Raw genomic sequence first — 47,866 nt, 5'->3', positions numbered from 1 at the left:
GATCGGCGGGTTTTGGAGTCGTCACACACCCAAAACACCGCCGTTTATCCTGCCGATTCGCAACCTGTCACACGTTCAGGGATTTCCCGTCCAGCACAGCCTCAACTCGAAGATGTCCGGTACAGAGGTTGCAACCAAAATTCATCAAGCGGCAGATTTGGCGAGACAGACGCAACTTCAACTCAGTGACGTTTGCCCAGATGGACAGATTGGAAAATATCATGTCACTTGTCAGGCCAGTGGTTACGACACAGATATTCGGGTGACTGCGGACAAGAGAACTTGGAGTAAGAAAGTTGAGATCAGTGGTGCCAACGCGAATGCGCTGAGCGACCAGTATGTCCTCGTAAGTGGCGGCGTGTCTGGCGCGCTTTCGTATATTGAGAGTCAAGTATTCAATTTGAGCAGCGGCCAACTCGTTATGGAGAATGACGGAGGCTTGATTTACAGGGATGAGAATTTCGCTGTCTTCTCAGCCACGGAATCGAAAATTGGCATCTCACAGTACAACCCTATTATCTACATTTTCAACATGAAGACAGGCGTGACCAGAACGGTGGAATACACCATTGATCCACGTCAAGGATGTGGCGAGCAGGAAGACATGACATATCTGCAAAATTCAATTGTTGTCTACGTCCGCGATGAAACACTAATTTTCCCCAGAAGAGATACCTGCGGCATCTTTGAATTTACCGCGCCGCTGGAGTAATACATTACTTCAGCCAAAATACCCCAGCAACTCAATCAGCATCCGCGCGTAATCGTCCACCTTGATCCCCCGTTTCTCCATCTTCACGGAGGGCGGGAAGGTCTGCACCTCGGTCTTGTGAGGAAAGCGCTTGAGGCCGGCGGCGTCGTAATCCAGTGATTTATAAGCGAACGTCACCTGCAATTCGGTCATGGTCTCGCCGATGCTCAATACGCGCTTGGCGGCGGCCGTCAGCCTCAGCTTGGCGAGGTCAATGAAGTTCTGCACGTCCGGGGCGGGAGGGCCGTATTTCTTCCGCAGGTCACGCTCCACCCGGCTGATGGCCTGCAAAGTGCGTGCGTCCGAGAGGCGGCCATAGGTGGCAATGCGCGCCTCATCGTCGCCGCCAAAGTATTCCGGGGTCAGGCGGGCGTTGATGGGCAGGTCAATGGAGATGTTGACGGGCGGCTGAAGCTTCTCGCCCTTCAGGCGGGCGACGGCCTCCGAGAGCATCTCGGTGTACACGTCAATGCTGACGGCCTGCACATGCCCGTGCTGCTCCTCGCCCAGGATGTTGCCCACGCCGCGAATTTCCATGTCCTTCTCGGCCAGCAGGTGCCCGGAACCGAGGTCTTGCAGGTCCGCGATAGCCCACAACCGCCGCTGCGCGTTCTCGGTCATGCGCGGCGGATAGAACAGGTAGGCGTAGGCCGTCTGCGCCCGGCGGCCCACCCGCCCGCGCAACTGGTAGAGCTGCGCGAGGCCCAGCCGATCCGAACGCTCAATCAGGATGGTGTTGGCCTCCGGGATGTCCAGCCCTGTCTCCACGATGGTGGTGGACAGCAGCACGTCAAACGCGCCCTCCTCGAAGCCCAGCATGATCTCCTCCAGCTCCTCCTCGTTCATGCGCCCGTGCGCCACGCCGATGCGCGCTTCCGGCACCAGGTTGCGGAGGTATAGACTGCGGGCGCCGATGCTGGCAATCCGGTCATGGATGTAAAAGACCTTGCCGCCGCGCTCGATCTCGCTGATGATGGCGTCGCGCACGGTGCTGGGGTCAAAGGGGGCCAGCACCGTCTGGATGGGCTTGCGGCCCTTTGGAGGCGTCTGGATGCTGCTCATGTCGCGCAGGCCCACCATGCTCATGTAGAGGGTGCGCGGAATCGGGGTGGCCGAGAGTGCGAGGGTGTCCACCGCCCGCGCCCCCTCTGGGATGTCCAGCTTGCCTGCCGCCACATCCGGCATGCCCCGCAACGCCCGCAATTTTTCCTTCTGCGACACGCCGAAGCGGTGTTCCTCGTCCACGATGATCAGGCCCAGGTTCTTGAACTCAATGTCGCCGCTCAGCAGGCGGTGCGTGCCGATCAGAATGTCCACCTTGCCCGCCGCCAGATCGCGCAGGATGGCCTTGGACGACTGCGGCGAGGTAAAGCGCGATAGCCCCTCCACCCGCACGGGCAGATCCTTGAAGCGTTCCACGAAAGTGGAAGTGTGCTGCTCGGCCAGCAGCGTGGTGGGAACCAGAATCGCCACCTGCATCCCGTGGCCCACGACGCGGTGCGCGGCCCGCAGCGCCACTTCGGTCTTGCCGAAGCCCACGTCGCCGGAGATCAGCCGGTCAGCGGGGTTGGGTTTCTCCAGATCCTTGAGGGTTTCCTTCAGGGCAGTGCGCTGGTCTCCCGTCAACTCGAACTGGAAGTTGTCCTCGATCTGCTTGTCCCACTCGGGAACGGGGGCAAAGGCGTTGCCGGGGGTGACCTGCCGGGCGGCGTACTGCACCAGCAGTTTGCCCGCCACCTCCTCGGCGTTCTTGCGGGCCTTGTCCTTGGCTTTGGCCCAGTCCTTCTTGTCGAAGCTGCTTAGGACGGGCGGATCGTCGGTGGTGCCGGGATGGCGGCGCAGCACAGGCAATTGCTCGATGGGCACGCTCAGGCGGGCGCCTTTGCGGTATTCCAGATTCAGGTAATCACGGGTGACGCCCAGCACCGTGCGTGTCTCCAGGCCCTGAAATTGCCCGATGCCATGTTCGGGGTGAATCAGGTAATCGCCCACATGCAGGCCCAGCGCGTCGGTGACCGGGCGGCCCGACAGCCGCTTGCCGCGCAGCGCGGAGCCGCCCTGGAAGCCGTAGATCAGGTCTTCGGTCAGCACCACCGTGCGGTGTTCGGGAATAACGAAGCCGCCCTCGCCGCCGCCGCGCAGGAAGCCCAGGCCACCCTCCTCCACGCGTGGGAGTTTGAGCCAGGGAATCTCGTGGGTGTTCAGCAGCTTGTCGGCCAGATACGCCGCCGTGCGGTCATGGCGCACCAGAATCAGGACACGGTAATCGGCCCCTCTCCACTCGGCCACATCCTTTTCCAGATCGGCGAGGCGGGCGCGGTAGAAATCCAGCGTCTTCAGGCCGGTGTCCAGATCGGGCAATTCGAGGGGTGAGCGGCCAAACGACGTGACCTCACGTCCGGCCAGCCGCGGCCACAGCGTATCGGTCAGGACGCCCAGGCTGGAGGCGTAGAACTCCGGGGAATCCAGAAACACGCGGCCCGGCAGCAGTTCCAGGCGGGTGGCGTCCCACTTGACTTCGGTCAGGTAGTCGGCGGTGGGTTCCAGAGTGAAGGTGTCGGCCTTCTCACCAGTCATTTCGCCGGGGGCCAGCAGGCGCAGGGTGTCCAGCTCGTCGCCGAAGAACTCGGCCCGCACCCAGATGTCGCCGTCGGCGTCGGTGGGACGGCCCGCGCCGGGCGAGAGGCGCAGTTCCAGGGTGTCCCCGCGCAACTCGTAGCCGGGTTCCTCTCCCCGTTCGTAGCCTAGGCGTTCCAGGCGGGTCAGCAGCGCCTCGCGCGGGTAGTTGCGGCCCACGCGTAAGCTCAGGGCGTGATCTTCGGGGTGGGCGGGGAACAGGTCCAGGGCCGTGTTCACGTCTAGCACCACATGCTCGTGCTTGCCGTCCCAGTCGCGCAAGCCCGGATTGACCGACACCGGCGCGCCCAGCGCCCCCGCCGAGGCGTAGTTGCCGATGCGGTCAGCGGTGGTCAGCAGCACCGCCGGGCCTGGAAAGGCTGCGAACAGCGCCGCCCGCGCCACCTGCGGGAGGAGCAGCAGGTTGCCGGGCGGGGCGGCGGGCAGCAATTTGGACAGGTTGGGCGCGGAGATGGTCACTGGAAGAGTTTACGCGGTTGGGGGAAATGGGACTGTGCGAAGGGTCAAGGGACCTTGGTTGAATCTGGCACAGTCCCTTTAATGGTCAACCTGCCCTTTCGTTATTCAACCCGCAAAACTTTCGTACAATTCCTGCATTTGAAACACAAATCTGGCAGCGACGAACAATCTGCACTGATCAACATGGGCATCCTTTACCGGCAGCTTGGCAACGGGGAAATGTCGCGGGACTACCTGATTCAGGCGCTACAAGGGCTGCTCAAAACCGGGCAGATAGAGGGCGGGCGATTCTCGCTGGCCCCCATCGCACTGGAGGTGCTTGGCCTGCTCGCCGCCGATGGGCAGGAGATGCGTCACGCCGCAGTTCTGCTGGGCGTCGCCGAAGCCCAGCGCGAAGTGTTGAACGCCGGATTGACTGAAGACGAACGCAACACGCTGACGCAGGACATGGCCCCCATTCGCGCGGCTTTGCAGGACAGTGAGTTTGCAACTGCCTGGGCGGAAGGCCGTGCCCTGACCCTTCAGCAGGCGCTGATATACGCGATGGGGTTTCCAACCTGAACGGAATACGGCGGTCACGCAGGCGAGCATTTACGCTGGAGCATGTGCACAAGCTGGCCGGGTAGTTTGGGGTGGGGGCGAGGGAGTTTTAGCCGGATTAACCCGTTGCAGGCTTCCACCACAGCCAAGCGTCGAAGCCGCCGCGCTCCCCGGCCTTCTGTCGCCGCAGGTCTTCCAGTTCCCTCTTCCCCACACCGTCGGTCTTTGCCAGCGCATACACGACTTCCAGAACGTCGACCAGTTCCAGCACTTCGCCCGATTCAAGATATTCGGCCACCTCCTCGCCCAGTTTGGCTCGGAGGGCGGCGCGAAACTCGTCGGCATTCAACACACGGGAAGTTCCGCCGAAAAGTTCCGGAATCCGTTCACGCACCAGTTTGCCCATGTCCGCAGCATAGGGCTTCAGACCTCCGCCTCCGCTAACAGAAAAGCCTGACCCGGCGTGGTAATTTGCCCCCATGTTTGAGTCGCTGGGCAACAAGTTGCAGGACATCCTGGACCGCGTGGGCAAGGAGCGCCAGCTCACCGAGTCGCAGGTCAAGGCCGCCATGCGCGAGATCCGGATGGCGCTGCTGGAAGCCGACGTGAATTTTGGCGTGGCGAAGGAATTCGTGGCGAAGGTCTCCGAGAAGGCCGTGGGGCAGGAGGTTTCGGGCAGCCTCAACTCCGGGCAGACCGTGGTGAAACTGGTCCACGACGAGCTGATCGAGACGCTGGGCGGCAAATCCATCCAGCCGGAACTGAAGACCGAGGGCAACGTGTGGTTCATGGTGGGGCTGCAGGGGGCGGGCAAGACGACCAGCACCGGCAAACTGGCCGCGCATTACAAGAGCAAGGGCCGCCGCGTGCTGCTGGTGGCCGCCGACACCCAGCGCCCGGCGGCGCGGGACCAGCTGGAAGTGCTGGCCAAGCAGGTGGGCGTGCCGGTGCTGAAGGTGGCCGACGGCGAGACCCCCGCCGAAACCCGCCGCCGTGTGGACGAGCACCTGAGGACCGATTTCCGCGATCTGGTCATCGTGGACACGGCGGGCCGCCTCCAGATCGACGAGGCGCTGATGGACCAGCTGGCGGATCTGCAGGCCGCCATGCAGCCCACCGAAACGCTGCTGGTGGTGGACGCCATGACCGGGCAGGAGGCGCTGAACGTGGCCCAGACCTTCGACACGCGCGTGCAGGTTTCGGGATTGATCATCACCAAGATGGACGGCGACGCACGCGGCGGCGCGGCCCTCTCGGCGCGCAGCGTGACGGGCAAGCCGATCTACTTCGCCGGGACCAGCGAGAAGATCAGCGGGCTCGACGCCTTCCACCCAGACCGCGTGGCCGGGCGCATCCTAGGCATGGGCGACGTCCTGGGATTGATCGAACGCGCCGAGATGGCGGACCTCAAGGCGATGGAGGTCAAGAAGCCCGGCGACTTCGATCTGGAAGACCTGCTGACCCAGTTACGCCAGATTCGCAAGATGGGACCACTGGGTGATCTCCTGAAATTGATCCCCGGCATGAGCCGCGCCCTGCCCGAGGGCTTCAACGTGGACGAGAAGCAGATTCAGCGTATCGACGCCATGATTTCCAGCATGACCCTCAAGGAGCGGCGCAACCCCAAGGTGATTGACGGGCGGCGGCGCAAACGAATCGCGGCGGGCAGCGGCCACAGCGTGCAGGACATCAACAAGCTCCTGAAGATGCACGAGCAGATGAAGGACATGATGAAGATGCTGGGGCGCATGGGAGGCAAGGGACCGGGCGGCAAGCCCCCGCGCATGCCCAACTTGCCCCCCAACGTTCGGCGCTAGGACGCAGCCACGATTGACAGGTCAGGCTGCCCTCCGTATACTCACACCCGCTGCAAAAACGCCCCTGGCCGGGTGTGATGGCGCGCGGGTCGTTAGCTCAATCGGTAGAGCAGCTGACTTTTAATCAGCGGGTTCCGGGTTCAAGTCCCGGGCGACCCACCAGACCAACTCCGTCTCTGGCGGAGTTTTCTCGTTGTGGGTTGCCCTGGGCTGCAAACAACAAGGCTGCCCCTTCAGGAATCGTGCCACCAATGCCTGTTCCAGAACTTGTCCTTTGAAATCGCAATTAAAAGCCAAGGCGATTTGCGGGGCTTACACACCAGACAACTCGCTACCCACAGCGCCCGCAGCCGCCAGCACGGGCGTGGCGGGAGCATTCAGCAAGGCGTGCATCTGTGCGGCAAAGGCCGCCGTGTCGTTCACGCAGCCCAGATGGCCCTGCCCAGAGGCGAATTCCAGATGGGTGTGATTCACGCCCGCCGCCGCCGAGGCCTGGGCGAAGCCCCGCATCTCGGCGGCGGGGAAGAACTGGTCCCCGGCGATATTCACGGTCAGCAGCCGCAAGCCTGATGCGGCCCAGTGGGCGAACATTTCGGGGTGCGGGGTCACCCCCGCCAGATCGTGGGTGCCCACCAGCCGCGCGATGTCCAGGATGTGCGGCAGGCTGGCCGTGCCCGAGCGCGCAGCCAGGTAGGCCCCCAGGTCGGCGTTGCGGAACAGGGCTTCCAGCCCGTCTGCCCCCAGCCCGAAAAAGGTGATCACGCGCAGCGCCTCCTCCAGACCGCCCACCTGGGCCACCTGACGCAGCAGGGGCGTGAAGGCGTCGCGCAGGGCCGGGCCGACGTGCGGACTGGCCGCCACCGCCGCCACGCGCGGCGCGAGTTCGGGGGTGCGGGCCGCCCACTGCAGGGCCTGCAGGCCGCCCAGGCTGGGACCGGCCACCGCATGCCAGCGCGCTACTCCCAGCGCCTGCATCAGTCCCAGCTGAATGGCGTGCAGATCGCCAAAATCCCAGTCTGGAAATCGCGGTCCCCAGGTCTCGCCGTCCGGGTGGGGGGTGTCCGGGCCGGTGGTCACGATGCCGGAGTCACGGGCCTGCACGTTGGACGGCGTATTCATGCAGATGACAAAAAAGCGGTCTGTGTCCAGCGGCAGGCCCGGCCCAATGAGAGCAGCCCACCAGCCGGGTGTGCCGTCCGGATTCGTTCCTGCGGCGCGCATGGTACCGGTGTAGTAATGGCAGACCAGCACGGCATTGTCGCGCGCCGCGTTGAGCGTCCCCCACGACTGCGCGCCCAGCCGCAGCGGCACGTCCACACCCGAAAACGTCGCCTGGGCCGAGAAGACCCACTCGCCCGGTCCCGCGCCCGCTTCCAGCCCCGCCCCCCGCAGCGTCTCACTCATCACGGCCCAGGGTAGGTGCGCAGCGTAACGCCACGGTCACAGTGGACGACAAGGCGCGGCGTCATGCACACCCTTGTAACGCCCCCGTGACGCCTCTCCCTTAGACTGCCCGCGTTATGAAAACTCTACTTCTGACGGGCGTCCTGCTCGCGGTTTCCGGCGCGGGCGCGGTAAAAGTGGGCGTACTGATTCCCCTCTCGGGAGCGGGCAGCGTGTCGGGCCAGGCGGCCAAGAACGGCTACGAACTGGCGCTGGCCGAGATCAACAAGGCGGGGGGCGTGCTGGGCAAACCCCTGGAAGTGGTGTACGGCGACGACGCCAGTGCCCCGGCCAAGGCGGTGCCGGAGTTCGTCAAGCTGGTCACGGTGGACAAGGTGGACTTCATGGCCGGCGGCGTGAGCAGCGCGGTCAGCGTGGCGCTGTCCGGCCCGGCCAAGCAGTACAACACCTTCATGGCCTGGATCGGGGCCGCCGCCACGCCCGTCGAGGACGCCTTTGCCGATCACAAGTACTTCTTCCACTACCACCCGTGGTCCTACTACAACTTCGAGGCCATTCTGGATTTCTTCAAGACCCTCAAGGACAAGCAGGGGGCCAAGAACATCGCCATCGCCTACGAGGACGGCCCCTTCGGCAGCGCGGGCATCGACTCCACCGTGGACGCCTTCAAGAAGGCCGGCTTCAACGTCGTCCTGACCGAGAAGTTCAAGACCGGCAGCGGTAACTTCGGCCCGCTGGTCAGCAAGGCCAAGGCCGCCAAGCCCGACATCATGTACTGGGTGGGCTACGACACCGACGCCCTGCCGCTGGCCACCGAGATCAAGCAGCAGAACCTCAAGCTGGGCCTGATCTACGGCACGCCGCCCAGCTGGCCGGTGGGCTTCGAGAAAAACCCTCTGGCCAACGACATCGCGGGCCTGAGCCTGTGGCTGCCCACCAGCCCCAACAAGGAAAGTCGCGCTTTCGTGGACGCCTACAAGAAGAAGTTCAGCAACGTTACCGAGGAATACTTCGCGCCGCTGGCCTACGTGAACCTCAAGTCGCTGGCCGCCGCCATCAACCGGGCGGGCAGCACCGACAAGGACAAGGTGGCCGCCGAACTGGCCAAGACCAACACGCCCACGCCGTTCGGCACGCTGACCTTCAGCAAGAGCCTCAAGACCCAGTATCAGGGTTTCAAGGCCGGCAACTGGCTGCACTTCCAGTTCCTGAACGACACCCGCGCGCCGGTGTACCCGGCCAGCTTCTCCCAGAAGCCTGTGGTCTGGGGCAAGTAGAGGGCTGACAGCACCTGGCACCGGGTCAGATGCGGAGGCCGCCACGGCCTGATCCCTCCCATTCCCCAGGGAAAGGGGCGCAAGGATCAGACCGTGGTTCCATTTCCGGCCATCTCAGAGGGAACCCAATGACACTCACCTCACGAACGATCCAGACTTCCCGCCTTCAAACCGCCGTACTGGAGCGGCCCGCGACAGGTGAGGCGCGGCGCCGACTGCTTCTCGTTCACGGCAATGTGTCGAGTGGCGAGTTCTTCCGTGACCTGATGGACAGCCTGCCTGGCGACATCCACGCCGTCGCCCCCGATCTGCGCGGCTACGGCGACACGGAGGCCAGGCCCATTGACGCCACACGCGGCCTGCGTGACTGGGCCGACGATGTGCTGGCCCTGCTGGACGCGCTGGAGTGGGAGGGCGCGCACCTGCTGGGCTGGAGCATGGGCGGCGGTGTGGTGATGCAAGTCGCACTGAGTGCGCCAGAGCGCGCCAATTCGCTGACGCTGGTGGCCCCGGTCAGTCCCTACGGCTTCGGCGGCACGCACGGAGAAAACGGCACACCCAACGCGCCGGATTTCGCGGGTTCGGGGGGCGGGACGGTCAATGCGGCCTTCGTCCCATTAATCGCCGCCGGAGACCGCTCGGACACGGCGGGCAGCCCGCGCGACGTGATGCGGAAGTTCTACTTCAACGCCGCGCAGTTTCAGCCTGACCCGCAGAAGGAAGAGGCGTGGGTCACGTCCATGCTCAAAACGCGCACCGGGGATGGCTTCTACCCCGGCGACATGACGCCAAGCGACAATTGGCCGAATGTCGCGCCAGGAACGGCTGGGGTGGCCAATGCCTTCAGTCCCAAATACATGAACCTGTCGGCGTTCGCGGAGCTGACCCCGCCGCCACCCGTGCTGTGGGTGCGCGGCGACGCCGACGCCATCGTGGGAGATGCCAGCCTGTTCGATCTGGCGCAGCTTGGGGCGCTGGGCGCGGTGCCCGGCTGGCCCGGCGCAGAGGTCTGTCCGCCTCAGCCGATGCTGCTTCAGACCCGGACAATATTGAAACGCGGCGAGGCCAACGGCGGGCAGTGGCGCGAGCTGGTGCTGCCCGGCGTGGGCCACTCGCCCTTCATTGAGGCGCCGGAGGAATTCAGGGCGGCGCTGCTGGAGCATTTAGACCGGAGCCCGCCTTCCTCTTAAAGAATCGAGTACCCAAACAAAATCGCCACCTTACGGAGCCCTCATGGACCTCTTTTTACAAACCCTTCTCAACGGCCTGCTGCAAAGCGGCATCTACGCACTGGTGGCCTCCGGGCTGGCGCTGGCGGTGGGCGTGGTGGGCATCGTCAACTTCGCGCACGGCGAGTTTCTGATGATCGGGGCCTTCATGGCCTGGGCCGCCAGCGCCTTTTTAGGGGTAGACCCGCTGCTGTCGCTGCCCATCGTGGCGGTGGCGGTGTTCGGCGTGGGCGCGCTGACCTACCGCGTCAGCATCCGGCACGTGCTGCTGGCCCCGGAACTCAACCAGATGCTGCTGACTTTCGGGCTGGGCATCCTGCTGCAAAACCTGGCGCTGATGCTGCTGGGCGGCAACACCCGCACCGTCACCACGCCGTACCAGGCCAGCAGCCTCAACATCGGAGAGCTGAGCATCGGCGGCCCCAAGGCCATCGCTTTCGGGCTGGCGGTGGTGCTGCTGGGCGCGCTGTACTTCACGCTGTACCGCACGGTGCTGGGCCGCCAGATGCGCGCGGTGGCGCAGAACCGCCGGGGCGCGCAACTGATCGGGATTCCCGTGGATCGCGTGTACCTGATCGCCTTCGGCGTGTCGTGCGGGCTGGCGGCGGTGGCCGGGGTGCTGGTCAGCGTGTTGCTGTTCGCCTCGCCCACCGTGGGGCTGGTCTTCGCGCTGAAAGCCTTTGCCATTATCGTGATGGCGGGCCTGGGCAACCTGACCGGCGTGCTGTGGGCCTCGGTGATCCTGGGCCTGTCGGAAGCGCTGGTGCAGACTTACGTGCCAGGGGGCGGCGGCTGGAGCGACGCGGTATTCTTCCTGATGATCTTCGGTACGCTGGTGATCCGCTCGTTCAGGCGGGCCGCATGAGGGCAGACCGCATGGGCACGCCCGCCTCCAAACGGCAGGCGGCGCGCAGGCCGGACATTACCGGCGTGGCGCTGGTGCCGCTGGCGATTTTCTTCGTGCTAGCACTAATTTTCCCCTTTCTGCCGCTGGGAGATCGGGGCGCATTCCTGCTGCAAATCGGCTTTTTCACGCTGGTGGCCGGCATTATGGCGCTGTCGTGGGACATCCTAGCGCGCAGCGGGCAGGTCAGCCTGGCGCACGCGGCGTTTTACGGGCTGGGCGCTTACGGCTACGCGCTGTTGCTGAAGGGGGGGCTGGCCTGGCCGCTGGCGATGCCCCTGGCGGCGCTGGGCGCGGGGGTGGTCAGCCTGGTGCTGGGCGCGGTCACCATGCGCCTGAGCGGCATGTACTTCGCCATCGCCACTCTGGCCTTCACGGAAGTGGTGCGGACGATCATCCAGAACCTGCCGGAAGACGTGGCCGGCGGCGCGAACGGCCTGCTGGTGCCGGCGCTGCTGGGCGGCAACCCGCGCGGGCAGTACCTGCTGGCGCTGGCGCTGCTGGCCCTGACGGCGGCGGTCAGTCTGGCGGTGCGGGTGGGCCGGTTGCACCACGCCTTCGCCGCCATCCGGCAGGGCGAGGAAACCGCGCGGGTGCTGGGCGTGTCCACCGTGCGCTACAAGCTGGCGGCCTTTTTCATCTCCAGCACGCTGGCGGCGCTGGCCGGGGTGCTGTACGCGGGCAAGACCTTTTTCATCAGCCCGCTGGATACCTTCAGCCTCGCCAACTCCATCGCGCCGCTGACCACCAGCATCTTCGGGGGGCTGTACACCACGCTGGGGCCGATCCTGGGCGCCACCGTGCTGCGCGTGGCCGAGGAGGCGCTGCACAACGTCGTCAAGAACGGCTACCTGGTGGTCTACGGGCTGGTGCTGATGCTGAGCATCCTGTGGCTGCCGCGCGGACTGATGGGCCTGTTCCGGCGCGGACGGCACGGGGGCGACGTATGACGGGTCAGGTTGTCCTGCGGGCCGACGGCCTGAGCAAGCGCTTCGGTGGCCTCCAGGCCGTCCAGGGCGTCACCTTTGACCACCACGACGGCGAGATTCTGGCCGTGATCGGGCCGAATGGGGCGGGCAAGACCACCCTCCTCAACCTGCTGTCGGGGGTGTACCGGCCCAGTTCGGGGCGGCTGGAATTGCTGGGCGAGGACGTAACGCATAAGCCGATGGAACACCGCTGCCACGCCGGGCTGGGCCGCGCCTTTCAGGTGGTGCGCCCCTTCCCCGAGATGACCGTTCACGAGAACGTGACGGTGGGCGCGCTGTTCGGGCAGCCCGGCACCACCTTGCCGCAGGCCCGCGAACGCGCCTATGACCTGCTGGAGCGCACCGGCCTGGCCGATCAGGCCGCCCGCGCCGCCCACGAGCTGACCCTGCTGCAAGACAAGCGCATGGAAATCGCCCGCGCCCTGGCGACAAACCCCCGCGTCCTACTGCTCGACGAGGTGATGGCCGGTCTGCGCCCCGGCGAGGCGGCGGAGGCGGTGGAGCTGGTGCGCGGCGTGCGCGCCGATGGCGTCAGCGTGCTGTTCATCGAACACATCATGCCGGTGGTGCGTGATCTGGCCGACCGCGTGGTGGTCATGGATCAGGGGCAGGTGATCGCCCACGGCACCTACCGCGAGGTCACCGCGCACCCGCAGGTGGTGGCGGCATATCTGGGCACGGAAGAGGGGCTGGGAGCGTGATGGGATTGAACGGTCTAAGGGTCAAAGAGTCTGAGGGTCTAAGGGTTCTGACCCCTCTACCCTCGTGGGAGAGGGGCGTTGCGAAGCAACGGGGTGAGGGGGCCACCGGGCAAGCCCCAACCACAATCAAGTCCCTCAATCTCTTCACCGCGTCCCGCGCCCCACGCACCGCGCACCACCCTAAGGTCATCCCATGACTGCCCCCCAGGGTCAGGAACTCCTGATCGAGAATCTCGCCGCCGGTTACGGCAAGATTCAGGTCTTGTGGGACGTCAGCGTGCGCGTCGGGCCGGGGGAGTTCGTCGCCATGATCGGGGCCAACGGGGCGGGCAAGACCACCACGCTGCGGGCGGTCAGCGGCGTGGTGCGGGCAAGCGGCGGCCGCATTCGCCTGGGCGGGCAGGACATCACCCGCGCCACGCCGTCGCAGATCGTGGCGCTGGGGCTGGGCCACGTCCCGGAGGGCCGCGAATTGTTCGGCCTGATGACCGTGCGCGAGAACCTGGAACTGGGCGCGGCCATGCGCCCCGAGGCCCGCGCGAAACAGGCACAGACCCTCGAACACGTCTATTCCCTCTTCCCCCGTCTGGCCGAGCGCGCTGGACAACTGGCCGGAACCCTCTCGGGCGGCGAGCAGCAGATGGTGGCGGTGGGCCGCGCGCTGATGGGCCGTCCCAGCGTGCTGGTGGTGGACGAACCCAGCCTGGGCCTCTCGCCGCTGATGACCCAGACCGTCTTCGGGGCGCTGAAAGCCGTCCATGCCGAGGGCGTCAGCGTGCTGCTGGTGGAGCAGAACGTGGGCCTGAGCCTGAAACTGGCGCAGCGGGCCTACGTGCTGGAAAACGGAGAGGTGGTTAAGGAGGGCACGGGCGAGGCGCTGCTGGCGGATCCGAGCGTGCGGGAAGCGTATCTGGCGCTGTAGCCGGATGGGGTGAGGGCAGGCATTGGATCATCAGGTGGTCAGATCTCAGCGACACGGCCTTGCTAGCATCGGGCATGACCCTCAACTGGCGTGACCTGACCTCGCGGCGGCGGGCGCGGGTGCCGGCGGTGCGCGGCGCCTTGGCGCGGCCCCGGCTTCAGGCGGTGATGGACGCCGCGCGGGTGATGCTGCTGGTGGCCCCGGCAGGCTACGGCAAGACCACCGCGCTGGCCGCGAATCTGGCGGGACCGCACGCGTGGCTGACCCTGGACGCCGACGACGCCGATCCGCAGGTGCTGGCTGCCGGGCTGGCGCTGGCCGCCGAGAGCCTGCCGGGGGGCGCGGCGGTGGCCGATCTGCTGGACGCCGGAGCCGCGCCGCGCCGGGTGGCGGCGCGCGTGGCCGATCTGCTGGACGCCTGCGGGGGCCTGCTGGTGCTGGACGAGGCGCAGCATCTGTGCGGTGAGGGGGGTGGCGGCACGAGTGATGTGCTGCACGAGCTGCTGGGCGGCGGCCTGCCGGGCACCACCGCCGGGCGACTGGCGCTGCTGTCGCGCGTGCCGCTCTCGCTGCCCGAACTGGCCCGGCTGGACGCGGCGGGCGAGGTCACGCGGCTGGGCACCCCGGAGCTGGCCTTTACCCGGCCGGAAGTGGGGGCGTTGCTGCGGGCGGGCGGCCTGCAACCCACCGACGCGGAGGTGCGGCTGGCCCACACCGTCACCGAGGGCTGGCCCATCGCGCTGCGTTTTCTGGCGCAGGCGGCGGCACAGGGCCGCGTGCAACTGGCGGGCCTGGCCGATCTGGACGGCGGGGAGGCGCAACTGGGCACCCTGTTCGCGTACCTGGCCTCCGAGGTGCTGGGGCCGCTGACCCCGCCGCAGCGCGCGGTGCTGGCGCGCGGCAGCCTGTTCGAGGAACTGACCGCCGCGCTGGCCCGCGAGGTGCTGGGCGAGCCGGACGGCGCGGCGCTGCTGGAGGCGCTGGCGCGGGGCGGCACCTTCCTGACCCGTTCGGATCATCCGGCAGGTTCAGAGGAGGCCGTTTACCGCGCCCACCCACTGCTGCGCGCCCACCTGCGCGGCGGGCTGTCTGGGAGCGAGGTGCAGATCCTGGCCGCTCGCGGGGCAGCGTACTTCGAGCGCACCGGGCGGCCCCGGCGGGCGCTGGCAGCACACCTGCTGTCGGGCGACGTGACGCGGGCGGCGGCGCTGCTGTCGGCGCACGGGGCGGGCTGGCTCGCGCAGGGGCGGGCCGGGCTGATCGAGCGCAGCCTGGGCCGCCTGCCCCGCGCGGTCTGGACGCCGGAACTGCATGCCCTGGCCGGGGACGCCCTGCGCCTGTCCTCGCGCTACAGCGAGGCGCTGGCCGAATACGAACGGGCCACGCCCCTCCTGCGGGCGCTGGGGGGGGTGCAGGTGGCGCTGGATACCGTGCAGCCCGACGCGGCGTGGGAGGCGCTGGCGCTGGCGGAAGCGCTGGCGCCCGGCTCGTCCGCCGTACGGCGTTTGCGGGCCGAGAACCTGCTGAATGCCGGGCGGCTGCCCGAGGCGTTGGCGCTGGAACCGGAGTTGCGGGATGGAGCGAGGGCGGCCCTGCGCTCCGGCGATCTGGAGCGGGCGCTGGCGCTGGCCCTGGCGGCGGCACGCGGCGAGGCGGGCGGCGCGCGGGCGGCCCAGAACCACCGCGAGGGGCTGCTGCTGGCCGCGTTCGTGTACGCGCTGCGCGGCGAGTCAGGGCTGGCCGCCGAACACGCCCGCGCCGGGCTGGCCGAGGGCGAGCGGCTGGAAAGCCCCTTCGTGCGTTCACTGGCGCTGGCGCGGCTGGGCCACGCCCGGATGACGGCGGGCGATCTGGACGGGGCGCGGGCCACCTACGAGGAGGCGCTGGCGCTGGCGCAGCCCATCTCAGGCCGGTTGCGCGTCGAGCCGCTGATGGGCCTCGCGGCGCTGGCGGGCCGGGCCGGGGACGCGGCGCGGGCGGCGGCGCTGAAAACCGAGGCGCTGGCCCAGACGGGCGGCGACGGCTACATGGCCGGGCTGCTGCATCTGGCGGCGGCGCTGGGCCTTCAGGAGGCGGGCGACGCGGACGCCCCTGGCCTGGAGGCCGCTTTCCAGAGCTTCCAGACCTGCGGCGACGCCTTCGGGCTGGCCTGCGTGGCGCTGGCCCGTTTCGCGGCGGACGGCCAGGCAGAGGCCGAGGCGGCCGGGGCGGCGGCCCGCTACCCCTTCCTGCTGGCGCGGCGCGGCCTGCTGTCCCCGGCGGCCGATTCACCGCGCAGGGCACAACTGCTGGCGCGGCTGGCCCAGGCCCACCCTGAACTTCACAGCGCCCTGCGGCCCATCGCCCATGAACTGGGCTACCCGGAACTGCCCCGGCCCGATCAGACGCCCGGCTTTTGCGTGCGGGTGGCGGTGCTGGGCCGGGTGTCGGTCACGCGCAGCCATGAGGACAGACCGCGCGAGTGGGGCCGGGCCAGGGCGCGCGATCTGCTGGCGCTGCTGGCGGTGCATGACGGCGGGCTGGCCCGCGAGGCCGCCCAGGAGGCGCTGTTCGCCGGGGCCGATCCCGGCGTGGGCGAGCGCAACTTCCGCGTGACCCTGCACGCGCTGGGGCAGGTGCTGGAGGAAGGGGCGGCCAGCGGCGTGTTCCTGGAACGCGGCGACTGGATTCGCCTGAAAGGCGGCCCCGATCTGCGCGTCGATCTGCACGCCGCCCGCGCGCTGCTGGCCGCCCCCGCTGGCGAGGCCGGACGGCTGGATGGGCTGCTGGCCCTGCCGGGGCGGGTGGCCGACTCTGACCTGGGCGACGTGCAGGATGAGGCCCAGCGTTACGCCACCCGCCTGCCCGACGCCTTGGCCGCCGAGGCGGACTTCGCCCTAGGTGTTGGGGACGCTGAGAACGCCGTCCGCGCCGCCGAACGCGCCCTGGCCCTGGACGCGGCCCACGAGAACGCGGCCCACGCCCTGATGCGCGCCTGGCATGCTCGCGGCAACGCCGCCGCCGCCCGGCGTGTCTACGAGCAGCTGCGCGCCGCCCTGGACGAGCTGGGCCTGCAACCGCTGACGCAGACGAGGGCGCTGGGGGAGCGCGGACGCGAGGGAGCCGTGCACTTCGGCGAGCGCTGAGACGGACGCCAATCGGAAGGTGCCAGAAATCCCGGCAATCGAAACGAGGCGCGCAGAGCTTCGCAGGAGAGACCAGACTTCATCAGGGCAGCTGTCCGCGACGATGGCGAGGAGCCGTACAACATTTCTGCACGGAACGTCATGAGCGCCAGAGCTTCAGCCTGCAAAGGATAAGGAGAAGTCAGCGTCTCCCAGACACAACGTGGAGGCAGGCACGTCGGCCCGTGCAGTCCTGCCCCTGCCCACTGAACGCCCCGGTAACGCCCCTGGCCTACACTCGGGGGCATGACAACACAGCAGCAAAGGGTGGCGCTGGTCACGGGCGGCACCGGCGGCATCGGCATCGCCATCGCGCGCCGCTTCCAGGAGGATGGCCTGCGGGTGGCCGTGCTCGATCTGGATCGGCCCGAGGCACGTGAGATCGGCGCCCAGCACGGCCTGACCTTTATCGGGGCAGACCTGGGGCGGCGTGAGGACTGCCGCCGCGCCGTGGACGAGACGGTGGCCGCGCTGGGCGGGCTGGACGTGCTCGTCAACAACGCGGGCTTCCAGCACATTGCCCCGGTGGCCGACTTCCCCGAGGACACCTGGGACGCCATGCTGCGCGTGATGCTGACCGCGCCCTTTTTGCTGTCCAGGTACGCCTGGCCGCACCTGACGCGCAGTGGTCAGGGCCGCATCATCAACATCTCCAGCATTCACGGCCACGTCGCCAGCCCTTTCAAGAGCGCGTATGTCAGCGCCAAGCACGGCCTGATCGGCCTGACGCGCACGGCGGCGCTGGAGGCGGGCGAGCAGGGCCTGACCGTGAACGCCATCTGCCCCGGCTACGTGCGGACGCCGCTGGTCACCGGCCAGATGGCTGATCAGGCCCGCACGCGCGGCATCAGCCCCGAGGAGGTTGAGCAGAAGGTGATGCTGGAAAGTGCGGCCATCAAGCAACTGCTGAACCCCGAAGACATTGCCGCCCTGGCCAGCTACGTCGCCAGCCCCGCCGCCTGGGGCATGACCGGGGCGGTGCTGGATCTGGATCTGGGGTGGACGGCTCGGTAGAGGGAAAGGTCTGCGCTTACCTCGGTTGGCTGCTCAGCACGATCACGTAGGCGGTGCCGCGTGAGCCGCGCACCACGCTGGCCCCGGCGTGGGTGTATCGGCGCTCGGTCATCCAGTAGCAGTGCACGGGGCTGCTCAGCCACCAGCGCATCGCCGCTTCGGTATTGAGGCCCGTGCCCATGTACACGATCTCGGTGACGCTGGTGGCGCTGACCCCGGTGCTGGCCGCCCGAATGCGCGGCGTGCTGCCGTTCTGCCCGCTGTGGGTGATGCGCCCGGACGAGCCCATATACCCGGCCTGCAGGCGGGCGGCCTGGGCGTGCGGGGCGCTGGCCTGCAAGGCTCCGGCCACGGGGCGCCGCCCGCTGCCCGGACAGCTCACGCCCTGCGCCCGCACCGCGTTCAGCCGCACCAGCAACTGCGCCTCCGGAGTGGCCTGGGCCTGGGTGACCGAGGTGGTCAGCAGGGGTGTCAGGGCGGCGACGAGCAGCAACGCGCGTTTGACCATCCGCGCAGGATAACGCAAAGGCCCTCCAGCCCCTTTTCACGGGGAGCCGGAGGGCCGACACAGAGGTTTACGCGGGCAACAGGCCGCTGCGGCGCAGCAGGGCGTCGGCGTCGGGGTCACGGCCCATGAATTCGCGGTACAGCTGGGCGGGGTCTTCGCTGCCCCCCCGGCTCAGCACGCTGTCCACAAAGGCGCGGCCCGTCTCGCGATTGAAGATGCCCTCGCTGGCGAAGCGCGAGAAGGCGTCGGCGTCCAGCACCTCGGCCCACTTGTAGCTGTAGTACCCGGCCCCGTAGCCCACCGGGCTGGAGAACAGGTGGCTGAAGGCCGCCACCATCGAGTAGTCCCCCGGCAGCGGGTACGGCACGAAACGGGCCATGCTGTCGCGGGCCAGGGCCACCGGATCGGCGTCGCCCGCCGGATCGTACTCGACATGCAGCAGCAGATCGGTTGCGCCAAAGGAGTACTGGCGCATGGCGGTGTTCGCGGCGCGGTAGTTGCGGGCGGCCACCATCTTGTCGAAGAGGTCTTGCGGCAGCGCCTCGCCGGTCTGGTAGTGGCGGGCGAACAGATCCAGGGCGCCCCGCTCCATCACCCAGTTCTCCATGATCTGGCTGGGCAGCTCCACGAAGTCCCACGCGACGCTGGTGCCGCTCAGCGACTTGACCGGCACCCTGGACAGCGCATGGTGCAGCAGGTGGCCGAACTCGTGGAACACGGTTTCCACCTCGCGGATCGACAGCAGCGCGGGCGTGTCCTTGCCGGGAGGGGTCATGTTGCCGCACATCAGGCCCAGGTGGGGATCCACGCCGCCCTCGCGGGGGCCACCGGTGATGAAGCCGTTCATCCACGCCCCGGCCCGCTTGGTGTCGCGCGGGAACCAGTCGGTGTAGAACGAGGCGACGTGCGTGCCGGCCTCGTCGTGGATGTCGTAGTAGCGCACCTCGGGATGCCAGCCGGGGGCCTGCGACTCCTTGACCGACGCGCCGAACACGCGGCGGGTGATCTCGAACAGGCCGGACAGCACACTGTCCATCGGGAAGTAGGGGCGCAGCGCCTCCTCGTCAAAGTCGTACTGCGCCTGACGCTGCTTCTCGGCCCAGTACGCCACGTCCCAGGCTTCCAGGGCGGGGGCGTCCGCACCAGCGTGCTGGCGGTAGAAAGCTTCCAGCTCCTCGTTCTCGCGCTCGTAGGCGGGGCGGGTGCGGGCTTCCAGATCGCGTTCGAAGTTCAGGGCCGTCTCGCCGCCCCCGGCCATGCGGTCTTGCAGCACGTAGTCGGCGAAGTTGGCGAAGCCCAGCAATTCCGCTTTTTCTCGGCGCAGCTTCAGGATTTCCCGGATCAGCGGGCGGTTGTCGCGCCCGTCCTGCTTGCCCACCTGCCCCTGCGCCTCCCAGATCTCGCGGCGCAGCTCGCGGTCGTCGGCGTAGGTCATCAGCGGTGTGGTAATCGGCTGGTGCAGGGTCAGGCGGTGGCCGTCCTTGCCGCGCTCCTGGGCGTCCTCGCGGGTGGCGTCCACCACGCGCTGCGGCACGCCGGCCAGCCTCTCCCCGTCCACGTACAGCTCGTAGGCGGCGGTGGCGTCCAGCACGTTCTTGCCGAAATCGCTGGTCACGCGGGCCAGCCGGGTGTTCAGCTCCAGCAGCCGGGCCTTGTCGGCCCCCTCCAGATCGGCCCCCTCGCGCCGGAAGTCGTCGATGGTCAGCTTGAGGTGCCGGGCGCGCACCGGATCCAGCCCACGCGCGTCGTCGGTGTCGGCAAAGGCCTTGAGGGCCGCCCACAGGCCGGGATGCAGGCTGAGGTTGGTGTAGAACTCGCTGGTCTTGGGCAGGATCGCCAGCTTGGCCGCCGTCCACTCGGGGCTGCTGACCACGCCGTCGAGGTGGTGGACGATGGTGGTCACGGTGCCCAGCTGCTCGGTCAGGGTGTCCAGGTCGGCCATAAAATTTTGAAACTGCCGCTCGCCAGACCGCGCGAGGCGTTCGAGTCTTTCCTGCGCCTCGGCGAGCAGCTGATCCACGGCGCTCTCGGCGTGCTCGGGCTTGATCTGATCGAAGGGCACCCGGAAACCCACGTTCAGCAGCGGGTTCTCCGTCATCACAGTTGAAGGATTCACGCCCCCGAGTATAAACAGCCGTCCTGTCTCGTCTGGAAGGAAAGGCGCAGAGCGTCCACCCATGCCAACCTCATGTGGGGCCGGGCGCCGACACGTTCTTCGGCGGCTTGTTTCGGTCCAGCAGCGGCGCAAGCTGGGCATCGAAGCGTGACAGCACCGGCCCCAGAATGGCGGTCAGCAGCACGTACACGGCGGCCAGCGGCCCCAGGCTGGGCGCCAGCCCCAGGCCCAGGCCGGCGATGAGAATGCTGAACTCGCCGCGCGGAATCAGCGTGGTGCCGGCGCGAAAGCGGCCGCGAATCTGCACGCCCGCGCGGGCCGCGCCGATCCAGCCCACCGCAAATTTGGTGGCCCCGGTCACCACGGTCAGCAGGACGGCGGGCAGCAGCACGGCGGGGACCTGCGCCAGATTCAGCTGCAGGCCGAAGAACACGAAGAAGACGGCGGCGAAAAGGTCCCGCAGCGGCTCCATCTGCCGCCGCGCCCGGTCCGCCACCTCGCCCGACAGCGCGATGCCCACCAGAAACGCGCCGATGGCCGCGCTCACCTTGAGCTGGTCCGCCACGCCCGCCACCACCAGCACCAGCCCCAGCACGCCCAGCAGCAGCGCCTCGTCGCTGGGCACGTTCATCACGCGGCTCAGGACGTGGCCGTATCTGAGGGCCAGAAAGAAGGCCAGCCCGAAGGCGGCCAGCGCCACCAGCAGGTTCATGCCAATGGCCACCAGCGTTCCGCCGATCAGCAGCGCGGCCACCACCGGCAGGTAGGCGGCCATCACCACGTCCTCGATCACGCACACCGCCAGGATCAGGGGCGTCTCGCGGTTGCCCAGGCGCCCGAAGTCGCGCAGGATCTTGCTGGCGATGCCGCTGGAGGTCAGGTACGTCACGCCGCCCAGCAGGACGGCGGCCAGCGGCGTGAAGCCCAGCAGCACGCCCGCGATCAGCCCCGGCGTGAAATTCAGGGCCAGATCCAGCAGGCCGATCTGGCGGTTGGCCTTGAGGTTGCCGCTGAGTTCCTCACTGGTGTATTCCAGCCCCAGCGTGAACAGCAGCAGCACCGCGCCGATCTCCGCGCCGGTGTGGATGAATTCCTCGGGCGCGTTGCCCAGCGACATGAACGCGCCCAGCCCGATGCCCGCCAGCAGGTACAGCGGAATGGGCGTGATGCCCAGCCGCCCGGCGGCGCGGCCCACCAGGGCCAGCAGCATGATCACGCCGCCCAGTTCCAGAAACAGTTGGCCTAGCTCCACGTCTCACCTCCCAGGGTGTTCAGGAGGCTGATCTAGAGGTCCTGACCAGTTCCTTGTCGTCGGCTTCACCGTTGAGCAGCCGCGCCGCGCGCACCACGCCGCCGGCCGTGCCCACCACCACCACCGTGTCTCCGGCCCGCAACAGGAACTCCGGCCCCGGTGCGGGAATGGCCCCGCCGCCCCGGATCACCGCCACGATGCTGGCCCCGGTGCGCGTGCGCAGCATGGTGCTGCCCAGCGGCCTGCCGTTAAACGGCGTCGTGTCGGCCAGCGGCAGCCAGTCCATCGCCAGACCCTCGATGTCCTGCATGCTCTGGGCCATGCGGCGGGTCACGGTGCTGCCGCCCATCAGGTCCGAGACCACCTCCGCCTCGTCCTCGGACAGCACGATGCTCTGGGCACAGGCGTCGGGGTCTGATTTCAACGACACGAACAGCTCACGCCGCCCGTCGCGGTGCGTGATTACGCCCACGCGTTTGCCGAAGCGCCCATCGAAGTCGTAGCGCATGCCCACGCCGGGCAAGGGGGTTTCATCCAGCTTCACCATCCGTTCAGGATACGGTGTTCGGCGCCGCCAGATTGAGGGTCAGACTGGAGAGTGATGGGCGAATGACGGCGTTCCTTACCCCTCAGCGGCCTCCGCTCAGTAGCCCCGGTGGGTCACCTGTCCACCCGCTTCTTCCAGCCAGTCCGTGACCGCGCCCACGGCGGCCTTGACCCCCGGCGTGATGATCGGGCCACCAAATTTGGAGAGCCGGACCAGATGGCTGCCGTCCTCGCGCCCGGTAATGCCAATCAGCACTTCCTGCGTGAGTTCGCCTTCCACGACGTGGGCAAGGGCCACCCAGCCATCCCGGCGCAGGCTGGCGTACAGGTCCAGCAGGATCACGGTCCAGCCGCCCCCACGGACTGTGCGTTTCTCGAAGGGCTGGCCGGGAACGGCAGGGACAAACGCTGGGGGCAAGGTCAGGATGGCGTGTGGCACGTGATCAGGGTCCTCCGGGTAAGGGCGGATGTCGCCGTGCGGGACGTCCGGGTGGGCGGTGGGCGTGAAGCGGGCATGCTGCGGGGCCAGGCCCAGATCCCGCCACTTCAGGGCGTATTTGGTTTCCAGCGCGGCGGGCGGGGGGGCGGTCAATTCCACGGCCATCACGCCGCTGTCGCGCGCCGCCTGGCACGCAAAGTCGAAATACTCGTCGTGATCGGTGGTCAGTAGCACCGCGCCACCGGGTTTCAGGCGCGAGGCGGCCAGCTGAAAGAACGGCACGCGCAGCAGACGGTGCTCCAGATGCCCCGCCTTCGGCCAGGGGTCGGGGAAATTGACGATGATGCCGTCCAGCCCGGCCTGCGGCACCACCTCGCGCAGCAACACGTCGGCGGGCAGCTTGGTCAGGACGGCGTTGTCCAGACCCGCGTTTTTAAGGCGGCGGTGGGCCTTGAGCAACGAAACCCCGGACAGTTCCACCCCCAGGTAGTTGGGCGGCGCGCCGAACGTGGCGGCGTGATGCGGCCAGAAGCGCCCGTCCCCGAAGCCGATTTCCAGCACCCAGGGGCGCTCGGGCGCCTGCGGGTACAGGCGCGAGGCGGCGTCGGGAAAGTGGAAGTCACCCAGCGGATAGATCATGCGCCCACCACGCCCAGGGCCAGCAACGCGTCGGCCAGCCGGGCGGCGTCCTCCAGCACGCTGCGGTACGAGCACCCGCCGGGCAACACGCGGCCCACCGCCCGCACCCGGTCGAAGCGGGTCAGCACAAAGCCGTCCAGCTCGCCGGGCGCGGGCGTCAGGAAGCGCACGTCGTAGGGTGGGGCGCCGTCCACCCCCGCCGCCGTGGCCTCCGCACCGATCAGGAAGACGCCGGAGCGGGCCAGATCGTCCGCCAGGAAATCGTAGGCCACCTCGGAGAGCCGCCCCGCCTCCTCCATGCTGTCGCCGATCAGCAGGCGGCCCTTGAGGAAGGCCCCCACCGCCAGCACGGCCTGACGGGCGCGCAGCTTCGGCCCCTCCCAGGTGGACAGCACGATTTCGCCTTCCGTCTCGTCCAGCTCGGTCACGGTGCTCTGGAGCAGGTGGATGCCGGAGGTGCCCTCGATTTCCGCCTTGAGCTGGCGGTGGAACGTCCAGCCGTCGGTGTCGGGGGCCAGCTGGTCACGAATCTGGGCGAACACGCTGCCGTCTGGAAAATCGGCGCCGTCAATCGTCGGCGCGTACAGGTTGCCCAGGTGATCCAGCGCCTGCGACACCAGCAGCACGTCCGCGCCCGCGCGGGCCAGCCGCCACGCCAGCTCGGTGCCGGCCAGGCCCGCGCCCACCACCGCCACGTCGTACAGGTGGCCCGGCTGCGGCTGGCTGCGGGGGGTCAGGGGTCCAAACATCACGGGGCAGAGTGTAGCAAGCAGGCTGCGGGAGAGGCAGGCGCGGCACCCGGCTTCCACTCCGCTGCAGCCTCCGCCCCGCGCTACAGTGGCGGCATTATGTCCGAGTCCATCAGCATCAAGCAGACCATCGTGGTCCGGTCCCGCCCGGACGTGCTCTACCGGCTGGCGCTGGAGCCGCGCCGCCGCGTCAAGTGGGATCCCAATCTGGTGGGGGCCGAATACGAGGGCGGGGAGGGCCGCCTGACCAACAATGCCCTGGTGCGCTTCAAGTTCTCGCGCAAGCTGCTGGGCCTGAGTTTCACCGCCAAATACGGCCAGCTCCAGGCCCCCCAGCGCGGCGGCTGGGAAAGCGTGCGGCACGTGGGGCCGCTGGAGAAACTGACCCAGGGCTGGCAGTTCAAGCCCATGCCCGGCGGCACCGAGGTCACGCTGAGCCTGAACGGCCGCGTCCGCTACAACTGGATCAAGACGCCCGTGGAGCGCGTCCTGAACAACATGGTGGTCACCACGCTGATCGCCCTGCAGCGCACCGTGGACGCCCAGGGCGCACAGCTAATGGAAGACATGGGCCGTGAGATTCAGGAAAAGCAGAAGGCGGAGGCCAAAGCCGCGAAGGAAGCGGCAAAGGCCAACAAGGGCAAGAAAAAGAAATAACGCAAGGGAGGGTCAGGAGGCGGACTGCCCCACCGGGTGCCCGCCTGTCCTCATCACGCTACCCGGCGTCCACCGAGAGCAGCAGCACACTGCCCTCTTTCGTGTCGAAGGCCGTCCACGCTTCATCCGCCGTGACGCGGTAGCCCTCGCCGGGGCGCAGGCGCACGAAATTGTTCAGGGGCAGATCGATCACGGCCTCGCCGCTCAGGCAGACGAGCCAGCCGGTCACAGGCTCGCCGCTCAGTTTGCCGTTCAGGTTTAGCACCCGCAGCTCGCCGCCGGGCAGGCCCACCCACTGCCCCGGCGCACTCTGGGCCAGCCGGGTCAGGTGGAGGGACTGGGGAACGGCAACTTTTTCGCGGGCCATTCCCCTACTCTCCGCGCGCCGCCTGGTTCAGCTTCTTGCTGGCCTGCAACGCCATGCCCTTGGCTTTTTTGACGTCCAGGCCCAGTTCGGGCGCCACGTCGTCCACCTTGCGGCCCTGCTCACGGGTGGCGGTCACCAGCTGCTGTTCCTGCGCCGAGAGCACCTTCAGATGCGGCTTGAGCTGCGCCCAGGTGAAGGTGGGCTTCGCCGGAGCCTTGGCGGGCGCCTTTTTGGTGGTCTTGACCGCCGGGGCTTTGGTGGCCGCCTTCTTCGCCGGGGCTTTTTTGGGAGCCGCGCTGCGTGCCGCCGGCTTCTTCGCTGCCCCCGTCTTGGCCGCCGCTTTCCGGGGCTTCCCGGCTTTCGCCTTCGGCTCCTTGCCGCGCTCCTCCAGGATTTCCAGGGCGCGTTCGGCGGTCAGGTTGTCCTCGGATTCCCCCTTGCGCAGGGTGGCGTTGCGTTCGCCGTCGGTCAGGTAGGGGCCGAAACGTCCAGACTTCAGGACGATGTCGGCGCGGCCCTCATACTTGTAGGTGCTCAGCGGCGGCGTGGGGGTGCGGCCCTTGGCGAAACGCGGTTGCAGGAACAGCGCTTCGGCCTCGGGCAGCGTGACCGTGAACAGTTCCTCGTGCGCCGTCAGGCTGCGGCTGTCGCTTCCGCGCTTCAGGTACGGGCCGTACTTGCCGTTCAGCGCCCAGACCTCCTCGCCTTCAGAAGTGCCGACCAGCCGGGGCAGACTCAGGAGTTTCAGGGCGCGCGGCAGCGTCAGGGTGTCCAGATCGTCAGTGGGAAACAGGCTGGCGGTGCGGATCGGCGGGTTTTCCGCGCCCAGCGTGACGTAGGGGCCGTAGCGCCCGGCGCGGGCCACCACCGGATGCCCGCTGGCCTCGTCGATGCCCAGGGGCCGGTCTCCGCTGGGGCGGCTCATGATCTCCTCGGCTTTTTCCAGCGTCAGCTCGTCCGGGGCCAGCCCCTCGGGCAGGTTGGCCTTGTCCTCGCCGCGCTGCATGTAGGGGCCGTAGCGCCCCACCCGCACCTCGATGCCGCTGTCCACGAGCCGGGGCACGGCGATGGTGGCAATCCCGCGCGCGTCGATCTCGCCCATCTGGCGGTCAATCAGGGGCCGCAGGGCCATGCCCTCGCCCCCAACGCCCAGGTAAAAGCGCTTGAGGTACGGCACCCGCTGGGCGCGTCCCCCGGCGATGTCGTCCAGATCCTCTTCCATCTTGGCCGTGAAGTCGTAGTCCACCAGAGTGCCGAAGTGGTGTTCCAGCAGCGCGGAGGTGGCAAACGCCGTCCAGCTGGGCACCAGCGCCTGCCCCTTCTTGGTGGCGTAACCGCGATCCTGAATGGTGCCCAGAATGCTGGCGTAGGTGCTGGGCCGGCCGATGCCCGCGCCTTCCAGCGACTGCACCAGGCTGGCCTCGGTGTAGCGGGCCGGGGGCTGGGTCTCGTGGCCCTCGGGCTTGACGGTCTCGGCGGTGACGCGCTGGCCCTGTTTCAGTGGGGGCAGCGGCGTTTCGCGGTCTTCCAGCGCCGCACTCGGATCGTCGCTGCCCTCTACGTAGGCGCGCAGGAAGCCGGGGAAGTCGATGGTGCGGCCCGAGGCGCTCAGGCCCACGTCCTCGCCGGTTTTCGCCTTGCCCCCCAGGCGTACCCGCAGGCTGCGGCCCCGCGCGTCGGCCATCTGACAGGCCACGGTGCGCTTCCAGATCAGGTCATACAGGCGCCACTCATCGCCGCCCAGCTCACCGCGCAGGGAATCCGGCGTGCGGAAGCTGCTGCCGGCGGGCCGGATCGCCTCGTGGGCTTCCTGGGCGTTCTTGGCCTTTTTGGCGTACACGCGCGGCTGCGGCGACAGGTAGGGCTGCCCGTACATCTGCGACACCTGCTTGCGCGCCGCCGTGACCGCCTCGGCGGACAGGTTGGTGCTGTCGGTGCGCATGTAGGTGATGTAGCCGCCCTCGTACAGCCGCTGGGCGGCGCGCATGGTGCGGGTGGCGGCAAAACCCAGCTTGCGGCTGCCCTCCTGCTGGAGGGTGGAGGTAATAAACGGCGGGTACGGACGCTGCGTGAACGGCTTTTCCTCGGCAGAGGTGACGGTCAGCGGCTGACCGGTCAGGCCAGCGGCCAGGGCGCGGGCCTCGGCCTCGGACAGCGTGCGAACCTTCGCGTCGGGCTTCAGCTTGCCGGTCAGAGCGTCGAAGTCCTTGCCCACCGCCAGCTTTTGCCCGGCAACATCGGTCAGGCGGGCGGGGAACGTGGCGGCCTCCGCCGTGCGCCCGGTGACCAGCAGATCCCACCACATGGCGCTCACGAAGCGCATCCGCTCGCGCTCGCGCTCGACGAGCATGCGCGTGGCGACACTCTGCACGCGGCCCGCCGACAGCTTGGGGGCCACCTTCTTCCACAGCACCGGGCTAACCTCGTAACCATACAGCCGATCCAGCGCGCGGCGGGCCTCCTGCGCCTCCACCAGATTGGTGTCGATCTGGCGCGGCGAGGCAATGGCGGCCTGAATCGCCTCCCTGGTGATCTCGTGAAAGACCATGCGTTTGACCGGCACCTTCGGCTTCAGCTCCTGAAACAGGTGCCACGCGATGCTCTCGCCCTCGCGGTCATCGTCTGTTGCCAGGATGATCTCGTCGGCGTCGGCGGCCATCTTGCGCAGTTTGGCGACGTGCTGCCGCTTCTCGGGCGACACCACGTACAGCGGCTGAAAGTCGTTCTCGATGTCCAGGCCCAGGCGCGCCCAGGCCAGCCCCTTGTACTTTTCGGGAATGTCCGCCGCGCTCTTGGGCAGGTCACGGATGTGCCCGATCGAGGATTCCACCGCGTACCCTTTTCCCAGGTACTTCTCGATGGTGCGGGCTTTGGCGGGGGATTCGACAATCACGAGGGTCTTGGACATAAGGGGGTTACTCTCCTGGAACTGCGCTTGCCCGGTGTGCCCGGCGCGGCGATGTCTTCCGCAAACCCGGCAGGGTCTGAAGTGAGGCCCGAGCGTAGCACGCCCCCCAGCAGGGTTTCGGGAGGTAAGGCGCAAAAGCGGCAGGCAGAAGGCGCCGCCGAACCGCTGCCTGGTATCCCCAGCGGGGGCATCGAAAGGGCGCGCCTGGACGGCGCCTGTCGCCCAAGTCCACCCCGTTCACCTTGACGTTTTCTTCATGCTACGCTGCCCGCCATGCGCAATCGGGGGTCTGCCCTCAACGTTCTGCCCCTGGCTGTCCTGGCCGTGCTGGCCGCCGGTTTTCTGGTACTGCCGGGCCTGCGGGTGCCGAATGTCGAGCGCCCGCACCCCACCCTGATCGTGCTGGGGGCAGCGCAGTACGCGGGCAAACCCAGTCCGGCGTTCCAGCGGCGGCTGAACCACGCGCTGGCGCTGTACCGGGACGGCGGCGTGGCGCGGATCGTGGTCACGGGTGGGCGGCGGCCCGGCGATCCCTTCAGCGAGGGCGAGGTGGGGGAGGCGTACCTGGGGGGGCGCGGCGTGCCCGCAGACGCCCTGCTGGCCGAGGCCCGCAGCCGCACCACGATTGAGAACCTGCGTTTTGCCCGTACCATGTTGCCGCCCCACACCCCGGTCACGCTGGTCACCGACGAGGCCCACGCCCCGCGCGCCCTGGCGCTGGCCCGCGCCCTGGGCATCGAGGCCAACGTGAGTGCCAGCCCCCTGAGCCGGGGCGTCAGCCGCAGTTACCTGCTGCGCGAGAAGGTGGCGCTGGTGGCCTACGCGCTGATTGGCATCCGCCTGTAGCAGCGACAGGCAGATGCCTCCCTTGGAAGGCCTTGTAAGGTTTCAGCGCCGCAGCCGCCGCAACAGCCCACCCATCTCCGGCATCCGCAGCACCAGCGCGCCCAGCAGGTAGGCCACCAGGCCCGCACCCCCCGCCACGCTCAGGCCGATCAGGCCGGGGACGATGAAGCCGGGAGCAGGAATGAAAGGAACAAAGCGCAGCGCCAGCCACGCCACCAGCCCGGCCAGCACCGACAGCGGCAGCACCCGCGCCAGATGCCGGGTGATCTCGCGGCCCGGAAAGCCCAGGGCGCGGCGGTACAGCAGGGCCAGTGCCCCGGCCATCAGGATGCCGCTGATGGCGGTGCTGACCCCGAAGCCCAGCAGCCCCAGCGGCGGCACCAGCAGGCGGTACAGCCCCACCTCGACGACAAAGCCTACGGCGCTGACGGTCACGGCCTCCATGGTGCGTTCGCGGGCGTAGAAGGTTCGCAGCAAGACCGTCACGATGGCCCAGGGCACGAGGGCCAGCCCCCAGCCGGTCAGGATGCCGCTGCCCGCCTCGAACCGGGTCAGCGAGTAGTCGGCCCGCAGGTTGAACAGGCTGACCGCGTAGGGTGACAGCGCCACCAGCAGGGCGCTGATCGGGGCGGCCAGAAAGGTGGTGGTGCGGATGCCCTGCACGGTCAGCGCCTTGAAGGCGGCCCAGTCACGCGCGGCGGCGTGTTCGGAAAAACGGGGAAACAGCGCGAGCGCAGGCGACACGACGAACAGGCCGTTCGCCATCGTGAACAGCGCCTCGGCATTCCCGTAGCCGGTCTGCGTGCCCTGCGGAAACTGCGAGGCATTGGTCAGCAGCCGCGTCACGTACAGGTTCAGAAACTGCCGCGCCCCGGCGGTCAGAGTAAAGGGGGCCATCTGCCGCAGCACCCGCAGCAGCGCCGGATTGGGTTTGAGACTCGGCGTGGGCAGCAGCCCGAAACGGTTCAGCGCGGGCAACTGCACCACCAGCTGCGCCACGCCGCCGATCAGCCAGCCGAAAGCCAGCCAGGTGGCGGTGTTGGGCAGCAGCAGCAGCGCCACGATGCTGGCGAGGTTGAAGGCCACCGGGGCGAAGCTGCTCTCGCGAAAATGCTCGTCGGCGTTCAGCAGGCCCATCGCCACGGCGGACAGGCTGATCAGCATCAGGAAGGGCATGACCAGTTGCGTCATGTAGACGGCGACGGCGCGGTCGATGTTGGCGTCCGCTGCCGTCAGTATCCCGACGATCCACGGCGCGGCCAGGATGCCCAGCGCCATCAGCAGGAGGTTGACCGCGATCAGCACGCCGCTGAAGGTCTGGGCCAGCTTCTTTCTCTCGGCGGTATCCAGCGACTTGTAGACCGGAATAAAGGAATTGACCAGCGCGCCCTCGGCCAGCAGCTCGCGCAGCAGGTTGGGAACCTTGACCGCCACGTTGAAGGCGTCGGTCAGCGTGTCGCCGAACAGGTTGATAATCTGCTGGCGCACGATGCCCGACAGCCGCGAACCCAGCGTGCCCGCCATGACGATCAGGGTGTTGGCGCGCAGCGATTTGCGGGGCAGCGGGGCGGGGTTGGCGGGGCCTTTGTCGGTCTCGCGGGGATCGGGGGCGGCGGGCGGGACGGTCACGCGGCCAACTGTAGCGCGTGAGTCGTCGGCTTCAGCCGGGCTGAATGCCCGCGTCCGCCCTGGCCTGCGCCGCGCCGTCCAGCCCGACATGCAGCCACCCTTCCCCGAAAGTCACGTCCAGCGTCAGCCCCCCCAGGTACGCGCGGAGGTGGGCGGGCAGTTCCGCCACCGTGAACGGCGTGCGCGGCGCGGCCACCAGCCGGTACAGTCCCGACTGCTCCGGCACCCGGTCATACACGTAGGCTCCCCGGCGCTGGGGCGGCGTCAGGTGTTCGTCGAATCCGCCCGCCGGGGCGTTGGGCGGCTCGGTTTCGGGGCGGGTGTCGATCCAGACGTGCAGGGCTTCGAGCAATTCCTCGGAGGCCAGGGCCGCCTGGGGCACCCCGGTGTCGCCCGCCGCCATGAACTGCGCCACATGGCCGCGCACGTCGGCGGCGAACCAGTCAAACTCCACGCCCGTCAGCTCCTCGCGGGTGATGACGGTGTGGGGCGCGTTCTCCCCCACCCTACTTGCCTCCCAGCGCCTCGGAAACGACTTCGCGGGCCTCCTCCATCACCTGCTTCAGATGGTCTGCGCCCTTGAAGCTCTCGGCGTAGATCTTGTAGACGTCCTCGGTGCCGCTGGGGCGGGCGGCGAACCACGCCTCAGCGGTGGTGACTTTCAAGCCGCCGATGGGCGCGTCGTTGCCGGGGGCGCGGGTCAGGCGGGCGGTGATCGCGTCGCCCGCCAGCGTCTGGGTCTTCACGTCGTCGGGCGAGAGGTTGCCCAGAATCTTCTTCTGCTCCGGCGTGGCGGGCGCGTCCTGGCGGTCATAGGCGGTGGCGCCGTATTTTCCGGTCAATTCGGCGAAGCGCTGGCTGGGGGTCTTGCCCGTCTTGGCGGTCATCTCGGCGGCCAGCAGACCGGGAATCAGGCCGTCCTTGTCGGTGCTCCAGGCCCCGCCGTTCAGCCGCAGAAAGCTGGCCCCGGCGGATTCCTCGCCGCCGAAGCCCAGATCGCCGGTCAGCAGGCCCTCCACGAAGTATTTGAAGCCCACCGGCACCTCCACCAGCGGACGGCCTATACCGGCGGCCACCCGGTCAATCAGGGCGCTGCTGACCAGGGTTTTGCCCACGCCTGCCGTCGCCCGCCAGCCGGGCCGGTGCTGGAACAGGTAGTCGATCATCACCGCGAGGTAATGGTTGGGATTCATCAGCCCGTCGGCGGTGACGATGCCGTGGCGATCCGCGTCCGGGTCATTGCCCACGGCCACGTCAAAGTCGTCCTTGAGGCGCAGCAGTCCGGCCATCGCGTAGGGGCTGGAGCAGTCCATGCGGATCTTGCCGTCTTTATCCACGCTCATAAAGGCGAAGCGCGGATCGACGGTCTTGTTGACGATCTCAAAGTTCAGGCCGTATTCGGCGACGATGGCCTCCCACACCGGCAGGCTGGCCCCGCCCAGCGGATCGATGCCCACATGCACGCCGGTCTGTTTGATGGCGTCGATGTCGATCACTTCGGGCAGCTGACGCACGTAGGGCGTGATGAAGTCGAACTCTTCCAGCTGGCCCATCGCGTCTTCAAGGGACAGGCGCTTCACGTCACGCATCTCATTTTCGAGGATGGCGTTGGCGCGGGCCTGCACCGCCCCGGTCACGTCGGTGTCGGCGGGGCCGCCGCTGGGCGGGTTGTACTTGAAGCCGCCGTCCTGCGGGGGGTTGTGGCTGGGCGTGATCACGATGCCGTCCGCCGTGCCGCCCTTGCCCGCGCGGTTGTGTTCCAGAATGGCGTGGCTGATCAGCGGCGTGGGAGTCATCACGCCGGGCTGCACGCAGACGCGCACGCCATTGGCGGTCAGCACTTCCAGGGCACTCATCCACGCGGGTTCGGACAGGGCGTGCGAATCCAGGCCCATGAACAGCGGCCCGCTGATGCCCTGGGCGGCGCGGTGTTCGGCCACCGCCTGCGCCACCGCCAGAATATGCGCCTCGTTGAAGGTGCCGTTCAGACTGTTGCCCCGGTGCCCGCTGGTGCCGAAGGCCACGCGTTGCAGGGGATCGTGAACATCCGGGCGCGTCTCGTAGTAGTGGGCCACCAGACGCGGAATATTGGTCAGCAGGCTCTGAGGAGCGGGTTTTCCGGCCAGTTCGCTGAGGGTCATGCCCCGCAGTTTACCGGGCCAGTCCGGGGCCGCCCGCCTCCATGAGCAGAGTGTCGGGAAGGCTTCAAGGCCCCTGCCTGACCAAGCCTTCGCCATCCTGCCAAAGCTCACGTTTTGTAAATGCTCCCGTCACCCAACGGGTTGTCACATGGCTCAGAGTGGCGGCATGAAGAAAATGATGATGGCCGCCGCAGCAATCGGTATGACTGGAATTCTGGCGAGTTGCGGCAGCGGCGAAGCGCCAGACGGCAGTGCGAAGGGCAGCATTGACAGTGTTCGCACCGAGTACCGTCTGAACTCGACGAGCGGCGCTTTCATAGCCTGCGACAACGTAACCGGCAATACGGCGGGGCGCGCCCGCTCAACGCAGGTAGCCGTGAATTTCACCTTGCAGGGCAACATTCAGGACATCACCATCGGCCTGAAGGGGCAAACGAGCGACCGATACGACAACAACTACAAAACCACAGCGACCGGTGAACAACTCGCCAACATTGGAAACGGCAAATACAGAGTCACGTTCGACGCGAACTCGTCCAACGGCGCATTCCTTCCCCAGAGCATCATCGTTAACCCAGTCGCCGTCACGGTGAAGGTGGTCAGCGCGACAGGAAACGTGGGCGGCTTCTACCCGCAGCTCGTCGTTAACACTGGCACCTCCAACTTCACCATCAACAACATTCTGCGGACAGTTCAGGTCTATAGCAATTGCAACGTGACTCAGACCACCCAAGAAGAAATCTGACCTCGTTTTTCGTCAGGGCCAGGGCACCGCGCTCTGGCCTTTTTGTGTGATTGACCCAGATTAGCTCAAGGTAAGCATCATGCGTTCGTCAGGTCCATCAGTCACAGTGAGCAGCATGAAAAGAGTGTTGATGGCAGCGGTAGGACTAACGGGCCTTCTGGCGAGCTGCAGCGTGGAGATCGGAACGCCGATTGTGCCCGTCAGCAATTTGAAGCTGGTGGAGTACACCAGTCAGTACGTTCTGGCGAACGACGCGGTGGACGTGAACACTGGACAGCAGTATTCAAAGAACACTCCAATCATCTGCGACAATCTCAACACCCGCTTAAGAGTGAAGGTAGATTTCGACGGCACAATCGATCAATTCGGGGCACAGTTGAAGGGACGCGATTTCGGAGCCACCAAAACGGTTTACTCACAGCCGCTAGGCAACATTTACTCGGGCAATCCCTCTACATTCGAGTTCGTGGTGGGGCCGAATACCGCTCCGTTGAGCGTCCAACAGAAGGGCCTCAGCGCACAGGACATCATCGTAACGCCCATTAACACCATCTCGGTCAAGGGCGCGTCCTTCATCACCGTGCAGGCCAGGAGTGGGGACGGCACCGTCAGCAACGTCGCCCCCAGTGTCAATGCACTGCCCATCGCCAACTGCTCCAGCTAAAGGTCCGGCCCCTTTCCAGCCGCCCCCACATCGGGGCGGTTTTTGCATTCCCGGCCTTACGCCACCAGCGGGTGCAAGTCGCCCGCGCTGACCAGCCCCAGCCAGTGCAGGGCGCGGCTGGCACTGACGTACAGCAGGCGGCGCTCGTACTCGGTGCTCTCGTCGTAGGTCTGGGCGTTGGCGCTGCTCACGATGGCGGCGCTGAACTCCAGCCCCTTGGCGAGGCTGACCGGCAGCACCACCAGCCCGCCCCGGAAACGGTGTTCCTGCGTGGTGATGGGCTGGGCGTCAGTGTCGAAGTCGCGCAGAGATTCGGCCAGCCGGTCGGCGTCCACGGCGCGGCGGGTCACGATGGCGATATTGACATGCCCGGCGGCCTGCGCGTCCTTGACGGCCTGGGCGATCAGCGGGAGTTCGCCGTGCGGGGCATCGGCGGGGGCCACGTAGCGCTGCACCTCGGCCCCATCACGGTCTACCCCCTGCACCTGGGCGGCGCGGTTGTAGGTGGCGGCAATCCGGGCGCCCAGTTCGGTGATCTGGCGGGTGCTGCGGTAGGTGCGCCCCAGTGTCAGCACCTCCGCGCCGGGCAGCACGGCCTGCACCGCCTCCCAGCTGCTTGGCCCCTTGTAGCCGTGCATGCCCTGGTTCAGATCACCCAGCGCGGTCAGGTGGCCGGGACGGGTGGCGCGGCCCAGCAGCGCGTACAGCAGCGGCGAGTAGTCCTGCGCCTCGTCCAGCACCACGTGGTCAAACGGTTCGAGGGTGCGCCCGTCCAGCCGTCCGATGCCCCCGGTAAACGCCTGCACCGCCAGCATGAGGGGCAGTTCGGTGGCGTCGGCGTGGGCACGGCGCGGGGTGGGAATGCCGCTCAGGGGATCGGTGCCCAGCAGGGCAATCTCGCGTTCGGTCAGCAGGCCACTTGAGCGGAGGGCTTCGGGGCTGCCCAGCAGGCGGCGGGCCTCGGTGACGGGGGTGGTGCTGGCGAAGACGCGGCCCAGCAGCGCGGTCAGCGGCGCGGAAAGCTGGCGCAGCACGCTGGCCTCCTCATCGTCGGGGACGTTCAGCTGCGAGATGGCGAGGTCTTCCACGGCCCGGCGGAAGCCCGCGCGGTAGCCGCTCAGGGGATCGGCGGCAAATACGTCGCGCAGGATGGCGTGCAAGTCGGCGTCGCTCAGGGCGAACACCTGCGCCTCGCGGCGGTTCAGGGCCACCTCTTCCCGCAATGATTGCCCACGCAGGGCGGCGTTAAAGCGATTCCACAGATGGGTTCGCACCACGTCCAGCATGCGGGCGTCGCCCAGCAGCTTGGCGCGTCGCCACGCCAGCGCGCGGCGGGTGTTGTCGTGATCGGTCAGCAGCAGGGTCAGGGTGCGGTCGGTGACCTCCAGCTTTTCCAGGCCCAGCAGTCCGGTGGCCCAGCCCTCGGGCGTGGTCACGTTGACCGGCCCGATGCCCAGTTCCGGCAGGATGCGGGCGGCGTAGGTGGCGAGGACGCGGTTGGGCATCAGCACCATGCACGCCTCGGCCCGCGCCTGATGCGGCCCGCGTTCGGCGTTGGTCATCCACGCCAGGCGGTGAAAGCCGATGGTGGTCTTGCCGGAACCCGCCGCGCCCTGAATGATCACCGGGGTTCCGGCGGGGTAGCGCATGGCGGTGTTCTGCTCGGGCTGGAGCGTTTCCACCACGTCGCGCATGCCGGCGGTGCTGCCCTCCTCCAGCCTTCGCAGCAGCACCTCCTCGCGGCCCCCGGTGTCGCCGCCGGCCTCGTCGTCGTACAGGTCGGTGACGCGGTGCAGGGTCTTGGCCGCGACGTCCAGCTGCCGCCGCCGCTTGATCACGCCCTGCCCGCCCCGGCGCGGCGTCCAGCCCAGGGCGTCGGAGTAGAACAGGCTGCCCACCTCGCTGTCCCAGCCCACCACGCTGTGCGGCCCCTTCACGTCGCGGAAGCCGTGCTTGCCGATGTACAGCGTCTGCTCGCGCCCGCCGACACGCACCTTCAGGCTGCCGAAGTACGGGTGGTGGACGTGCGGCGAGAGCATCGCGGCGTGTTCGCCCGCCTCGTCGGCCAGGATGATGCTGGTTTCCAGATCCGCGCCCATCTGGCGGTCACGGTCTTCCCAGAAGTCGATCTGGCGCAGCATGGCGTCCACCGTGCCCTTCAGATGCGCGGTCTCGTGTGGGAAGTCGGGGTGGCTGTCGTGGACGGCGGGACGTGGGGAAGCAGGAGCAGACATCGCCGCCCAGAATACGGGGTCTGGGCGGCGCGAAAAGCGAGGTTGAGGGTTGCGCCGGCTGGGGTCAGCCGCCCACCAGCTCCCCTTCGGGCCGTTCGGCAAGCTGCTCGCCCGATTCGTCCAGCACGAACTTGTCGATGTACGCCGAGTTCATCAGGTGCAGCGCGCCCATGTACTTCAGGCGGAACTTGACGTAACTGCCCACCTTCAGCCCGGCCTCGTTCTCGCCCACGTTCAGCACCAGCATGTCGCTGCTGCCGCCGATCACCTCCAGGCGTTCGTCCACCGGCTCCAGGTACTGCGGCGAGATGTCCAGGTAGCCCACGTCCAGAATCGCGCGGTGGCTGGTGCCGCCGCTGTTCTCGGCCTCGGCGGTGACGCCAAAGGGGTTCTTGCCCAGCGTGCCCGACGGCGTGGTGGGCTTCTCGGCCAGCTCGATGACCTGCGCGTGCAGCTCCAGCACGTCGTCGTGCATGCCGGCGAAGGTGCCTTCTGCCACCAGATCCTGCCCGAAGAACAGCGCCTCGCCGATGCGGAAGTGGTTGATGGCCTGCGGCAGCCCGCCCGCCATCAGCAGCGGAATCGTGACCGTGGTGCCCGCGCTGACCCAGCGGATGTCCACGCCGTTCTTCAGCTCGATGATCTTCTTGTACAGGCCCAATTGAATCAGCTTGTCCTCGCTGGGCATCACGCCGTTCAGGCAATTCAGGTTGGTGCCGATGCCGATGATCTTGATGTTGGGCAGCCGGAACACCTGCTCGTAGAACGCCTCGATGTCCTCGCGCAGCACCCCCTCGCGCAAGTCGCCCATCTCGATCATGATGATGATCAGGTGTTGCTTGTTCTGCCGCACCGCCTCGGCGGAGATGGCGCGGATGGTTTCCAGCTCGGTGTTGAAGCTCACGTCCGCCCAGGTCACGAGGTCTTCGATCAGCGCGGAGGCGGGCGGTTTGATGTAGACCGTCTGCGCCTCTGGACTCAGTTCCTTGATCGCCCGCAGGTTGCTGATGCGCGAGTCCAGCAGTTCCAAGCGGCCCAGACGGATCACCTCGTTCAGGAACAGTTTGTTGCCGCACAGCAGCTTGGTGGTGATGCCCCAGTCAATGTGGTGCTCACCGAACAGGGTTTCCAGAAAGTCGAAATTGGCCTGCAATTTGGGGCGGTTCAGCGTCAGGTAGGCCATTCACTCCCCTCCCGAGCGGGTCAGCCGCATTTCGAGGTACTTGTTGGTGAAGCCCAGCCGCTCGTACAGCTTCTTGGCCGGGTTGTGAGGCTCGACGTGCAGGGCGACATCTCCCTCCACGTTTGCCAGCACCGTCTCCATCAGCTGCTGGCCCAGCCCGCGTCCGCGCGTCTTGCCGTGGACGGCGATGTACACCAGGATATTTTCGGGGATAAAACCGCCCATGCCGGTGCGGTTGGTGATCACCGCGCCCAGCAGTTCGCTGCCCCCTTCGATAGACACTTCCTCGGCGTAGGTGACACTGCCGCCACGCTCGCGGGCGTAGGCGAGGCAGGCCTGAATGTCTGCCAGGGCGTCGCCGTACTCGTCCAGATGCGTGTGCAGAAATTCGGCCACGCGCTGCGCGTCCTCGGCGCTGAGCTGACCGGAAGCGTCCGGCCCCAGCGTTTTATTTGTGATGTTCAGGGTCTGAGTGGTCATCATTCGCCCTCCTGTGGCCCTCAGCGTAAGGGCTGGCGTGTCATGACCGCCCCCAGTCCACTTGAGGAACATTTGACATTGGAGGCGGTGATTCGGGGGCAGCCCAAACAAAGGCCGCCCCGCAGCAACAGAGCAGCTTAACGCGTGGCGGCAGGGCGGTTTGGAAGATGGGGCACGGCAAAGGGGAATTTAGTTGCGCCGGTTCGGCTCCGTGCGAATGGCCCACTGCAGACCAAAAACGGAGAGCCAGGAGAAAAAACCGTACCAGGGGCTGTAATGGCCCCAGATTCGGTCAACGCCCCACGAGAGGACAAGGACTAAAAGCAGCAAGGGCAACGAGCGCAAAAGATATCGGCGGATACGGGGACTCATGGCCGGATTCTCCGCGCCGTCATTCTGGCGCAACGTGACCCGACTCATGATGCCGAGACTGAGAGAAGCCGCACCCAGAACCGCTCCACACGCAGACCATCGGCTTCCAGCCACACCAGCGCCACCCTGCGGCCCACGCCAGAGAGGACGGCGGCCTGCCCGAATGTCCGCCCTAATTCTGCCGACTGGCGCAGGCGAAAGCCGGGCAGAATGACGGACGGTTCGGCCCACTCGCCTTCACCGTTGACGCCGATCAGGTGGGGCCGGGAGCCGATCAATGCCAGCAACTCGCGCTCGGCCCGCATGTTGGCGGCCTCCGATTGCAGTTCTCCACCCGGATTCCAGGCGGTGACGGTGGCCCACGTTCCAGCGGCCCAGGGCGGCGCGGCGGCAGAGGATTCGGCGGCGAGGCGAAAGCGCTCATCCTTTGTGCCGTAACTGGCCGACAGGAACGCCGCGCGCAGCGCCCCATCCACCGCGCCTAGCGGCCCACGATGGCGGTGTGGTTCAACACCACGCCCTGACGGAAGCGCAGCACGACGCTGACCTTCTGACCGGGCTTGAAGTCGCCGCCCAGCACCACCCGGTAGCCCGAGCTGCCGCTGAGGATCAGGTTGCCGCTGATCGGCAGGGACGGGACGACCTCGCAGCGGGGGGCGCATTTCATCAGTCGGGCGCGGCCCAGGCTGCTCCACACCCCCATCAACTCATCGGGGCGGGAGGCCTTGATCCGGCCCGCCAGCAGGGCGCCGCCGTAACTGGGCATCAGCTTCAGATCGGCGCTGAGCCCGGCAGGATTCTGGGCCACCGCACCCGGCCACAGCACCAGGGCCGCCAGCACCGCTGCTTTGAGCCTCATTCCGCTTCCCCCACGTCGTCCGTGCCCTCGGCGTCCTCTGGCTCGGCGGTGTCCACTTCGGTCTTCATCACCTCACGCAGGACGCTGGTGGCGAAACTGCCCTTGGGCAGGGTGAAGGCCAGGGTGTAGCCGTCGTCGTGTGGGGTCACGCTGGCCTCTTCGGGGAACACGCGGGTCAGGCGGCGATCCCCACGCCGCGAGGCAAAGACGGCAGGGCTCAGGTCAAACAATGCCAGCGCCTCGGCTTCCAGCGCCCCGGCGTCCAGGGTCAGCGGTTTGGTTTTCTTGCCGAACAGCGTGCCGGTGGCGCTGACTTCGCCGCGTTCGGCGCGCGGCGACTCGGCGGCGGCGTCCTCCACCAGAAAGACGCCGCCCGTGTCGTGCTTCTTCGCCATATCGCCCGCCAGCAGCGATGCGAACACGCCGCGTTCCAGACGCAGGCTGAGAAAAGCGTTGAACACCGCGCTCTGCACGCTGGAGATCAGGAAGCGGCGCACGCGCGGGTCACGCAGGCGCGATTCGCCGCGCAGCACGCGCAGCCCTTCCTCGGCGTTCAGGCCGCCCAGACCGAAGCGTTGCGGGCCGAAATAGTTGGGCACGCCGTGGGCGCTCAGCGTGTGCAGGGTGGCCCCGGCCTGCGCCGCGCCGCCCGCCGCGTCCCGCACGCGCACCACGAACCGGTTGCCGCGCAGGTGGCCCATGCCCAGCTTGTTGCCGTGCCGGGTGGTGTCCAGAATCCGCACGCCGTCCACGGCGAACTCACCCAGCCGCCGCTCGTACTTGGCGGGCACGCTGATCCACTGGGTGGTCACCGCGTGCCGGTCTTTCAGGCCTGCCACGCCGATGTCGCGGTCACGCACGCCCAGCTGGGTGCCCAGTTCGCGCAGCACGTGGGCGGTGGTGTGCCCGGTCTTTTCCAGGTGCAGGTACAGGTGATCGCCCTCGCCCGATAGCGGGTAGGCCGGCACCTCCTCCACCCGGAAATCCTGCGGCACCCCCCGCAGCGTTCCGCCGGTGCCCCCGTCTTCCGTCAACGCCCGCAGCGCCGCCCATTCAAACACCAGACTCACGATGCTGCCCAGCCTATCCCGACTGTCTGCGGGCGGCGTGAGAGGCGGGCGGGCGCCGGACGACCTCAGTTCAGCACGCGCTGCTCGGCGCGGCCCACCGGAGTCCAGTCGGCGCGGAACAGGTGGGCCTCGGGCGACTTGTCGGGGCCGTACCACACGCGCACGCCACTGTCGCGCTCGCCCACCGGCAACAGCGCCTCCTGCCCGACGCGCAGTTCAGACAGCACCTCGCCGTCGGGGCCGCGCACCCGGAACCACGCGTTGATGCCGGCGGGGGACCAGCCCGCCAGCCGCACCGGGCGCGGCGAGATGTTCTTCAGATGCGCGCCCTGCTCGCTGAGGGTCACGCTCAGATCCGGCCACTCGGGGGTCACCGTGCGGTGCCAGCGCGTCTGAAAGTTCAGCGTGGCGGAGGCTTTTGGAGCCGCGCCCCGCGCCGGGTACAGCGCCGCGCCCAGCAACCCCGCCATGCCGGCCAGCAACGCGCACAGGGCCGCCACGAAGGCCAGCGGCTCGGGGCGCTGGACCTGCAGGATGCTGAAGGCCAGCGCCACGCCGATCAGCACCGACACCAGCGGCCACGCGGGCGACGGACGTCTGGGGGCGCGGCGGTACGGCAGCGGCCAGAACTCGGCCAGCAGCAACGCCGCCGCGCCCAGGCCGAACAGGGCGGGCACGTCCAGGGTGGGGGTCAGCAGCAGCAGTGCCAGTCCCGGCACCGCCCACCACGCCACACCGGGCAGGTAGCCCAGCCGGGCCTCGCGCCCCACCCGCAGCAGCCAGTACAGCGCGATGAGGCCCAGCACCAAGGCGTACGGCCCCGTGATCTCGGTCAGCGGGGTCAGGTCCAGCAGCGCGCCGAAGCCGCCCAGCTCGGAGCCATTCAGTCCAGCCCGTAAAACCTCCAACTCTCGCACGTCTCGTCTCCTCGTGGCTGGCCCGGACCGCGGCCAACCCGGCTCAAAGTATCGCCCGCGGGCGGGACGGATTGGAAGATCGGCAGAAGATGACCGGGGAGCTTGACCAGGCGCCCACGCGCGTTATGTGGGCGGCTCTTCCTTGCCGTGCCGTCCCAGCCGGACCGGGGAGCCGCCCGGCTCTCCCGGCTGTGGCGCGGCCTCCTGTGACGCTGGCGGGACCGGCACGCTGGGGGCCGCCGGTCCTGCCGCCACCACACCCGGCTGCCCGTGGCGCTCGATCTCAAAGGCCAGGTGCCCGATCTCGTCGCGCAGGATGCCTTCCCAGGCGGTTTTGACGGCGTTCAGGCTGCCGGGCATGGCAAAGATGGCCGAGCCCCGACACAGCCCGCCCAGCGCCCGCGACAGCATGGCCGCGCCGCCCACCTCGCGGTAACTGAGCATCCGGAACAGCTCGCCAAAGCCGGGAATGGGCTTGGTGATCATGGACTCCACCACCGGCACGGTCACGTCGCGCCCGGTCAGGCCGGTGCCTCCGGAGGACAACACCACCGTCGCCTCGCGCACGAACTGCACCAGTGCCGTGCGGATCTCCACGGCGTCGTCCCGGACCACCCGGTATTGCACGGTCTCATGGCCTGCCGCCCGCAGCTCGGCCAGCAGGTACTGCCCGCTGGTGTCGGTGTCGGGCGTGCGCGTGTCGCTGATGGTCAGGACGGCCACCCGGACGCGGCGCGGCGCGGCGGCGCGGTGTTGTTGGGACGAGGGCTGCTGGGCCGCGTGGTCCGTCCCAGCGTCACCGGGCGGTCCAGGGGGGCGGGAGGGGTCCGTCATAGGGCCACGATACCGCCGCGCCGGCCACAGTCAGGCCCAGCCGACAGAAATACGGTGGCCCGCTGCCCCTGTTCCGGTTTCTCAGCGCCCGGCACTCAGCACGTTGCGTGCCCGCTCGGGGAGCAGGGCGCGGTCCGAACGCTTCAGGTCCGCCCGTGGGCGGCGCAGGTACAGCGAGAGGTACATGCCCGCCTGCTGCGCCAGGAACTCGCGGTAACCGTCCTCCTGGCCGCTGCGGACGCATTCCAGGGCCAGCAGGTCCAGTTGCTCCTCCAGCCGCTGCATGGCCAGGTAACGGGCCGCATTCGCGCCGCTGTCGCCCAGGGTTTCAGGCAGATCGGTCAGGTGTTCGGGCTGCCCCATTAACGTCCGGGCCGCGCGGCGGACGTTGGGGTCTTGCAGGGTCAGCGCGCAGGCGCGGCACGGCTGCTCCTGGCTGGCCTCGCCGCACACCGGGCAAGGCCGCCAGCCCTGTTCCTCGCGCCAGCGCCGCGAACGGGTGATCGCCTCGGCGGCGCGCAGGGCGGCGGGGCGCAGGTCCTCGTTCACTTCCCGCACCAGTTCGCGGGCGCGGGCGCGGTCCGGGGCGGGCAAAGGCGGCGGCACGGGGGCCATCACCGGCTCGCGCACGCTGCCCACGCTGAAGCGGATGTCGCTGAGGGGCGCGTCGGGCAGCAGGGCGTTCAGGGCCTTCAGGAAATGATGGCGCTGCATGCTCAGGTGGTGGGCGGCGGCGCTGTCGCGCACGTCCACGAACAGCACGCTGCCCTGCTGGGTGCGGGGGCGGGTGATGCGCGCGATGTCCGGTCCCACCGCTCCCGGCCACGCCAGAATCGCCCGCGCCCGCCCGATCCCCTTGGCAATGCGCGCCGTGCCCAGCGTCGCGCCCATCAGCTCGCCCAGGCCGCGCGGCCCGCTCAGACGGCGGCCCCGGTTGTAACGGTCCCGGTTGTAACGGTCCCAGGACATCAGTGCACCTCCTCCAGTTCAGCTTTTTTTTCCGGTTTCATGTCCAGTGGCCCGTCCAGGGGGTCCAGTGGCGTGAAGCGCCCCGACTGCGCCCAGTACTGTGCCGCCGCGCCGGGGGGGCGCTCGGTGCCGGTCACGATGGCCTGCGGCACGCCAGCCGCCAGTTCCAGCAGGAAGGCGCGGCGGCCGGGGTCCAGCTCCGCGCTGAAATCGTCGATCAGAAGGACAGGCTGTTCACCAAAGCGTTCGGCCAGCAGTTCCAGTTCGGCGCGGCGCAGGGCCAGCGCCACTGTGCGCCCCTCGCCCCGGCTGGCATACTCGCTCGCCGAAAACCCGCCCAGCGTCAGCACCAGATCGTCGCGGTGCGGCCCCGACACGGTGGAGCCGCGGGCCAGCTCCTCGGCGCGGCGGCCCGTCAGATCGGCGGCGTAGGTCTCGGGCGTGGTGGTTTCCAGCAGTTTCAGTTCCAGCGTCTTGCGGCTGCCCAGCGCGGCGTTGGCGTCGGTGGCCAGCTCACCCAGTCGGGTCAGGGCGCGGCGGCGGAAGGTGATGATCTCGGTGCCCAGTTTCACCAGCGCGTCGTCCCACACCGCCATGGCCCACGCCTCGCCGCCCTTGAGGGCCGCGTTGCGCTGTGAGACCGTGCGCTCGTAGCGGCCCAGTTGCTGGCCGTAGCGGGCGCTCAGGCGCGACAGCAGCGAGTCCAGATAGGCCCGGCGCAGCGTGGGCGAGCCGAAGACCAGTTCGGAATCCTCCGGGCGAATCCATACCGCGCTGCCCCGCGGCAGGTCACCCGCGCGCACGCGCACGCCGTCCACCTTCAGCTGCCGCCGCCCGCGCCCCAGGCCCACCTCCTGCACGCTGAGGCTGCCTCCCGATTCCAGATCGGCGCGCACGTAGGCCTCGCTCTCGCCGGACTGCACCAGCTGTTCCAGGCGGCCCACATCCGTCTGCCCGGTCAGGGCCAGGTAGATGGCCTCCAGCAGGTTGGTCTTGCCCGCCCCGTTCTCGCCGAACACGCCGGTCACCCCTGCCCCGAAGCGCAGCGTGCACGGCGCGAGGTTGCGGTAATTCAAAGTTGAGAGGGACTCCAGGCGCACAGGGTCCATTCTAGGCGGCTTGGACCCCCACTTCTGTGGGCCGGTGCGGAGAGAGGGGATCAGTGAAAGGGTGTCTAAAGGGCCAGACATCAGGACAGCGGGCTTTTTCCCAATTCATCCGGCCCGTTCATCCAGCCCAATGTGCGGCGCGTTACACTGGCTTCCATGCGGCCCCAGCCTCAACTGGCCCTGGCCCTGGTCCGCGTGGCGGTGGGGGCCGTCTTCGCGTGGCACGGTTTCCATAAAATCTTTGAACTGGGCCTGGGCAATGTGACCGCCGCCTACGGCATGGCAGGCGTGCCCCTGCCCCTGCTGTTCGCGCCGCTGATGGCGGTGCTGGAGCTGGTGGGCGGCCCGCTGCTGGTCCTGGGTCTGGGCGCCCGCGGGCTGGCCGGGGTGCTGGCCGTGATGACTGCCGGGGTGGCCCTGGCGCAGCTGATCAGCAGCCGGCCCGAGTTCATCGCCGTGGAAGTGCCGCTGCTGCTGCTGGCAGGCAGTCTGGCGGTTCTGCTGGGCGGTCCCGGTTTCCCGGCGCTTCAGGACCGCAGCGGGGCGGTGTTGGCCCCGACTCCCCGCGTGCCGGGCAGACGGCGGGGCTGACCCGGGGACCGTCAGCCTCGCACGCCTGAACTTGTCCGCCTGGAAGAGTGGAGCAACAACGGCTCAGCGCAGCGGCTGGCCCGCCTCGTCCACCACCTGCACGTTCTGGTACTGACCTTCCACCCGCACGATGGTCCACGGGCTGGTGATCGCCTGGGTGGTGATGCCCCCTGGCTTGGGCGCCCGCACCTGGGCCACCAGGGTCAGGGTGCCGCCCGATGCGCTGGCCCCGGTGACGGTTACGCCGTAGCCTCCGGTGGAGCGCTGCCCCAGGAACACGCCCACCAGCGTGGCGCCGCCTGGGTCCGGGGCGGTGGGGGCGCCGGTCTGGCGCGAGTACGCCTGCGCGTACAGGGTGGCGGCGGCGGCGGGCGTGGTGGCCACCGTGACGGTGGCTTCGGTGACGCCTGACTGGGTGCCGCTGGCGAGTTCAGTGAAGTTCACGCGGGCTCCTGTGGGCAACGGGGCGGACGGCGACGGGGCAGGCTTCAGGATGCCGGCGGACGGCGGCAGGTCCGCCGCAACTGTGGCGACCTTTGGCAGCACGTACAGCGCGGTGCGGCGGTACTCGGTGGGCGTGGGCTCCACGGTCAGCGGGGCGTCGGCCCCCGGAACGTCGGCCAGCACACCCACCGCCAGCGGTCCCTGGCCCAGCAGCGCCCGGCTCAGGACCCCCGCTTCTTCAGCGGTCAGCTGGCCCGCGCTCTGCAGGCCGCCAACCGCGCTGGCCCCCACCGTGCCGTTCAGGCCGCTCAACTTGCTCCAGGTCTGCCCGTCGGTGTAGTACACGGCGCTCAGGCCGCCAGGAGAGACCACCTCGAAAGAGCCGTTTGAGCGGCGGGTGACGTTCAGCGGCGCGGTGATGGCTGCGGTGGGTTGGCGGTAGGTGGCCTTGCCATCCACGCTCAGGCTGCCGGGCGTGGCCACCGTGTCCTCAACCTGCGGGCGCAGTTCCACGGTCTGACCTCCCAGCTTCAGGCTGCCCGCCGTTCCCCCGGTCAATGACCCGTACACCCACACGATGCGTTCCTGCGCCCCGCCGTACAGCAGCGCCTCGTGAACCTTCAGGTTGCCGGGGCCGGTCATGGTGCAGGCGCTGAACAGGCCCGCGCTCAGGAGAAAGACGGGCAGGAGGGATTTCTTCATCCTTTCAGCTTAGGCAGCGTGCCTGATGACACCCTGAATCCGGCCTTGGGCAAACGCACATGCGCGCCGAGGGGCCTTAGTCGTCTGCCCCGCCCACCAGGAGTTCTCGCGCGTGCCCCAGCGCGGCCTCGGAGGTATTGCCGCCCAGCATGCGGGCGATTTCCTCCAAGCGTTCGTCGGGCGACAGGGGCCGCACCCGGCTGACAGTGCGCCCGCCCTCCACGGCCTTTTCCACCTTGAAATGATGGTCCGCGCGGGCGGCGATCTGCGCCAGGTGGGTCACCACCATCACCTGACGGCTGCGGGCCAGGCGCCACAGCTGCTCGGCCACCGCCAGCGCCGCGCCGCCGCCGATGCCGGCGTCGACCTCGTCGAACACCACGGCGGGGGTGTCGGCGCCCAGCACCGTGCTGATCGCCAACATCACGCGCGACAGTTCGCCGCCCGAGGCCACGTCCGACAGCGGGGCCAGGTCCTCGCCGGGGTTGGCGGTAAATCCGATGGTCACGTCGCTCAGGCCGTAGGTGGCCGGTTCGGCCAGCGGCGACAGCTGGAATTCCAGGCGGGCGTGCGGCATGCCCAGTTCGCGGATCACGGCCAGCAGGTCGGCGGCCAGCGGGCCAGCACGCTCCGTTCGCGCGGCGTCCAGCGCGGCCCCGGCCCGGCGCACCTCGTCCATCAGCGCCGCCACGTCGGCGTCCAGGGTGCCGGCATCCTGCTCGTCGCGGTTCAGGGCGCTCAGTTCCTGCTCCACCCCGGCCTGAAACTGAAGCACGTCGTCCAGCGTGGGGCCGTACTTGGTCCGCAACCGGCCCAGCGCGCCCAGCCGGCCCTCCACGCGGGCCAGTTCCTCGGGGTCCGCCGCGCCGTCCTCGGCCACGGCACGCAGCTCGCCGGACACAGCCTGCAGGCTGTCCAGGGCCGCACGCAGTTCCTGTTGCAGGGCCGCGCTGGCGTCGTCGTAGCGGGCGCTGGCGTTCAACGCACGGACGGCCTCACCCAGAAAACCCAGCGCATTCTCCTCACCGTCCGAGATCAGGGTCAGCGCCCCCGCCGCGCTCTGGGCGATGGTCTCCAGATTCGCCAGCCGGTTCAGTTCGGCCTGCAACGGCTCTTCTTCGCCGGGCTGCGGGGCCACCTCGGCGATCTCGCGCGCCTGGAAGGTCAGCAGGTCCAGTTGCCGGGCGCGTTCGCGCTCGCCGGTGCGCAGACGCTCCAGGCGGGCGCGGGCGTCGTGCCACTCGCGGTAGGCGTGGGTGTAGGCGGCCATCCGGTCCGGCAGGCCCCGGTCAAGCAGGGCGCGCTGGTTGGCCGGCCCCAGCAGGCTGACCGCACTGTGCTGCCAGTGGATGGTCAGCCGGGTCTGCGCCCACTCCTGCAACTCGCGCACGCTGACCACCTCGCCGTCCAGCCGGGCCACGCCGCGCCCCTGGGCCGCGAGGCGTCGGCTGGCGCTGCGCTCGTCCCCCGCGTGCGTCCAGAACCCGGTGACCAGCAGATCGCTCTCTCCGGTGCGGATCAGGTCTGTATTGGCCCGTGACCCCAGCAGCAGCCCCAGCGCGTCCACGATGATGCTCTTGCCAGCGCCGGTTTCGCCGGTAAAGACGCTCAGACCGCCCGCGAAGTCCAGTTCCAGCTCACGGATGGTGGCAAGGTTGCGGACCTCCAGCCGGGCCAGGGCGGGACCCTCCGGCGCGGCGGTGGCCGGGACCGGCGTGGGCGAGCTGGACAGGGGAACGGTTTTCTCGGCGCGTGGGGCGCGGGCCTTGCGGGTCATCCCCCGCAGTCTAGAGCTTTGGCGGGAGGGGGTTTGCGAGTGTGAGGCGGGGCAGCATCCGCCTGGCCCTCCGCGTCGTGGTGCGGCGGTAGACCACGCGCGGGCCGGTCTGCCTCTCACCGAGCATGAATCTTCCGTTACATTTCCCCCACGTTGGCCCTCATGCCGCGCGGCACAATGGCGGTATTGTCCGTGCCGCCGCGAGGTGGAGGCGGACGCAAAGGAGTCCACATGTCCATGAAACACGAATCCACCGGCGGCGTCAGCAAGCGCAGCCTGTTGCTGCTGGGCGGGCTGGCCGCGCTGGCCCT

43 protein-coding genes and 1 tRNA gene (1 of these 44 cut by a window edge) are annotated in these 47,866 nt (G+C 68.2%); 18 read left to right on the top strand and 26 right to left on the bottom strand.

Going from position 1 to position 47,866, the window contains the following annotated elements; translation table 11 throughout:
- A partial coding sequence (locus tag FHR04_RS20985) for a hypothetical protein (RefSeq protein ID WP_170213935.1) occupies positions 1-712 on the top strand: 712 nt, incomplete at its 5' end.
- 9 nt (positions 713-721) lie between these two features.
- On the opposite strand, the gene FHR04_RS11925 is transcribed toward FHR04_RS20985, so the two are convergent.
- Positions 722-3,847 (bottom strand): DEAD/DEAH box helicase, encoded by a 3,126-nt coding sequence (locus tag FHR04_RS11925; protein WP_139403568.1) that lies wholly within the window; start codon positions 3,845-3,847, stop codon positions 722-724.
- Positions 3,848-3,928: 81 nt separating this feature from the next.
- Between FHR04_RS11925 and FHR04_RS11920 the strand changes: the two genes are divergently transcribed.
- Positions 3,929-4,408 (top strand): hypothetical protein, encoded by a 480-nt coding sequence (locus FHR04_RS11920; protein ID WP_139403567.1) that lies wholly within the window; start codon positions 3,929-3,931, stop codon positions 4,406-4,408.
- 97 nt (positions 4,409-4,505) lie between these two features.
- Here the strand turns inward: FHR04_RS11920 and FHR04_RS11915 are convergent, their stop codons facing one another.
- Entirely contained in the window at positions 4,506-4,793 is a 288-nt protein-coding gene (locus FHR04_RS11915) for a nucleoside triphosphate pyrophosphohydrolase (protein ID WP_139403565.1), read from the bottom strand.
- A gap of 73 nt (positions 4,794-4,866) precedes the next feature.
- Here FHR04_RS11915 and ffh point away from each other — a divergent pair, with 73 nt between their 5' ends.
- The gene (gene ffh, locus FHR04_RS11910) at positions 4,867-6,204 is read left to right on the top strand and encodes a signal recognition particle protein (protein ID WP_139403563.1); all 1,338 of its coding nucleotides are present in this window, start codon (positions 4,867-4,869) and stop codon (positions 6,202-6,204) included.
- An 86-nt stretch (positions 6,205-6,290) separates the two neighbouring features.
- Positions 6,291-6,366, top strand: a tRNA-Lys gene (locus FHR04_RS11905).
- A 150-nt stretch (positions 6,367-6,516) separates the two neighbouring features.
- Here FHR04_RS11905 and FHR04_RS11900 read toward each other — a convergent pair.
- The gene (locus tag FHR04_RS11900; RefSeq protein WP_139403561.1) at positions 6,517-7,608 is read right to left on the bottom strand and encodes an alpha/beta fold hydrolase; all 1,092 of its coding nucleotides are present in this window, start codon (positions 7,606-7,608) and stop codon (positions 6,517-6,519) included.
- Positions 7,609-7,724: 116 nt separating this feature from the next.
- Here FHR04_RS11900 and FHR04_RS11895 point away from each other — a divergent pair, with 116 nt between their 5' ends.
- The 8 genes from FHR04_RS11895 to FHR04_RS11860 all read left to right on the top strand — a co-directional run bounded on the left by FHR04_RS11895 (position 7,725) and on the right by FHR04_RS11860 (position 17,808).
- Positions 7,725-8,885: an ABC transporter substrate-binding protein gene (locus FHR04_RS11895; RefSeq protein WP_139403560.1), complete on the top strand. Its 1,161-nt coding sequence runs from the start codon at positions 7,725-7,727 to the stop codon at positions 8,883-8,885.
- A 128-nt stretch (positions 8,886-9,013) separates the two neighbouring features.
- Positions 9,014-10,075, top strand: coding sequence for an alpha/beta fold hydrolase (locus FHR04_RS11890; protein ID WP_139403558.1), 1,062 nt, complete (start codon positions 9,014-9,016; stop codon positions 10,073-10,075).
- A 43-nt stretch (positions 10,076-10,118) separates the two neighbouring features.
- Positions 10,119-10,979: a branched-chain amino acid ABC transporter permease gene (locus tag FHR04_RS11885; protein WP_139403556.1), complete on the top strand. Its 861-nt coding sequence runs from the start codon at positions 10,119-10,121 to the stop codon at positions 10,977-10,979.
- Positions 10,976-11,968 (top strand): branched-chain amino acid ABC transporter permease, encoded by a 993-nt coding sequence (locus tag FHR04_RS11880; RefSeq protein ID WP_139403554.1) that lies wholly within the window; start codon positions 10,976-10,978, stop codon positions 11,966-11,968. Before FHR04_RS11885 ends, FHR04_RS11880 begins: the two co-directional genes overlap by 4 nt.
- On the top strand, positions 11,965-12,708 hold the full coding sequence (locus tag FHR04_RS11875) for an ABC transporter ATP-binding protein (RefSeq protein WP_139403552.1): 744 nt from the start codon (positions 11,965-11,967) through the stop codon (positions 12,706-12,708). The genes FHR04_RS11880 and FHR04_RS11875 overlap by 4 nt, the downstream gene beginning before the upstream one ends.
- Positions 12,709-12,901: 193 nt before the next feature.
- Entirely contained in the window at positions 12,902-13,630 is a 729-nt protein-coding gene (locus tag FHR04_RS11870) for an ABC transporter ATP-binding protein (RefSeq protein ID WP_139403550.1), read from the top strand.
- Between the two features lie 74 nt (positions 13,631-13,704).
- Positions 13,705-16,755, top strand: coding sequence for an ATP-binding protein (locus FHR04_RS21595; protein WP_139403548.1), 3,051 nt, complete (start codon positions 13,705-13,707; stop codon positions 16,753-16,755).
- A 285-nt stretch (positions 16,756-17,040) separates the two neighbouring features.
- Positions 17,041-17,808, top strand: a complete 768-nt coding sequence (locus tag FHR04_RS11860; RefSeq protein ID WP_139403546.1) for a 3-hydroxybutyrate dehydrogenase — start codon at positions 17,041-17,043, stop codon at positions 17,806-17,808.
- 16 nt (positions 17,809-17,824) lie between these two features.
- On the opposite strand, the gene FHR04_RS11855 is transcribed toward FHR04_RS11860, so the two are convergent.
- The 6 genes from FHR04_RS11855 to FHR04_RS11830 all read right to left on the bottom strand — a co-directional run bounded on the left by FHR04_RS11855 (position 17,825) and on the right by FHR04_RS11830 (position 24,057).
- Entirely contained in the window at positions 17,825-18,316 is a 492-nt protein-coding gene (locus FHR04_RS11855; RefSeq protein WP_139403544.1) for a CAP domain-containing protein, read from the bottom strand.
- 67 nt (positions 18,317-18,383) lie between these two features.
- Positions 18,384-20,414 carry a M3 family metallopeptidase gene (locus FHR04_RS11850; RefSeq protein WP_139403593.1) on the bottom strand — a complete coding sequence of 677 codons (2,031 nt, stop codon included), beginning with the start codon at positions 20,412-20,414 and terminating at the stop codon, positions 18,384-18,386.
- Between the two features lie 88 nt (positions 20,415-20,502).
- Positions 20,503-21,684, bottom strand: coding sequence for a cation:proton antiporter (locus FHR04_RS11845; RefSeq protein ID WP_039683449.1), 1,182 nt, complete (start codon positions 21,682-21,684; stop codon positions 20,503-20,505).
- A 19-nt stretch (positions 21,685-21,703) separates the two neighbouring features.
- On the bottom strand, positions 21,704-22,231 hold the full coding sequence (locus FHR04_RS11840; protein ID WP_052195313.1) for a cation:proton antiporter regulatory subunit: 528 nt from the start codon (positions 22,229-22,231) through the stop codon (positions 21,704-21,706).
- A 96-nt stretch (positions 22,232-22,327) separates the two neighbouring features.
- Entirely contained in the window at positions 22,328-23,308 is a 981-nt protein-coding gene (gene trmB / locus FHR04_RS11835; RefSeq protein ID WP_139403542.1) for a tRNA (guanine(46)-N(7))-methyltransferase TrmB, read from the bottom strand.
- Positions 23,305-24,057, bottom strand: a complete 753-nt coding sequence (locus FHR04_RS11830) for an FAD-dependent oxidoreductase (RefSeq protein ID WP_139403591.1) — start codon at positions 24,055-24,057, stop codon at positions 23,305-23,307. The genes trmB and FHR04_RS11830 overlap by 4 nt, the downstream gene beginning before the upstream one ends.
- 99 nt (positions 24,058-24,156) lie before the next feature.
- Here FHR04_RS11830 and FHR04_RS11825 point away from each other — a divergent pair, with 99 nt between their 5' ends.
- A complete protein-coding gene (locus FHR04_RS11825) occupies positions 24,157-24,714 on the top strand; it encodes an SRPBCC family protein (protein ID WP_039683444.1) in 558 nt (185 codons plus the stop codon).
- Positions 24,715-24,772: 58 nt separating this feature from the next.
- On the opposite strand, the gene FHR04_RS11820 is transcribed toward FHR04_RS11825, so the two are convergent.
- Positions 24,773-25,081, bottom strand: a complete 309-nt coding sequence (locus FHR04_RS11820) for a hypothetical protein (protein WP_039683442.1) — start codon at positions 25,079-25,081, stop codon at positions 24,773-24,775.
- A gap of 4 nt (positions 25,082-25,085) precedes the next feature.
- A complete protein-coding gene (gene topA, locus FHR04_RS11815) occupies positions 25,086-27,989 on the bottom strand; it encodes a type I DNA topoisomerase (protein ID WP_139403540.1) in 2,904 nt (967 codons plus the stop codon).
- A 273-nt stretch (positions 27,990-28,262) separates the two neighbouring features.
- Between topA and FHR04_RS11810 the strand changes: the two genes are divergently transcribed.
- Positions 28,263-28,835 (top strand): YdcF family protein, encoded by a 573-nt coding sequence (locus FHR04_RS11810; RefSeq protein WP_139403538.1) that lies wholly within the window; start codon positions 28,263-28,265, stop codon positions 28,833-28,835.
- Between the two features lie 42 nt (positions 28,836-28,877).
- Here FHR04_RS11810 and murJ read toward each other — a convergent pair whose 3' ends face one another.
- From murJ to pgm, 3 genes are all read right to left on the bottom strand, one after another.
- Positions 28,878-30,359 carry a murein biosynthesis integral membrane protein MurJ gene (murJ, locus tag FHR04_RS11805; RefSeq protein WP_249039097.1) on the bottom strand — a complete coding sequence of 494 codons (1,482 nt, stop codon included), beginning with the start codon at positions 30,357-30,359 and terminating at the stop codon, positions 28,878-28,880.
- A gap of 136 nt (positions 30,360-30,495) precedes the next feature.
- Positions 30,496-30,969 (bottom strand): hypothetical protein, encoded by a 474-nt coding sequence (locus tag FHR04_RS11800; protein ID WP_039683435.1) that lies wholly within the window; start codon positions 30,967-30,969, stop codon positions 30,496-30,498.
- A gap of 1 nt (position 30,970) precedes the next feature.
- Complete coding sequence (pgm, locus tag FHR04_RS11795; protein ID WP_139403534.1) at positions 30,971-32,605, bottom strand: phosphoglucomutase (alpha-D-glucose-1,6-bisphosphate-dependent); 1,635 nt, start codon at positions 32,603-32,605, stop codon at positions 30,971-30,973.
- A gap of 166 nt (positions 32,606-32,771) precedes the next feature.
- Between pgm and FHR04_RS21400 the strand changes: the two genes are divergently transcribed.
- On the top strand, positions 32,772-33,350 hold the full coding sequence (locus FHR04_RS21400; RefSeq protein WP_249039095.1) for a hypothetical protein: 579 nt from the start codon (positions 32,772-32,774) through the stop codon (positions 33,348-33,350).
- Between the two features lie 115 nt (positions 33,351-33,465).
- Positions 33,466-34,014 (top strand): hypothetical protein, encoded by a 549-nt coding sequence (locus FHR04_RS11785; RefSeq protein WP_139403532.1) that lies wholly within the window; start codon positions 33,466-33,468, stop codon positions 34,012-34,014.
- Between the two features lie 56 nt (positions 34,015-34,070).
- Here FHR04_RS11785 and FHR04_RS11780 read toward each other — a convergent pair whose 3' ends face one another.
- From FHR04_RS11780 to recF, 10 genes are all read right to left on the bottom strand, one after another.
- On the bottom strand, positions 34,071-36,248 hold the full coding sequence (locus FHR04_RS11780; RefSeq protein WP_249039094.1) for a HelD family protein: 2,178 nt from the start codon (positions 36,246-36,248) through the stop codon (positions 34,071-34,073).
- A 64-nt stretch (positions 36,249-36,312) separates the two neighbouring features.
- Complete coding sequence (locus tag FHR04_RS11775; protein WP_139403530.1) at positions 36,313-37,431, bottom strand: alanine racemase; 1,119 nt, start codon at positions 37,429-37,431, stop codon at positions 36,313-36,315.
- Positions 37,432-37,911 (bottom strand): GNAT family N-acetyltransferase, encoded by a 480-nt coding sequence (locus FHR04_RS11770; protein ID WP_139403528.1) that lies wholly within the window; start codon positions 37,909-37,911, stop codon positions 37,432-37,434.
- A gap of 416 nt (positions 37,912-38,327) precedes the next feature.
- Positions 38,328-38,759, bottom strand: a complete 432-nt coding sequence (locus FHR04_RS11765; RefSeq protein ID WP_139403526.1) for a DUF3293 domain-containing protein — start codon at positions 38,757-38,759, stop codon at positions 38,328-38,330.
- A gap of 5 nt (positions 38,760-38,764) precedes the next feature.
- On the bottom strand, positions 38,765-39,142 hold the full coding sequence (locus tag FHR04_RS11760) for a hypothetical protein (RefSeq protein WP_039683428.1): 378 nt from the start codon (positions 39,140-39,142) through the stop codon (positions 38,765-38,767).
- Entirely contained in the window at positions 39,139-40,212 is a 1,074-nt protein-coding gene (gene truD / locus FHR04_RS11755; RefSeq protein ID WP_139403524.1) for a tRNA pseudouridine(13) synthase TruD, read from the bottom strand. The genes FHR04_RS11760 and truD overlap by 4 nt, the downstream gene beginning before the upstream one ends.
- Positions 40,213-40,277: 65 nt before the next feature.
- Complete coding sequence (locus FHR04_RS11750; protein WP_249039093.1) at positions 40,278-41,129, bottom strand: hypothetical protein; 852 nt, start codon at positions 41,127-41,129, stop codon at positions 40,278-40,280.
- A 123-nt stretch (positions 41,130-41,252) separates the two neighbouring features.
- Positions 41,253-41,963, bottom strand: a complete 711-nt coding sequence (locus FHR04_RS11745; RefSeq protein ID WP_139403523.1) for a MogA/MoaB family molybdenum cofactor biosynthesis protein — start codon at positions 41,961-41,963, stop codon at positions 41,253-41,255.
- 81 nt (positions 41,964-42,044) lie between these two features.
- Positions 42,045-42,932 (bottom strand): DciA family protein, encoded by an 888-nt coding sequence (locus tag FHR04_RS11740; RefSeq protein ID WP_245616437.1) that lies wholly within the window; start codon positions 42,930-42,932, stop codon positions 42,045-42,047.
- Positions 42,932-44,041 (bottom strand): DNA replication/repair protein RecF, encoded by a 1,110-nt coding sequence (recF, locus tag FHR04_RS11735; RefSeq protein WP_139403521.1) that lies wholly within the window; start codon positions 44,039-44,041, stop codon positions 42,932-42,934. The genes FHR04_RS11740 and recF overlap by 1 nt, the downstream gene beginning before the upstream one ends.
- 156 nt (positions 44,042-44,197) lie before the next feature.
- Here recF and FHR04_RS11730 point away from each other — a divergent pair, with 156 nt between their 5' ends.
- Positions 44,198-44,632, top strand: a complete 435-nt coding sequence (locus FHR04_RS11730) for a DoxX family protein (protein WP_139403519.1) — start codon at positions 44,198-44,200, stop codon at positions 44,630-44,632.
- A gap of 63 nt (positions 44,633-44,695) precedes the next feature.
- Here FHR04_RS11730 and FHR04_RS11725 read toward each other — a convergent pair whose 3' ends face one another.
- Positions 44,696-45,778, bottom strand: coding sequence for a protease complex subunit PrcB family protein (locus FHR04_RS11725; protein ID WP_139403517.1), 1,083 nt, complete (start codon positions 45,776-45,778; stop codon positions 44,696-44,698).
- Positions 45,779-45,854: 76 nt separating this feature from the next.
- A complete protein-coding gene (recN, locus tag FHR04_RS11720; RefSeq protein WP_139403515.1) occupies positions 45,855-47,555 on the bottom strand; it encodes a DNA repair protein RecN in 1,701 nt (566 codons plus the stop codon).
- A 231-nt stretch (positions 47,556-47,786) separates the two neighbouring features.
- Here recN and FHR04_RS11715 point away from each other — a divergent pair, with 231 nt between their 5' ends.
- Positions 47,787-47,866: the start of a coiled-coil domain-containing protein gene (locus FHR04_RS11715; RefSeq protein ID WP_139403513.1), read on the top strand. It continues 1,300 nt past the right edge of the window; the window shows 80 of its 1,380 coding nt (coding positions 1-80); its start codon is at positions 47,787-47,789; its stop codon lies beyond the right edge, outside the window.

The organism is Deinococcus radiopugnans ATCC 19172 (assembly GCF_006335125.1).
In the GTDB taxonomy this organism is placed as follows: Bacteria; Deinococcota; Deinococci; order Deinococcales; family Deinococcaceae; genus Deinococcus; species Deinococcus radiopugnans.
Note: the sequence above shows the minus strand (reverse complement) of the source record. Positions and strands in the feature narration are given on the sequence as shown.

Bases quoted from the DNA above. Each gene is read 5' to 3' on its own strand.
- FHR04_RS11780 (WP_249039094.1), bottom strand. From the start codon at position 36,248: ATGTCTGCTCCTGCTTCCCCACGTCCCGCCGTCCACGACAGCCACCCC.
- FHR04_RS11740 (WP_245616437.1), bottom strand. From the start codon at position 42,932: ATGTCCTGGGACCGTTACAACCGGGACCGTTACAACCGGGGCCGCCGT.
- FHR04_RS11775 (WP_139403530.1), bottom strand. From the start codon at position 37,431: ATGGCCTACCTGACGCTGAACCGCCCCAAATTGCAGGCCAATTTCGAC.
- FHR04_RS11885 (WP_139403556.1), top strand. From the start codon at position 10,119: ATGGACCTCTTTTTACAAACCCTTCTCAACGGCCTGCTGCAAAGCGGC.
- FHR04_RS11745 (WP_139403523.1), bottom strand. From the start codon at position 41,963: ATGACGGACCCCTCCCGCCCCCCTGGACCGCCCGGTGACGCTGGGACG.
- trmB (WP_139403542.1), bottom strand. From the start codon at position 23,308: ATGATCTATCCGCTGGGTGACTTCCACTTTCCCGACGCCGCCTCGCGC.
- FHR04_RS11825 (WP_039683444.1), top strand. From the start codon at position 24,157: ATGTCCGAGTCCATCAGCATCAAGCAGACCATCGTGGTCCGGTCCCGC.
- FHR04_RS11730 (WP_139403519.1), top strand. From the start codon at position 44,198: ATGCGGCCCCAGCCTCAACTGGCCCTGGCCCTGGTCCGCGTGGCGGTG.
- FHR04_RS11840 (WP_052195313.1), bottom strand. From the start codon at position 22,231: ATGGTGAAGCTGGATGAAACCCCCTTGCCCGGCGTGGGCATGCGCTAC.
- FHR04_RS11920 (WP_139403567.1), top strand. From the start codon at position 3,929: ATGGTCAACCTGCCCTTTCGTTATTCAACCCGCAAAACTTTCGTACAA.
- FHR04_RS11855 (WP_139403544.1), bottom strand. From the start codon at position 18,316: ATGGTCAAACGCGCGTTGCTGCTCGTCGCCGCCCTGACACCCCTGCTG.
- FHR04_RS11890 (WP_139403558.1), top strand. From the start codon at position 9,014: ATGACACTCACCTCACGAACGATCCAGACTTCCCGCCTTCAAACCGCC.
- FHR04_RS21595 (WP_139403548.1), top strand. From the start codon at position 13,705: ATGACCCTCAACTGGCGTGACCTGACCTCGCGGCGGCGGGCGCGGGTG.
- recN (WP_139403515.1), bottom strand. From the start codon at position 47,555: ATGACCCGCAAGGCCCGCGCCCCACGCGCCGAGAAAACCGTTCCCCTG.
- FHR04_RS11875 (WP_139403552.1), top strand. From the start codon at position 11,965: ATGACGGGTCAGGTTGTCCTGCGGGCCGACGGCCTGAGCAAGCGCTTC.
- FHR04_RS11830 (WP_139403591.1), bottom strand. From the start codon at position 24,057: ATGTTTGGACCCCTGACCCCCCGCAGCCAGCCGCAGCCGGGCCACCTG.
- FHR04_RS11725 (WP_139403517.1), bottom strand. From the start codon at position 45,778: ATGAAGAAATCCCTCCTGCCCGTCTTTCTCCTGAGCGCGGGCCTGTTC.
- murJ (WP_249039097.1), bottom strand. From the start codon at position 30,359: ATGGCGGGCACGCTGGGTTCGCGGCTGTCGGGCATCGTGCGCCAGCAG.
- FHR04_RS11850 (WP_139403593.1), bottom strand. From the start codon at position 20,414: ATGACGGAGAACCCGCTGCTGAACGTGGGTTTCCGGGTGCCCTTCGAT.
- ffh (WP_139403563.1), top strand. From the start codon at position 4,867: ATGTTTGAGTCGCTGGGCAACAAGTTGCAGGACATCCTGGACCGCGTG.
- FHR04_RS21400 (WP_249039095.1), top strand. From the start codon at position 32,772: ATGAAGAAAATGATGATGGCCGCCGCAGCAATCGGTATGACTGGAATT.
- FHR04_RS11860 (WP_139403546.1), top strand. From the start codon at position 17,041: ATGACAACACAGCAGCAAAGGGTGGCGCTGGTCACGGGCGGCACCGGC.
- FHR04_RS11915 (WP_139403565.1), bottom strand. From the start codon at position 4,793: ATGGGCAAACTGGTGCGTGAACGGATTCCGGAACTTTTCGGCGGAACT.
- FHR04_RS11785 (WP_139403532.1), top strand. From the start codon at position 33,466: ATGAAAAGAGTGTTGATGGCAGCGGTAGGACTAACGGGCCTTCTGGCG.
- FHR04_RS11870 (WP_139403550.1), top strand. From the start codon at position 12,902: ATGACTGCCCCCCAGGGTCAGGAACTCCTGATCGAGAATCTCGCCGCC.
- FHR04_RS11810 (WP_139403538.1), top strand. From the start codon at position 28,263: ATGCGCAATCGGGGGTCTGCCCTCAACGTTCTGCCCCTGGCTGTCCTG.
- topA (WP_139403540.1), bottom strand. From the start codon at position 27,989: ATGTCCAAGACCCTCGTGATTGTCGAATCCCCCGCCAAAGCCCGCACC.
- FHR04_RS11895 (WP_139403560.1), top strand. From the start codon at position 7,725: ATGAAAACTCTACTTCTGACGGGCGTCCTGCTCGCGGTTTCCGGCGCG.
- recF (WP_139403521.1), bottom strand. From the start codon at position 44,041: ATGGACCCTGTGCGCCTGGAGTCCCTCTCAACTTTGAATTACCGCAAC.
- FHR04_RS11760 (WP_039683428.1), bottom strand. From the start codon at position 39,142: ATGAGGCTCAAAGCAGCGGTGCTGGCGGCCCTGGTGCTGTGGCCGGGT.
- FHR04_RS11880 (WP_139403554.1), top strand. From the start codon at position 10,976: ATGAGGGCAGACCGCATGGGCACGCCCGCCTCCAAACGGCAGGCGGCG.
- FHR04_RS11770 (WP_139403528.1), bottom strand. From the start codon at position 37,911: ATGACCACTCAGACCCTGAACATCACAAATAAAACGCTGGGGCCGGAC.
- FHR04_RS11900 (WP_139403561.1), bottom strand. From the start codon at position 7,608: ATGAGTGAGACGCTGCGGGGGGCGGGGCTGGAAGCGGGCGCGGGACCG.
- FHR04_RS11820 (WP_039683442.1), bottom strand. From the start codon at position 25,081: ATGGCCCGCGAAAAAGTTGCCGTTCCCCAGTCCCTCCACCTGACCCGG.
- pgm (WP_139403534.1), bottom strand. From the start codon at position 32,605: ATGACCCTCAGCGAACTGGCCGGAAAACCCGCTCCTCAGAGCCTGCTG.